This window comes from Arthrobacter tumbae (genome assembly GCF_016907495.1).
Taxonomy (GTDB): domain Bacteria; phylum Actinomycetota; class Actinomycetes; order Actinomycetales; family Micrococcaceae; genus Arthrobacter_D; species Arthrobacter_D tumbae.
Genome location: NZ_JAFBCC010000001.1, coordinates 1,086,263 through 1,141,668, shown reverse-complemented (window position 1 = coordinate 1,141,668; position 55,406 = coordinate 1,086,263). Strand labels below are relative to the sequence as shown.

Annotated in this window: 58 protein-coding genes (2 of these 58 running past the window's edge); 29 read left to right on the top strand and 29 right to left on the bottom strand. The window is 63.8% G+C overall.

Annotation, left to right across the window (positions count from 1 at the left end):
• From JOD47_RS05460 to JOD47_RS05450, 3 genes are all read left to right on the top strand, one after another.
• Positions 1-1,001: the 3' portion of an agmatine deiminase family protein gene (locus JOD47_RS05460; protein ID WP_239548021.1), read on the top strand. The gene continues 76 nt to the left of window position 1, outside the view; only the last 1,001 of its 1,077 coding nucleotides appear in the window; its start codon lies beyond the left edge, outside the window; its stop codon occupies positions 999-1,001.
• Entirely contained in the window at positions 1,001-2,701 is a 1,701-nt protein-coding gene (locus JOD47_RS05455; protein WP_204532684.1) for an amidase, read from the top strand. The genes JOD47_RS05460 and JOD47_RS05455 overlap by 1 nt, the downstream gene beginning before the upstream one ends.
• A 72-nt stretch (positions 2,702-2,773) precedes the next feature.
• Entirely contained in the window at positions 2,774-3,757 is a 984-nt protein-coding gene (locus JOD47_RS05450) for an aldo/keto reductase (RefSeq protein WP_204532682.1), read from the top strand.
• 22 nt (positions 3,758-3,779) lie between these two features.
• On the opposite strand, the gene JOD47_RS05445 is transcribed toward JOD47_RS05450, so the two are convergent.
• Positions 3,780-4,130, bottom strand: coding sequence for an ArsR/SmtB family transcription factor (locus JOD47_RS05445; protein WP_204532680.1), 351 nt, complete (start codon positions 4,128-4,130; stop codon positions 3,780-3,782).
• A gap of 88 nt (positions 4,131-4,218) precedes the next feature.
• Between JOD47_RS05445 and arsB the strand changes: the two genes are divergently transcribed.
• The 5 genes from arsB to JOD47_RS05420 are packed head-to-tail and all read left to right on the top strand — an operon-like array spanning position 4,219 to position 7,846.
• Positions 4,219-5,337: an ACR3 family arsenite efflux transporter gene (arsB, locus tag JOD47_RS05440; protein WP_204532679.1), complete on the top strand. Its 1,119-nt coding sequence runs from the start codon at positions 4,219-4,221 to the stop codon at positions 5,335-5,337.
• The gene (locus JOD47_RS05435; RefSeq protein ID WP_204532678.1) at positions 5,334-5,756 is read left to right on the top strand and encodes an arsenate reductase ArsC; all 423 of its coding nucleotides are present in this window, start codon (positions 5,334-5,336) and stop codon (positions 5,754-5,756) included. The genes arsB and JOD47_RS05435 overlap by 4 nt, the downstream gene beginning before the upstream one ends.
• A gap of 13 nt (positions 5,757-5,769) precedes the next feature.
• Positions 5,770-6,747 carry a thioredoxin-disulfide reductase gene (gene trxB, locus JOD47_RS05430; RefSeq protein ID WP_204532677.1) on the top strand — a complete coding sequence of 326 codons (978 nt, stop codon included), beginning with the start codon at positions 5,770-5,772 and terminating at the stop codon, positions 6,745-6,747.
• A gap of 26 nt (positions 6,748-6,773) precedes the next feature.
• Complete coding sequence (locus JOD47_RS05425) at positions 6,774-7,433, top strand: arsenate reductase ArsC (RefSeq protein ID WP_204532676.1); 660 nt, start codon at positions 6,774-6,776, stop codon at positions 7,431-7,433.
• Complete coding sequence (locus tag JOD47_RS05420) at positions 7,430-7,846, top strand: arsenate-mycothiol transferase ArsC (RefSeq protein ID WP_204532675.1); 417 nt, start codon at positions 7,430-7,432, stop codon at positions 7,844-7,846. The genes JOD47_RS05425 and JOD47_RS05420 overlap by 4 nt, the downstream gene beginning before the upstream one ends.
• Before the next feature lie 23 nt (positions 7,847-7,869).
• Here the strand turns inward: JOD47_RS05420 and JOD47_RS05415 are convergent, their stop codons facing one another.
• Complete coding sequence (locus JOD47_RS05415; protein ID WP_307836204.1) at positions 7,870-8,424, bottom strand: heme-degrading domain-containing protein; 555 nt, start codon at positions 8,422-8,424, stop codon at positions 7,870-7,872.
• A gap of 292 nt (positions 8,425-8,716) precedes the next feature.
• Between JOD47_RS05415 and JOD47_RS05410 the strand changes: the two genes are divergently transcribed.
• Positions 8,717-9,121: a hypothetical protein gene (locus JOD47_RS05410; protein ID WP_204532672.1), complete on the top strand. Its 405-nt coding sequence runs from the start codon at positions 8,717-8,719 to the stop codon at positions 9,119-9,121.
• 70 nt (positions 9,122-9,191) lie between these two features.
• Here the strand turns inward: JOD47_RS05410 and JOD47_RS05405 are convergent, their stop codons facing one another.
• Entirely contained in the window at positions 9,192-10,055 is an 864-nt protein-coding gene (locus tag JOD47_RS05405; RefSeq protein WP_204532670.1) for a helix-turn-helix transcriptional regulator, read from the bottom strand.
• A gap of 135 nt (positions 10,056-10,190) precedes the next feature.
• On the opposite strand from JOD47_RS05405, the gene JOD47_RS05400 reads away from it, so the two are divergent.
• Positions 10,191-11,051, top strand: coding sequence for an aldo/keto reductase (locus JOD47_RS05400; RefSeq protein WP_239548020.1), 861 nt, complete (start codon positions 10,191-10,193; stop codon positions 11,049-11,051).
• A 79-nt stretch (positions 11,052-11,130) separates the two neighbouring features.
• Positions 11,131-12,177, top strand: coding sequence for an NAD(P)-dependent alcohol dehydrogenase (locus JOD47_RS05395; protein ID WP_204532669.1), 1,047 nt, complete (start codon positions 11,131-11,133; stop codon positions 12,175-12,177).
• 76 nt (positions 12,178-12,253) lie between these two features.
• On the opposite strand, the gene JOD47_RS17460 is transcribed toward JOD47_RS05395, so the two are convergent.
• From JOD47_RS17460 to JOD47_RS05350, 10 genes are all read right to left on the bottom strand, one after another.
• Positions 12,254-12,970, bottom strand: a complete 717-nt coding sequence (locus tag JOD47_RS17460; RefSeq protein WP_239548019.1) for a hypothetical protein — start codon at positions 12,968-12,970, stop codon at positions 12,254-12,256.
• A gap of 7 nt (positions 12,971-12,977) precedes the next feature.
• Entirely contained in the window at positions 12,978-13,622 is a 645-nt protein-coding gene (locus tag JOD47_RS17455; RefSeq protein WP_239548018.1) for a permease prefix domain 1-containing protein, read from the bottom strand.
• Positions 13,619-13,981, bottom strand: a complete 363-nt coding sequence (locus JOD47_RS05385; RefSeq protein WP_204532667.1) for a PadR family transcriptional regulator — start codon at positions 13,979-13,981, stop codon at positions 13,619-13,621. The genes JOD47_RS17455 and JOD47_RS05385 overlap by 4 nt, the downstream gene beginning before the upstream one ends.
• A gap of 196 nt (positions 13,982-14,177) precedes the next feature.
• Positions 14,178-15,188 (bottom strand): pirin family protein, encoded by a 1,011-nt coding sequence (locus tag JOD47_RS05380; RefSeq protein ID WP_204532665.1) that lies wholly within the window; start codon positions 15,186-15,188, stop codon positions 14,178-14,180.
• Positions 15,189-15,261: 73 nt separating this feature from the next.
• On the bottom strand, positions 15,262-15,645 hold the full coding sequence (gene rbsD, locus JOD47_RS05375; RefSeq protein WP_204532663.1) for a D-ribose pyranase: 384 nt from the start codon (positions 15,643-15,645) through the stop codon (positions 15,262-15,264).
• On the bottom strand, positions 15,642-16,595 hold the full coding sequence (locus tag JOD47_RS05370; RefSeq protein WP_204532661.1) for a ribokinase: 954 nt from the start codon (positions 16,593-16,595) through the stop codon (positions 15,642-15,644). Before JOD47_RS05370 ends, rbsD begins: the two co-directional genes overlap by 4 nt.
• Positions 16,592-17,536 carry a substrate-binding domain-containing protein gene (locus JOD47_RS05365; RefSeq protein ID WP_204532659.1) on the bottom strand — a complete coding sequence of 315 codons (945 nt, stop codon included), beginning with the start codon at positions 17,534-17,536 and terminating at the stop codon, positions 16,592-16,594. The genes JOD47_RS05370 and JOD47_RS05365 overlap by 4 nt, the downstream gene beginning before the upstream one ends.
• Positions 17,537-17,592: 56 nt before the next feature.
• Positions 17,593-18,576, bottom strand: coding sequence for an ABC transporter permease (locus JOD47_RS05360; protein ID WP_204532657.1), 984 nt, complete (start codon positions 18,574-18,576; stop codon positions 17,593-17,595).
• Complete coding sequence (locus JOD47_RS05355) at positions 18,569-20,119, bottom strand: sugar ABC transporter ATP-binding protein (RefSeq protein ID WP_204532655.1); 1,551 nt, start codon at positions 20,117-20,119, stop codon at positions 18,569-18,571. The genes JOD47_RS05360 and JOD47_RS05355 overlap by 8 nt, the downstream gene beginning before the upstream one ends.
• Complete coding sequence (locus tag JOD47_RS05350) at positions 20,116-21,129, bottom strand: LacI family DNA-binding transcriptional regulator (RefSeq protein ID WP_204532654.1); 1,014 nt, start codon at positions 21,127-21,129, stop codon at positions 20,116-20,118. Before JOD47_RS05350 ends, JOD47_RS05355 begins: the two co-directional genes overlap by 4 nt.
• Positions 21,130-21,342: 213 nt before the next feature.
• On the opposite strand from JOD47_RS05350, the gene gdhA reads away from it, so the two are divergent.
• Positions 21,343-22,683 carry an NADP-specific glutamate dehydrogenase gene (gene gdhA, locus JOD47_RS05345; protein ID WP_204532653.1) on the top strand — a complete coding sequence of 447 codons (1,341 nt, stop codon included), beginning with the start codon at positions 21,343-21,345 and terminating at the stop codon, positions 22,681-22,683.
• Here the strand turns inward: gdhA and JOD47_RS05340 are convergent.
• A complete protein-coding gene (locus JOD47_RS05340; RefSeq protein ID WP_204532652.1) occupies positions 22,680-23,231 on the bottom strand; it encodes a GNAT family N-acetyltransferase in 552 nt (183 codons plus the stop codon). The two genes, gdhA and JOD47_RS05340, sit on opposite strands and share 4 nt — an antisense overlap.
• Entirely contained in the window at positions 23,228-23,971 is a 744-nt protein-coding gene (locus tag JOD47_RS05335) for a GntR family transcriptional regulator (RefSeq protein WP_204532651.1), read from the bottom strand. The genes JOD47_RS05340 and JOD47_RS05335 overlap by 4 nt, the downstream gene beginning before the upstream one ends.
• A gap of 136 nt (positions 23,972-24,107) precedes the next feature.
• Here JOD47_RS05335 and JOD47_RS05330 point away from each other — a divergent pair, with 136 nt between their 5' ends.
• Together JOD47_RS05330 and JOD47_RS05325 are read left to right on the top strand one after the other, a co-directional pair.
• Complete coding sequence (locus JOD47_RS05330; RefSeq protein WP_307836203.1) at positions 24,108-25,535, top strand: MFS transporter; 1,428 nt, start codon at positions 24,108-24,110, stop codon at positions 25,533-25,535.
• A complete protein-coding gene (locus JOD47_RS05325; protein WP_204532650.1) occupies positions 25,532-26,638 on the top strand; it encodes a nucleoside hydrolase in 1,107 nt (368 codons plus the stop codon). Before JOD47_RS05330 ends, JOD47_RS05325 begins: the two co-directional genes overlap by 4 nt.
• Here the strand turns inward: JOD47_RS05325 and JOD47_RS05320 are convergent, their stop codons facing one another.
• Positions 26,639-27,451, bottom strand: a complete 813-nt coding sequence (locus tag JOD47_RS05320) for a DeoR/GlpR family DNA-binding transcription regulator (RefSeq protein WP_204532649.1) — start codon at positions 27,449-27,451, stop codon at positions 26,639-26,641.
• A gap of 161 nt (positions 27,452-27,612) precedes the next feature.
• Between JOD47_RS05320 and JOD47_RS05315 the strand changes: the two genes are divergently transcribed.
• From JOD47_RS05315 to JOD47_RS05285, 7 genes are read left to right on the top strand one after another with little or no spacing between them, the layout of a single operon-like run.
• On the top strand, positions 27,613-28,686 hold the full coding sequence (locus JOD47_RS05315; RefSeq protein WP_204532647.1) for an ABC transporter substrate-binding protein: 1,074 nt from the start codon (positions 27,613-27,615) through the stop codon (positions 28,684-28,686).
• Between the two features lie 10 nt (positions 28,687-28,696).
• The gene (locus JOD47_RS05310; protein WP_204532645.1) at positions 28,697-29,512 is read left to right on the top strand and encodes an ATP-binding cassette domain-containing protein; all 816 of its coding nucleotides are present in this window, start codon (positions 28,697-28,699) and stop codon (positions 29,510-29,512) included.
• The gene (locus JOD47_RS05305; RefSeq protein WP_204532644.1) at positions 29,509-30,765 is read left to right on the top strand and encodes a sugar ABC transporter permease; all 1,257 of its coding nucleotides are present in this window, start codon (positions 29,509-29,511) and stop codon (positions 30,763-30,765) included. Before JOD47_RS05310 ends, JOD47_RS05305 begins: the two co-directional genes overlap by 4 nt.
• A 34-nt stretch (positions 30,766-30,799) precedes the next feature.
• The gene (locus tag JOD47_RS05300) at positions 30,800-32,299 is read left to right on the top strand and encodes an FGGY-family carbohydrate kinase (protein WP_204532642.1); all 1,500 of its coding nucleotides are present in this window, start codon (positions 30,800-30,802) and stop codon (positions 32,297-32,299) included.
• Complete coding sequence (locus JOD47_RS05295) at positions 32,296-33,783, top strand: FGGY-family carbohydrate kinase (RefSeq protein WP_204532640.1); 1,488 nt, start codon at positions 32,296-32,298, stop codon at positions 33,781-33,783. The genes JOD47_RS05300 and JOD47_RS05295 overlap by 4 nt, the downstream gene beginning before the upstream one ends.
• Entirely contained in the window at positions 33,780-34,394 is a 615-nt protein-coding gene (locus JOD47_RS05290) for a histidine phosphatase family protein (protein ID WP_204532638.1), read from the top strand. The genes JOD47_RS05295 and JOD47_RS05290 overlap by 4 nt, the downstream gene beginning before the upstream one ends.
• 40 nt (positions 34,395-34,434) lie before the next feature.
• Positions 34,435-35,487 carry a 2-hydroxyacid dehydrogenase gene (locus JOD47_RS05285; protein ID WP_204532637.1) on the top strand — a complete coding sequence of 351 codons (1,053 nt, stop codon included), beginning with the start codon at positions 34,435-34,437 and terminating at the stop codon, positions 35,485-35,487.
• A gap of 42 nt (positions 35,488-35,529) precedes the next feature.
• Here the strand turns inward: JOD47_RS05285 and JOD47_RS05280 are convergent, their stop codons facing one another.
• The 3 genes from JOD47_RS05280 to JOD47_RS05270 all read right to left on the bottom strand — a co-directional run bounded on the left by JOD47_RS05280 (position 35,530) and on the right by JOD47_RS05270 (position 38,054).
• Positions 35,530-35,832 (bottom strand): DUF4193 domain-containing protein, encoded by a 303-nt coding sequence (locus JOD47_RS05280; protein WP_204532636.1) that lies wholly within the window; start codon positions 35,830-35,832, stop codon positions 35,530-35,532.
• Between the two features lie 148 nt (positions 35,833-35,980).
• Positions 35,981-37,054 (bottom strand): Ldh family oxidoreductase, encoded by a 1,074-nt coding sequence (locus tag JOD47_RS05275; RefSeq protein ID WP_204532635.1) that lies wholly within the window; start codon positions 37,052-37,054, stop codon positions 35,981-35,983.
• A 55-nt stretch (positions 37,055-37,109) separates the two neighbouring features.
• Positions 37,110-38,054 (bottom strand): AraC family transcriptional regulator, encoded by a 945-nt coding sequence (locus JOD47_RS05270; RefSeq protein WP_204532634.1) that lies wholly within the window; start codon positions 38,052-38,054, stop codon positions 37,110-37,112.
• A gap of 80 nt (positions 38,055-38,134) precedes the next feature.
• Between JOD47_RS05270 and JOD47_RS05265 the strand changes: the two genes are divergently transcribed.
• The 4 genes from JOD47_RS05265 (at position 38,135) to JOD47_RS05250 (ending at position 42,762) form a co-directional block, all read left to right on the top strand.
• The gene (locus tag JOD47_RS05265) at positions 38,135-38,608 is read left to right on the top strand and encodes an anthrone oxygenase family protein (RefSeq protein WP_204532633.1); all 474 of its coding nucleotides are present in this window, start codon (positions 38,135-38,137) and stop codon (positions 38,606-38,608) included.
• A 430-nt stretch (positions 38,609-39,038) separates the two neighbouring features.
• Complete coding sequence (locus tag JOD47_RS05260; protein ID WP_204532632.1) at positions 39,039-39,416, top strand: hypothetical protein; 378 nt, start codon at positions 39,039-39,041, stop codon at positions 39,414-39,416.
• Complete coding sequence (locus JOD47_RS05255; RefSeq protein ID WP_204532630.1) at positions 39,335-42,301, top strand: S8 family serine peptidase; 2,967 nt, start codon at positions 39,335-39,337, stop codon at positions 42,299-42,301. Before JOD47_RS05260 ends, JOD47_RS05255 begins: the two co-directional genes overlap by 82 nt.
• A gap of 65 nt (positions 42,302-42,366) precedes the next feature.
• Positions 42,367-42,762, top strand: a complete 396-nt coding sequence (locus JOD47_RS05250) for a RidA family protein (RefSeq protein ID WP_204532628.1) — start codon at positions 42,367-42,369, stop codon at positions 42,760-42,762.
• Between the two features lie 40 nt (positions 42,763-42,802).
• Here JOD47_RS05250 and JOD47_RS05245 read toward each other — a convergent pair whose 3' ends face one another.
• The 3 genes from JOD47_RS05245 to JOD47_RS05235 all read right to left on the bottom strand — a co-directional run bounded on the left by JOD47_RS05245 (position 42,803) and on the right by JOD47_RS05235 (position 45,376).
• Positions 42,803-43,645, bottom strand: coding sequence for a PhzF family phenazine biosynthesis protein (locus tag JOD47_RS05245; protein ID WP_204532626.1), 843 nt, complete (start codon positions 43,643-43,645; stop codon positions 42,803-42,805).
• A 48-nt stretch (positions 43,646-43,693) separates the two neighbouring features.
• Complete coding sequence (locus tag JOD47_RS05240; protein WP_204532624.1) at positions 43,694-44,257, bottom strand: dihydrofolate reductase family protein; 564 nt, start codon at positions 44,255-44,257, stop codon at positions 43,694-43,696.
• 162 nt (positions 44,258-44,419) lie between these two features.
• Positions 44,420-45,376 carry a DMT family transporter gene (locus tag JOD47_RS05235; protein ID WP_204532622.1) on the bottom strand — a complete coding sequence of 319 codons (957 nt, stop codon included), beginning with the start codon at positions 45,374-45,376 and terminating at the stop codon, positions 44,420-44,422.
• Between JOD47_RS05235 and JOD47_RS05230 the strand changes: the two genes are divergently transcribed.
• Positions 45,375-46,805, top strand: a complete 1,431-nt coding sequence (locus tag JOD47_RS05230; RefSeq protein WP_204532620.1) for an aminotransferase-like domain-containing protein — start codon at positions 45,375-45,377, stop codon at positions 46,803-46,805. The two genes, JOD47_RS05235 and JOD47_RS05230, sit on opposite strands and share 2 nt — an antisense overlap.
• Before the next feature lie 58 nt (positions 46,806-46,863).
• Here JOD47_RS05230 and JOD47_RS05225 read toward each other — a convergent pair whose 3' ends face one another.
• From JOD47_RS05225 to JOD47_RS05200, 6 genes are all read right to left on the bottom strand, one after another.
• Positions 46,864-47,310, bottom strand: a complete 447-nt coding sequence (locus JOD47_RS05225) for a hypothetical protein (protein WP_204532618.1) — start codon at positions 47,308-47,310, stop codon at positions 46,864-46,866.
• Positions 47,311-47,463: 153 nt separating this feature from the next.
• Complete coding sequence (locus JOD47_RS05220) at positions 47,464-48,042, bottom strand: DinB family protein (protein WP_204532617.1); 579 nt, start codon at positions 48,040-48,042, stop codon at positions 47,464-47,466.
• 94 nt (positions 48,043-48,136) lie between these two features.
• Positions 48,137-49,240, bottom strand: a complete 1,104-nt coding sequence (gene mraY / locus JOD47_RS05215) for a phospho-N-acetylmuramoyl-pentapeptide-transferase (RefSeq protein ID WP_204532615.1) — start codon at positions 49,238-49,240, stop codon at positions 48,137-48,139.
• Between the two features lie 305 nt (positions 49,241-49,545).
• The gene (locus JOD47_RS05210; RefSeq protein ID WP_204532613.1) at positions 49,546-50,997 is read right to left on the bottom strand and encodes an MFS transporter; all 1,452 of its coding nucleotides are present in this window, start codon (positions 50,995-50,997) and stop codon (positions 49,546-49,548) included.
• Between the two features lie 32 nt (positions 50,998-51,029).
• Entirely contained in the window at positions 51,030-51,908 is an 879-nt protein-coding gene (locus JOD47_RS05205; RefSeq protein WP_204532610.1) for a TPM domain-containing protein, read from the bottom strand.
• 113 nt (positions 51,909-52,021) lie between these two features.
• Positions 52,022-52,687: an SDR family NAD(P)-dependent oxidoreductase gene (locus JOD47_RS05200; protein WP_204532608.1), complete on the bottom strand. Its 666-nt coding sequence runs from the start codon at positions 52,685-52,687 to the stop codon at positions 52,022-52,024.
• A 91-nt stretch (positions 52,688-52,778) separates the two neighbouring features.
• Here JOD47_RS05200 and JOD47_RS05195 point away from each other — a divergent pair, with 91 nt between their 5' ends.
• Positions 52,779-53,777 carry an acetamidase/formamidase family protein gene (locus JOD47_RS05195; protein ID WP_204532606.1) on the top strand — a complete coding sequence of 333 codons (999 nt, stop codon included), beginning with the start codon at positions 52,779-52,781 and terminating at the stop codon, positions 53,775-53,777.
• Positions 53,778-53,797: 20 nt separating this feature from the next.
• A complete protein-coding gene (locus tag JOD47_RS05190; RefSeq protein ID WP_204532604.1) occupies positions 53,798-54,571 on the top strand; it encodes an SDR family NAD(P)-dependent oxidoreductase in 774 nt (257 codons plus the stop codon).
• Here JOD47_RS05190 and JOD47_RS05185 read toward each other — a convergent pair.
• Positions 54,568-55,164: a class I SAM-dependent methyltransferase gene (locus tag JOD47_RS05185; RefSeq protein ID WP_275577905.1), complete on the bottom strand. Its 597-nt coding sequence runs from the start codon at positions 55,162-55,164 to the stop codon at positions 54,568-54,570. The two genes, JOD47_RS05190 and JOD47_RS05185, sit on opposite strands and share 4 nt — an antisense overlap.
• Before the next feature lie 207 nt (positions 55,165-55,371).
• Between JOD47_RS05185 and JOD47_RS05180 the strand changes: the two genes are divergently transcribed.
• Positions 55,372-55,406, top strand: the 5' end (the start) of a protein-coding gene (locus JOD47_RS05180; protein WP_204532602.1) for a dihydrolipoyl dehydrogenase family protein. 1,354 nt of this gene lie beyond the right edge of the window; only the first 35 of its 1,389 coding nucleotides appear in the window; the start codon lies at positions 55,372-55,374; its stop codon lies beyond the right edge, outside the window.

The following is a 55,406-nucleotide window of genomic DNA, read 5'->3' as shown; positions in this document are numbered from 1 at the left end:
CGCCCTCCAATGACACGTTTGGCGCGGTCGGCAGCGAAAGCCTCGGCCGGGCACGCGAGGCCTGGTCCCGCGTGGCCCGGACGATCGCCCGCTACGAGCCCGTGACCGTGCTCGCTGATCCGGCCGATGCCGAAGCTGCCCGCGCGCTGCTGGGCGACGGCATTCCCGTGCAGGAGTCAGAGCTCGACGACGCGTGGCTCCGCGACTCCGGACCAACGTTCGTTCACGGGGCCGACGGTTCCACCCGCGCCGTCAACTGGGTCTTCAACGGTTGGGGTGCCCAGCACTGGGCGGCGTGGGAGAAGGACCAGCACGTTGGCCGGGCGGTAGCCGCGCATGCGGGCACCCCGGTCGAGGACAGCCCGCTCGTCAACGAGGGCGGCGGCTTTCACGTCGACGGCCGCGGAACAGTCCTGCTCACCGAGACGGTCCAGCTCGATCCCGGACGGAACCCGGGAGCAACCAGGGAATCCGTCGAAGCAGAGCTTCACGCCCGCCTGGGCACCCGGCACGCCGTCTGGATGCCGCGCGGCCTCAGCCGCGATTATGAGGAGTTCGGCACCCGCGGCCACGTGGACATTGTCGCCGCCTTCACGCCGTCGGGCGCTGTTCTCCTCCACAGGCAGGACAACCCCGACCACCCCGACTACGAGGTAACCCGCTTCCTGCGCTCCGAACTGGAGAAAGCGGTCGACGCCGACGGCTCTCCTATGACGGTCATCGACGTCCCAGCGCCCACCGTCCTCACCGACGACGACGGCTTTGTGGACTACTCCTACATCAACCACTACGTGGCCAACGACGCAGTGATCCTGTGCGCTTTCGATGACGCGAACGACGCCGTCGCCGCCGACATCCTTGGCCGCGCCTACCCGGGACGAACCATTGAACTGGTCGATGCCCGCGATATCTTCGCTTTCGGCGGTGGGATTCACTGCATCACCCAGCAACAGCCGGCGACGCGCACTTTCGAGGACGGCCGGGCTGAGGGAAACCGCTGATGGGTTTCAACGTCGTCGAAGCGGGCATCGCGGATCTTCGCGCGGCTCTGGAAACGGGCCAGGCAACCAGCGAGGAACTCGTCGCGAGCTATCTGAACCGCATCGCGGTCTATGACCACGCGGGCATCCGGCTCAACTCCGTCATCGTCATGAACCCGCATGCACTCGAAGAAGCCCGCGCGTCGGACCGACGCAGGGAAAACGGTGAAACCCTCGGACCGCTGGACGGCATCCCGTACACGGCGAAGGACAGTTATCAGGCAAAGGGGCTCACCGTCGCTGCGGGCTCCCCGGCGTTCCAGGCCCTCATCGCGCAGCGGGACGCGTTCACCATCGAGCGGCTACGCGACGCCGGGGCCATCCTGCTCGGTCTCACCAACATGCCGCCCATGGCCAACGGCGGAATGCAGCGCGGCGTCTATGGCCGGGCCGAGAGTCCCTATAACGCCGACTACCTGACCGCAGCCTTCGCCTCCGGCTCCTCGAACGGATCGGGAACCGCGACGGCCGCCAGTTTCGCCGCCTTCGGACTGGCCGAAGAGACGTGGTCCTCAGGCCGCGCTCCGGCGTCCAACAACGGATTGTGCGCATACACGCCCTCGCCGGGCGTCATCTCGGTGCGGGGAAACTGGCCGCTCGTGCCCACCATGGACGTGGTGGTTCCGCACACGCGCACCATGGCGGACCTGCTCGAGGTCCTCGACGTCATTGTCGCCGACGACACCGAAACCCGCGGCGACTTCTGGCGCGTCCAGCCCTGGGTGTCCGTTCCGCGCGCCTCGGAGGTGCGTCCGTCGTCCTACCGGTCTTTGACAGCCGATGCGGGCGCACTCAAGGGGAAGCGCTTCGGCGTGCCCCGCATGTATATCAACAAGGATGACGACGCCGGCACGGCAACAGCGCCCGGCATCGGCGGCCCCACGGGGCAGCGGATCGAGACGCGTGCCTCGGTGATCGCGCTCTGGGAAGCAGCACGGCGGGATCTGGAAAACTCCGGCGCCGACGTGGTCGAGGTCGACTTCCCCGTGGTGTCCAACTACGAGGGCGACCGGCCGGGCGCGCCGACCATCAGCACCCGCGGACTCGTCAGCCCCGAATACCTCAGGCACGAGATTGTGGACCTGTCCGCCTGGGCGTGGGAAGACTTCCTGCAGGCGAACGCCGATCCGCGGCTGGCTTCACTTGTCGATGTCGACGGCGCCACCATCTTCCCTGCGCCGGCGGGCGCGCTGCCGGACCGGTATACCGGCTTCGACGACGACATCGCCGATTACCCGGACGTCATCCGCCGGCGCGGTGCAGTGTCCCTGACCGACATCCCTCACCTGGAAGCGGGGCTGCGTGGTCTGCAAGAGACCCGCCGGCTCGACCTCCACGAGTGGATGGATGAGAACGGACTGGACGCAGTCATCTTTCCGGCAGCGGCCGACGTCGGCCCGGCGGACACTGATACTTCCGTCGCCTCCGCGGACCTCGCCTGGCGCAACGGGGTGTGGGTGTCCAACGGCAACCTGGTGCCGCGTCACCTCGGCATCCCAACGGTGACCGTCCCGATGGGCGTGATAGCCGATATCGGCATGCCTGTAGGGCTGACGTTCACGGGAAAGGCGTATTCGGACAACGAGCTGCTGCGTTTGGCGGCGGCCTTCGAAGCAAATGGATCACGCCGCGTTGCCCCACCGCGGACGCCGCAGGTCTGACTGTCCCGGCACCGGTCGCCTGGCGCCTGCAACCAGCGTCGTCGAGTCGCTGGTCGGTCATATAGTCGATCCATGGAACAACGCATTCTCGGAAAGGCCGGCCGCCCGGTATCGACCATTGGACTTGGAACATGGCAACTCGGAGCCGACTGGGGTCAGGTGGACCAGGAGGATGCGCTCGCCGTGCTGGAAGGCGCAGTCGAAGCGGGCGTGAACTTCTTCGACACCGCTGACGTGTATGGCGACGGTCGGAGCGAACAGACCATCGGCTCATTCCTCACAGCCAATCCCGGGCTGAATGTCACGGTGGCAACGAAGATGGGCCGGCGGATGGACCAGCTTCCCGAGAACTACAGCCTGACCAACTTCCGGTCCTGGCTGGATCGCTCGCGCCGTAACCTGCAGCAGGACACCCTCGACCTCGTCCAGCTGCATTGCCCGCCGACGGCCGTGTACAGCAACCCGGAGGTGTATGACGCCCTGAATACTCTGGTGAGCGAGGGCGTCATCCGCAACTACGGCGTCAGCGTCGAGCGGACCGAGGAGGCACTGGAAGCGATCAAGCGCGGCAATACCGCGACGGTGCAGATCATCCTCAACGCCTTCCGGCTCAAGCCCCTCGATGAGGTGCTTCCCGCAGCGGCGGCGGCCGGTATCGGGATCATCGCCAGGGTTCCGCTGGCGTCAGGCCTCCTGTCCGGGAAGTACACGAAGGACACCGAGTTTCCGGAGGACGACCACCGGAACTACAACCGCACGGGTTCAGCGTTCGACGTCGGCGAGACGTTCTCCGGAGTGAATTTCGAGACCGGACTGGCGGCAGTACAGGACTTCGACGCGCTGGTGCCCGACGGCGTGAGCACGGCACAGGCAGCACTGGCGTGGGTGGTTGCGCAGGAGGGTGTCAGCACCGTGATTCCGGGTGCGCGTACGCCGGCACAGGCGCGGGCCAATGCTGAAGCCGGCGCGGAAGGCACGCTGGGGAGTGACATCAGCGGCGGTGTCCTGGACATCTACAACCGGTACTTCATGGAGGCCGTCCACCCCCGGTGGTAGCATGCGCACCGGGCCAGCAGTGTCAGAGCGACGTGAGAAGCCTCGACACCCTGTCCAGCGCGCCGGGAACCAGTGAGTAGTAGGCCCAGGTGCCGCGCTTCTCGCGGTGCAGCAGGCCGGCCTCGACGAGGATCTTCAGGTGGTGGGAGACGGTCGGCTGCCCGAGGTCCAGGGGTTCGGTCAGGTCGCACACACAGGCCTCGCCTGACTCTCCCGCCTTCACGATGGACAGCAGCCGCAGCCGGTTCGGATCCGCCAAAGCTTTGAACATGGCTGCCCGCTGCTGCGCATCCTCAAGACTGATAGCCGGCTGCTCCGAGGGGAGGCAGCAGGGCGCGTCCAGGCTGGATTCGAGCGTTTGCGCAGTGTTCATGAACCCATTATGCACCGTGGATTGACAATGATCGATATAGCTGGTGGTATTCATATCGATCTCCATCAATCTATGTCGCAGGAGCCGTGTGAGTACCCAGACTGCACCCTTGCCCCCAGAGCGCGCGCAAGCCGCCGTCGTCGGCAAGCTGTCCACCCTCGACCGGTTCCTCCCGGTCTGGATCGTCGCTGCCATGGTCCTCGGGCTCGTCCTCGGTGCATTGATTCCCGGGCTGAACACCGCGCTGGATGCCGTGAAGATCGGTGAAGTGTCGCTGCCGATCGCCGTCGGGCTCCTGGTCATGATGTATCCGGTCCTGGCGAAGGTCCGCTTTGACCAGACACATCGCGTGATTGCGGACCGCAAGCTCATGGCTGCGTCGCTCGCTCTCAACTGGCTGCTCGCTCCCGCGTTCATGTTTGCGCTTGCCTGGATCTTCCTGCACGACCTGCCGGAGTACCGGACCGGGCTCATCATCGTGGGCCTGGCCCGCTGTATTGCGATGGTGATGATCTGGAATGACCTTGCGTGCGGTGACCGGGAGGCTGCCGCCGTGCTGGTCTTCATCAACTCGGTGTTCCAGGTGATCGCGTTCGGAGCCCTTGGTTGGTTCTATCTCCAGGTGCTGCCGGCATGGCTCGGACTGGAAACCACCAGCGCGGACTTCTCCTTCTGGGCCATCACAGTCTCCGTTCTCGTCTTCCTCGGGATACCGCTGCTGGCCGGGTTCCTGACCAGGACGATCGGCGAGAAGGCCAAAGGCCGCGACTGGTACGAGAGCACTTTCCTGCCCAGGCTGGGCCCGTGGGCCCTGTACGGTCTCCTGTTCACCATCACGCTCCTGTTTGCCCTCCAGGGTGAGACGATCGCTGCCCGTCCGCTGGACGTCGCCCGGATCGCGCTGCCGCTGCTCGTGTACTTCCTGGTGGTCTTCGCGGCCGGTATGCTGACCGGCAAATGGCTCGGCCTCGGCTATGCACGGACGACGACGCTGGCCTTCACCGCCGCTGGAAACAACTTCGAGTTGGCTATTGCGGTGGCGATCGGCACCTTCGGTGTCACGTCCGGGCAGGCGCTTGCCGGCGTCGTCGGGCCGTTGATCGAGGTGCCGGCCCTCGTAGCGCTGGTCTATGTCGCCCTTTGGGCGCAGAAGCGATTCTTCGCCCCATCACCGTTGTCCGCCCAGCTGTCAGGAGACCCCCGATGACCACTGAAACCATCAAGAAGCCGTCCGTCCTGTTCGTGTGCGTCCACAACGCGGGCCGGTCGCAGATGGCGGCTGCGTTCCTCACCACCCTCTCGAAGGGGGCCATCGAGGTGCGCTCCGCCGGTTCCCAGCCGGCCGAGAAAATCAACCCGTCGGCGGTCGAGGCTATGGCCGAGGTCGGGATCGATATGAGCAGCGAGATCCCAAAGGTCCTCACCACCGAGGCCGTCAAGGAATCCGATGTCGTCATCACCATGGGTTGCGGCGACGAATGCCCGTACTTCCCCGGCAAGCGCTACGAGGACTGGGTGCTTGAGGATCCAGCAGGCAAGGGCGTCGAGTCGGTCCGGCCCATTCGCGACGAGATCAAGGGCAGGATCGAAGGGCTCATTGAGTCCCTGATTCCTGCGGGCAAGTAGCAGGAGAACACTTATGGCCACGCACCAGTTGATCATCATTGGATCCGGACCAGCGGGGTACACGGCTGCAATTTACGCTGCCCGGGCAGGGCTGAACCCCCTCGTACTGGCTGGATCCGTCACCGCCGGCGGTGCGCTGATGAACACCACAGAGGTGGAGAACTTTCCCGGGTTTCCGGCAGGCGTGCAGGGCCCGGCGCTCATGGAGGACCTGCAGCAGCAGGCGGAGAAGTTCGGCGCGCAGATAGTGTTCGACGACGTCACGAAGGTCGATCTGACCGGCCACTCTAAGCGGGTTGTCACCGGGGGCGGCGAGTCTCACGAGGCTACCGCAGCAATTCTCGCGACCGGGTCCGCCTACCGGGAACTCGGCCTGCCGGAGGAGAAGAAGTTCAGCGGGCACGGCCTGTCCTGGTGCGCCACCTGCGACGGTTTCTTTTTCCGGGACCAGGACATCATCGTCGTCGGAGGCGGTGATTCGGCTATGGAGGAGGCAACCTTTCTGACGCGTTTCGCCAGGTCGGTCACCGTCGTTGTGCGCCGCGACGAACTGCGGGCCTCCCGGATCATGGCGCAGCGGGCAAAGGACAGCCCGAAGATCAGCTTCGCCTGGCACTCCGCCGTCACAGCGATTCACGGTGGAGACAAGGTCACGGGGGTGACCCTCCGCGACACCCGCACCGGGGAAACCCGGAACCATGCAGCGACAGGCATTTTCGTCGCAATCGGACATCTGCCGCGCACGGAGTTGGTTGCCGGTCAGATTGACCTGGACGACGAGGGCTACATCAGGGTGGATGCCCCCACCACGGTCACCAATCTGTCCGGCGTCTTCGCGTGCGGGGATGCCGTGGATCACCGGTACCGCCAGGCGATTACTGCCGCCGGTACGGGTTGCGCGGCGGCCCTCGACGCAGAGCGGTATCTCGCTGCGCTCGAGGATGCCGACAGCATTGCCACCGCCCTGGTCGAAGAACCGACGCACGGCTGACTTCCTGCCACGTGAAAGAGAACATCATGAACTCCTCAAATCCAGGCACTGGACTGCGGGACACCACCGAGGTGTTACATCGAATAAGCGAACGGTTGACTGAACGGTTTGCCGGTGTTTTCGCCACCGAAACGGTGGAACGGTACGTCTTCGAGTCCTACACAGCGCTGGCCAGAACCGCGAAGATCACCACGTATCTGCCCGCCACCACAGAACATTTCGCCACGGAGAGGCTTACCGCTCTGGCCAAGTCGAAGGGAGCGTCCGTGTCCGACGCACCCGAGGTGCTCTTTGTCTGTGTCCAGAACGCCGGCCGGTCACAGATGGCCGCAGCACTGCTCACCATGGAATCGAAGGGGAGGATTCGCGTTCGCTCCGCCGGTTCCATGCCGGCGGCTGAGCTGGATTCCACGGTGGTCGCGGTGATGGGCGAAATGGGTCTGAACTTGAGCGGGGAGTACCCGAAACCGCTGACCGATGACGTGGTCCGGGCGTCCGACGTCGTCATCACCATGGGCTGTGGAGATTCCTGCCCCATCTACCCAGGCAAGCGGTACGAGGACTGGGACCTCACTGATCCTTCGGGTGAACCCACCGAACGGGTCCGCGCCATTCGAGACGATATCCACGAGCGGGTCAAGGTCCTGTCCGCCTCCCTCCTTTCGCAGGAGCAGTCGCCGGCATGAATCACTCCGCAACTCCGAGTGTCCTTTTCGTGTGCAGCAAGAACGGCGGCAAGTCGCAGCTCGCGGCGGCGTTGATGCGCCATCTCGCCGATGGGGACATCACCGTCTCTTCGGCCGGCACCAAGCCGGGCTCCGGATTAAACCCGCAAGCGGTGCAATCCCTTCAAGAGATCGGCGTCGATGTCGAGGGGGAGTATCCCAAACCGGTCACCGACGGTGTCCTCGACGCCGTGGGTACCGTCGTCGTTCTGGGCAGGGAAGCACAGCTTGATCCGCGTCCGGGCCAGCGGTTCGAGGTATGGGAAACCGATGAACCCTCAGAGCGCGGCATCGAAGGCATGGATCGGATGAGGCTGGTCCGCGACGACATCAGGAACCGAGTCGAAGAGCTGCACCGCGACTTGACCTCTTAAGGACCAGCGCCCGACGGCGGAGCTTATGTTGCGGGCGCGGTCTTCTTCTTGCGCCTCGTGAACTTGGTGAGCGCTTCGACAACGAGTTCGTGGTCCGCCTTCTGCGGAAGACCCGAGACGGTAACGACGGCGACCGGCCCCGTCCCGCGCACATAGATGGGGAATGCGCCGCCATGTGCTGCGTAGGCTGACTCGTCGAACCAGGCATTGTCTTCCATCCTGCCGCCACTGCGCCGACCACGCAGCCCGACCAGCAGCGAGGGAACGCCGTAGCGCTCTGCGGTGCGCGCCTTCTTCTCCACCCAGATGTCGTTATCCGGTGTAGCTCCGGCCAGCGAGACGTGAAACAGAATGTGGTTTCCCCGGCGGATGTCGACGGCGACAGGCATCTCCCGCTGGGTGGCGAGCTCGACGATCAGCAACCCAAGCGTGAGCGCGTCCTCCTGGCTGAACTTTGCCAGCTGACACTTGCGCATGTCCTCTTCGATCCGCCCGATCAAAGCTTCGAGGGCGGAGGGAGACTGCTCTTCGGAGGCGTCCGGGTCGAACTCGGCCGCGGCATTCTGGTTCTCAGTCACGTAGCGCTCTCTCCTTGGCATCAGACCTAGGGTACGAGCCTATCGGACCCTTGTGCGCGGTCAGGCGTGCCCGGCCCTCGGGGCTGACGTCCCGGGATTGCTGAAGATTGAAAACTTTTTGTGATTGTTCTGTTACCACCTCGATCCGCACGGTGGCAGGCATGCAAGGGAATCGACTTTTGTGAAAGTCAGCCGTGAAGGACTCGTCGCAAGATTCATACCAATCCGGTAACGGGGGTGCTCCCGAAGTGCTTAACGTCCTCTACCCCAACAGAAATATGGAGGCAGAAACATGCGGAACATCTTCAAGAAGTCCCTGGCCGTCAGCACCGTTAGCGGTCTGATGCTCGTAGGAGGCGCCGGCATGGCCAGCGCCAACACCGGAGACAGCACTGAGACCCGTGTGGACGAGGTTGCTCAGGTAACCGATAACAACATCACCGATAGCGGCAATCTGTCGCTGGATAACATCCTCAACGGTGGGTTGGTCGATATTGATGACGTGGCGAACGGCAACAACGTTCTCAACGGCATTGACCTCGATGTGTCGGATAACCTGAATGGCATTCTCAGCGGCAATGACACTGATGTGGACGTCGACCCCGACGTTGACAGCAGCGTCGACGCTGATACCTCGGCCGACAGCACTACTGACGGTGGCGAAGACAACGAGGGTCTGCTGGGCGGATTGTTCTAGTAATACCCTCACCCAGGTGTGGCGCCTACCCTCAACGGGGTGGGCGCCACACCCATTTTTATCTGGTTACTCAGGCGTTCTGCGTGCTCCAGCTCGCCAGGAATGCGAGTGCTTCTGCCGACGGGCTCGCCGGTTCAACGGTGTAGGTGACGATGGTGAGGCCGGGATCGCCCGGTAATACCAGCGCTTCGCCCGTCACCTCGATCTCGCCGACCACCGCATGGCGCAGCGTCTTGGTGGCGGTGTTGTGGAACTTCACGTTGTGCGATGCCCACCAGGTCCGGAACTCATCGCTGCGGGTGGAAAGTTCGCCGATCAGATCCGTCAAGCCGCGGTCGTAGGGGTTGGAACCGGCCTCGAGACGAAGCGCAGCCACCGAATCGCGGCCGATTTTCTCCCACTCGACGAAGAAGTCTCGCGAGCGGTCATCGAGGAAGGTGTAGCGCGCAAAATTGAAGGTGCTCGCACCCTCCGCATAGGCAACGGAGAACAGGGCGCGGGCCAGGCGGTTGGCGGCAACGACGTCGAACCGGGCATTGCGCACGTAAGCGGGTGCATTGATCGTGTCGAGGATGCGCAGCACTCCCTCGCGCACGCCGGTGCGTGCCGTCCGGGACCGGCCGGCCTTCGCCGCGTTCACCCGCGCGGGAGCCTTCGCCGCGCTCGCCAGATTGAAGAGGTGGCCGCGCTCCGCCTCGTCCAGTTGGAGCGCCCGCGCCAGGGAGTCCAGTACGACGTCGGACACACCGCTCAGATTTCCACGTTCCAGTCGCGTGTAGTAGTCGGTGCTCATGCCGGCCAGCATGGCCACCTCCTCTCGGCGCAGTCCCTTGACGCGGCGTCGTCCGCCGTAAAAGGGGATGGCTGCCTGCTCAGGCGTCAGCCGTTCGCGACGCGTGGTGAGGAAGGCACGCACTTCGTCACGGTTTTCCATGCTTCTACGGTACGGCGCGCAGGTCAGCGGAGGGAGGGTCTGGCAGTACCGGGAAATGCCGTCACTCCCGCGCGGGCGGGAAAGCGGGTTTGATGGATAGCAGTTGCACCACCCCCGAGTTCGAAGAAGGTTTTCATGTCCCACTCCATCCCCAACGTCACACTCAACAACGGCGTCGAGATGCCGATTCTTGGCTTCGGTGTCTATCAGGTTCCGCCGGAGGAGACCGAGCAGGTGGTGACTGATGCGCTGGCAACCGGGTACCGCCACCTTGACACAGCTGCAGCCTACGGGAACGAGGAAGCGGTTGGCCGTGCCATCGCAGCTTCGGGGATCCCGCGGGAGGAACTGTTCATCACCACCAAGCTCTGGGCACAGGACGCCGGCGAGGACAAGGGCAAGCGTGCGTTCGATGCCTCTCTTCAACGTCTGGGCCTTGACTACGTCGACCTCTACCTGGTGCACCAGCCCTACGGCGACTATTTCGGTGCCTGGCGCGCCATGCAGGAGCTGAACCGGCAGGGCCTCGCGAGGGCCATCGGCGTCTCCAACTTCCACCCCGACCGTCTGGTTGATCTCATTGAGCACAGCGAGACCGCGCCCGCAGTCAATCAGATCGAAACGCACCCGTTTTTCCAGCGTGCAGCGGACCAGGAGGTTATGCGAGCGAAGGGCATTCAGCATCAGTCCTGGGGCCCGTTCGCCGAGGGCCGCAACAACCTCTTCAGCGACCCGGTAATCACCGGGATCGGTGCCTCCCACGGAAAGTCGGTCGCGCAGGTGGTGCTACGCTGGCTGATCCAGCGTGACGTCGTCGTCATCCCCAAGTCAGTGCGTGCAGACAGGATGGCGGAGAATATCGCCGTCTTCGATTTCGCGCTGACGGATGAGGAGATGAGCCGCCTTGCCGGGATGGACACCGGTGCAACCCTGTTCTTTGACCACCGGGACCCCGCCATGGTCAGCATGATTGGAACGCGCCGCATCCACGACTGACGCGAACACATCCCAAGGCCCCTTCGGCCACGAACACACCATCGGTACCTGCACCACCAATGACTTACAGGAGGCTTCCATGCCCACTTCAGTTTCCGCTTACGCCGCTCCGTCGGCCACCGAGGACCTCGTCCCCACCACTATCGAACGCCGGGACGTTGGACCTGACGACATCCTGATCGACATCAAGTTCGCGGGCATCTGCCACTCGGACATCCACACCGTCCGCGGTGACTGGGGCCCCCAGCAGTTCCCGCTGGCGCCGGGACACGAGATCGCCGGGATCGTCACCGAGGTCGGCGCCAACGTGACCAAGCACGCTGTCGGTGACCGCGTGGGAGTGGGCTGCATGGTCAACTCCTGTCGCGAATGCAAGAACTGCCTGGCCGGCGAAGAGCAGTACTGCCTCAACGGCAACGTCGGCACGTACGGCGCAGTCGACCGCGACGGAACAATCACTCAGGGCGGCTACTCCACCCACGTCGTGGTGACCGAGGACTTCGTTGTCCGCATTCCGGAGGGCATCGAGCTCGACGCCGCTGCACCCCTTCTGTGCGCAGGCATCACGACTTTCTCGCCGTTGCGGCACTGGGGTGCCGGTCCGGGGAAGAAGGTTGCCGTCGTCGGCCTCGGCGGGCTCGGCCACATGGCCGTCAAGCTGGCCCACGCCATGGGCGCGGAGGTGACCGTTCTGTCCCAGTCGCTGAAGAAGCAGGAGGACGGCCTGCGTCTCGGCGCGGACGCGTACTACGCCACCAGCGACGAGAACACCTTCACGGAGCTCGCGCGTTCCTTCGACCTGATCATCAACACGGTCAGCGCGTCACTGGACATCAGTGCCTACCTCGGGCTGCTGAGTCTCGACGGCGCGCTGGTCAACGTCGGCGCTCCGGCGGAGCCGCTGACCGTTCAGGCGTTTGCCCTCATCGGCGGGCGCCGGTCCTTCGCCGGATCGATGATCGGTGGGATCCGCGAGACCCAGGAGATGCTCGACTTCTGCGCTGAGCACAAGCTCGGTGCCGAGATCGAGGTCATTCCGGCCGACAAGATCAATGAAGCCTACGAGCGCGTGCTGGCATCCGACGTGCGGTACCGCTTCGTGATCGATACCTCGACGCTCAGCTAGCCCTTGGGGACCTGAAAGGGGCCTGTTTGAGCAGCTGTTGCTCGGACGGGCCCCTTTTGCGTTGCCCGCCTCCTGTTCAGATGAAGCCGAAGACAGGCGGAAAGAGAATGACGACGACGGCGGCCCACGCGCCATAAACCGGCAGGTACCTGGTCTGCCAGTTTTCCAGCTGCCCGAATGGGCGCTGTCTGCGCAGGAACCCGACGGTCAGCCACGCGGCGCGCACCAGATGCACCAACAGCAGAAGGTTCAGGCCGAGCGCGGCGATCTTGTTGGGGCTGAAGCCAAACTCGGCAATGCGGGTGAGCATCGCGGTCAGCATCACAGCGTCCACAGCGATGGCTGCACCGACAAGGACCAGCTGCAGGCCATCGAACAGTCCGGGGCGTGCCAGGGAGTCCCGTGCGGAGATCGAGTACAGCAGTAGGGACAGCACCAGGATCAGGATTGCGTCCATGAGGATGAGTAGTTCGCGTTCGACGTCGACCAGACCGCCGGCAGCCGCGATGACTCCGAGGAGCGCCAGCAGCATCACAATGGTCAGCGGCGTGAAGATGCGCGTGAGGACGGGTGCGATGTTCTCGACGACGTTCTGCTTGGCTTCGACCAGCCAGGCGGCCACCACCAAAGCGCCGGGCACGGCGAACGGCAGGATCCACTCCGCCAGGACGGGTTCGAAATCGGTGCCGATGAGTGTGAAGGCGCCGAGCGTCAAGCCGATCAGCACGGCGCCGCCGAGGGCAAGCAGGGTGTAGTAAATCGCGAACTCGCCTGTGAAGCGGACAAAGTCCATGCGGCGGCTATCGGATCGCCATCGCCCGCCATCGCCCGCCGGCGTACGCCAGCCCGGCTAGCAGCCACAGGATCACCGGCGCGTGCAGCACCGCGAGTACCTCGGTGGACCCGCCCATGGAGAACGGATAGATGTTGAGGACCGCGGCGAGTACACCATAGGAGATCAGCAGGACAGCGCCGGCTCGCGGTGTCAGCCGCCGTTTCCACGCGAAGTAGCCGGCAACGAAGGGGAATACCAGTAACCCTAGGTTCCGTACGAACACGTTCTCGTTTTCGATCAGGAGGAACCCAACCTTGACCGCGACGCCCGCACCGACGGCCAGTGCGAGAACGACTGCCAGCTCGCGCCACGGAGGGGTGCCGCCGTCGTTGTCGGGTGTTTTTTCCGGAAGGAGGACGAGCTGCTTCCACAGCCGGTCCGAGTGTTCGCGGGCAAATTCGCGGGATACGGCGTCGAGGTTGCCGAGGCGCTTGATGGCAACGAGAAACGCCTCCTCATCGTCAAGGCCGGTGGCCTGCCGATCGGCGATCTGTTCGCGGAGGTGGTCTTCGAGCTCGTCGACGTCTGCAGGGGAGATGGCCTGATTGCGCTGGACGTAGCTGCGCCACCGGTCGATCTGGGACTCCAGCTCTGCGTGCGCCGTCATCATGCCCACCCCTCCGTCACCGCTGGTGGTCGTGGTGCGCTGTGCCAGACCTGCCGCAGTGCGTCGGCGACCACGGTCCACTGCTGCTGGCGTTCAGCCAAGGCTTCCCGCCCAGTCTCCGTGATGGCGTAATGCTTACGACGGCGGCCGGCGTCCGAGGTGCCCCACGTTGCGTGAACGTAGCCGAGCCGTTCCAGCCTGTGCAGGAGGGGATAGAGCATGCCGTCGGTCCATTGCATGCTGCCGCCGGACAGCTCGCTCACGCGCTTGAGGATGGCGTACCCGTAGAGGTCGCCTTCCGCCAGGATGCCCAGGACGAGTGGTGTGGCGGAGGCCGCCACGAGGTCTTTGTCGATGCGCACTGCTACTCCACATACCTAGAGGTGTTAGGTGTAAGAAGCATAGCAGTGCTAGGTATATTCATCTCAAGCTGGAGGACCCTTGTGAGGCAGGGTCAAGGCGCCTACGGTGGAAGCCCATACCGATTTGTGAGGGGTGCAGCATGGCGGAGCTTCGCAATCCAGTCGGAGTTCGTGGACTGACTGCGTGAGCGGTGCCTCAGCCGCGCGGGCGCAGCTGAACTGCGGGCATCGTCGGTGCCGGTAACGGGTCCGGCTGGTCGGCAGGGAACGGGCCGAAACGCGGGTAGGGGGCGCCGTCGTCGTACTTTCCGGTGTCCAACAGGGCCGGTTCTGCACCAATCTCCGCCTGCCAGGCAGTGCGGTAAGCGACCACCTCTTCATGCGAGCGGCCGACGAAATTCCACCACATCACTATCTGTTCGTTCAGCGGTTCGCCGCCGATCAGGATGAGTCGTACCGGATCCGTCCCGGCATCCATCGTGAGGGACTGCTGCCCGACAGGCAGGTAGGCAAGGTGGTTCACCGGTACCTGTGATCCGTTGAGGGTCAGATCACCGGTATCCAGCAACACGCCGTGCTCGAACGCGGGGTCCAGCTGCAGTTCCAGTGAGGCGCCGGACTCCAGGTTAACCTCGGCGGCCAGCAGTGGCGGCGTGTAGGTTTCGACCGGGGAAGTGGAACCCGCCAGGGAGCCGATGAAGACCCGAAGCATGGTTCCGTCACCGGTGACCGGCTCGGGTTCGTAATGCTCGAAGGTGGGCGGCATCTGTCGGTTTGAATCGGGCAGAGCGTACCAGAGTTGCACACCGTGCAGGAGCGAGGTGTCTGGGGTGGAGAACTCCTGATGCGAGATTCCACGCCCGGCAATCATGAGGTTGACTTCGCCCGGGCGCACCAGTGCGTTGGCGCCGGAGGAGTCGCGATGGCTGACCCCGCCGGTGAATAGCAGGCTCACGGTGGCCAGGCCGGTGTGCGGGTGCCGGGGTACCTTCATCCCGCCCGAGGCGGACACCGGGTCCGGGCCGTAATGGTCCAGGAAACACCATGACCCGATCAGGCTGCGCCGGCGCTGTGGCAGTGTCCGGCGCACGGTCATTGCCCGCGGCCCACCCAGCGGCACGTCGCGGGGGACCAGCAGTTCGGCGGTGGCGGGTGCGGAATTCCCACCGCACACCATTTCCTGCGGGTGCACGTCCAGATTGGTCATTCCAGTCCTCTGCAGCAGGTGACGGATGGGGCAGGCTCTGGGTGAAATCTAGCAGGATGCGGCAGTGAAGTCGCTAGAACGTCACTCCGCAGCGCAGCGCGACGTTTGCGTAAGACGTTGCCTCGCCGGTCCGGATGATGAGCCGCGCTTCACCGAGCAGAGACTTCAACTCCTCGTGACTTACGAACTCGGGGGAGAGGCCCTCGCCGCGTACAACGTCCTCAACAACGGTTCCGGATGCCTCGGAGGCGATGACGGCGCCCTCAACCTCGAGGTCGGCAAGCACCGTGTGCAACACCTCAGCGAATCCCGGCACACCTTTCACCAGGGCGAGGTCGACGACGGCGGCAGAATCGGGAAGCGGCATGCCGCAGTCAGTGATCATCACCAGATGCCCATGACCCAGCGTGCTGAGCCGGGCGTTGACGGGACCGTTCAGTATTCCGTTCTTCTTCAAGCCTGCGCTCCTTGCGGCGATGCTTCCTCGGGAAGGGCATCGGTCAACGATGGGTAGGACGGCTGTGCACCCTCGGCGCCGACCGCGAACGCTCCGACTCGCACAGCGACGCCAACGGCCTCGGGCAACGCATCTCCAGCAACCAGCCGGGCGGCCAGTGCACCTACGAAGGCGTCACCCGCTCCGGTTGTGTCGACGACGGCCACTGACGGCGCAGGAACCTCAAGCACCCCTGAGGAGTCAGCGAGCAGCGCGCCGGCGCCACCCAGGGTCATCACCACGGAGGAGAATCCACAGTCAAGCAGCGCGCGTGCAGTTTCCGCATGGTTCGAAGGTTCTGGGCCCGCCGGCTGAGCAGCGCCGGTTAGCTGCTCCAGCGCCAGCGCTCCCTCGTGCTCGTTGACCACCAGAGGGTGAGCGCGCAGCAGCGTCTCGCGATCCAGCTCGATCACTGGCGCGAGGTTGATCAGCACCCTGCCGGTTGCGGACGCAACTGCTGCGGCAACCGAAGCGGCAGGGATCTCGCCCTGCAGAACCAGCACACCGGCGTCGGAAATCAGGTCCGCAGCGGAGGCAACCAGCGCGGGCGTCACCTCGCCGTTCGCGCCGGGTATGACGACGATGGTGTTCTCGCCGCCGTCGTCGACCTCCACGATCGCGACGCCGGTAGTGGTCCCAACGCGCTGCACACGGTCAGTCTTGACGCCGGCGGAGTGCAGGCCGGAGAGCGCGACGTCGGTGTAGGCGTCCTGTCCCACAGCGCCGATCATCGTGGTGGGCGCACCGAACTTCGCCGCAGCTACGGCCTGGTTGGCGCCCTTGCCGCCGGGCATCACCGTCATGGTCCGTCCCAGCAGGGTCTCGCCCGGCTGGGGGTGGCGTTCCAGTGTCACTACGAGGTCGGCGTTGATGGACCCTACAACGACGACGCTCGGCGGCTGAGTGCTCATTCGGTGAATTCACCAACGTTCTCGGAGTTCACGGTGGTGACCGGAACAGGGATGGTTGCCTCGACGGTCTCCCCGGCGAGGACCTGCTGAAGAACCTCGACGGAGCGCTTGCCGAGCTCGGCGGGCTGCTGCGCGATGGTGGCGGTCATGGTTCCTGCTTCGATGGCGGCCAGTCCATCTTCGGTGCCGTCGAAGCCGACCACCGTAACCTCGGATCCTGCGCGGTCGCCGAGAGCCTGGATGGCGCCGAGCGCCATTTCGTCGTTCTCGGCGAAGATTCCGGTGACATCGGGGTTGGCCTGCAGCAGGTTGGTTGCAACATTGAGCGCTTCGGCGCGGTCAAAATTGGCTGTCTGCATGGCCACTACCTCGATGTTCGGGTATGCGGCGATGCCCTCTTCGAAGCCGGCACCGCGGTCACGGCTGGCGGACGTTCCGGCGACGCCCTGAAGGACGATCACCTGGCCCTCTTCGCCCATCGCCTTGGCCAGTTCGTCCGCTGCCTGCTTGCCGCCGGCGACGTTGTCGCTGGAGACGAGGGACTCGACCTCGGCACCGTTGACAGCGCGGTCCACAGCGACGACGGGGATGTCGCCATCGATCAGGGGTGCAACGGCAGCGGCTGCGGCATCGGAGTCGACCGGGTTGATGATGACGCCATCGGTTCCGCTGGTAGCGGCAGTAGCGAGCTGGTTGGTCTGGGTTGCGGAGTCGTTCTGCGCGTCGACCACTTCGAGCTCGATGCCCGCCTCCTCAGCGGCAGCCTCGGCGCCGTCGCGCAGCTCGACGAAGAACGGGTTGTTCAGGGTGGAGAGCGCGAGGGTGGCCGACGCCGATCCCTCGGTACCTTCTTCGCCGCCGCGGTTGCAGGCGGTCGCAGAGAACGCGAGCGCCAGGGACATGGTGAGTACTGCTGCCTTACGGGGTGCGGAGAACTTCATTGTTGGTTCCTTTTCTTGTATGTATCGGGATTTCTCGGACGTATTGAGTTGTAGGTCTAGTGCGGTTGGTTCTTGCGCCGCAGGGAGTCAATTCCGACGGCGACCGCGATCACCAGGCCGATGACCACTTGCTGCCAGAAGGAGGAGACATTGAGCAGATTGAGCCCGTTGCGGATTACCACGAGCACCAGCGCGCCAACCAGCGTGCCGCTGATACGGCCGATACCGCCGGCAAGCGAAGCACCACCGATGACGACGGCGGCAATCGCGTCGAGCTCATAGCCCGCCGCCGCTTGTGGCTGGGCCGAGTCCAAGCGCCCGGAGAGCAGGAGCCCGGCGAGACCGGCGAACAGTCCGGACAGCGCGAACACCGTGACGAGGACCTTACGCACCGGCACGCCAGAAAGTCGGGCGGCCTCGGTGTTACCGCCGACCGCGTACATATAGCGGCCCATGACGGTGAAGTTCAGGATGAACGCGGCAACCAGGCCGGCGACCACGAGGACGATGATTGGCATTGGAATGACGCCGAGATCGCCACCGAGGAAGGACACTGCGGGTGCTGTACCGATTGGCCGCCCGTCGGAGATGACCAGGGTGAGTCCGCGGGCGATGCTGAGCATGGCGAGTGTTGCAATGAAGGAGGGGAGCCTGCCGTAGGCGACGGCAAAGCCGCTGACCGCGCCGGCGAGTGTACCGAGGGCGAGTCCGCCGATCAGCGCGAGCCACCCGGGCATCGACCCCTGGGAGAATATCCAGGCCGACCCCATGGCCGAGAGGGCAGCGACCGAACCGACCGACAGGTCAATGCCCGCGGCCACAATCACGAAGGTCAGACCGAACGCGAGCACCGCGATCACGGACGCCTGGATGCCGATGTTCAGCAGGTTGGGCCCGGTGAGGAAGTCCGGCGTTGCGATGAACAGCGCCAGACCGAGGACAAACAGGCCCACCAGTGCTCCGTTGTCGGCAAGGAACCTGCCTATCTGTGAGCCGCCGCGCGCCTTCTTCGGTGCCGCCGCGGTTGCAACCTTATTCATGACCGTCCTCCATCAGCTTGTCTTCAAGATCGCGCTGTACATCGCGCACCGCCAGCGACATCACGGCATCCTGCGTGGCGTCGTCGGCGCTTAGTTCACCGGAAATATGTCCACCGCTCATCACGAGCACCCGGTCGCTCATGCCGAGCACCTCGGGCAGCTCGCTCGACACCATGACGACGGCGCCGCCCGCAGCGGTGATTGCGTTCATCAGTTCGTAGATCTCGACCTTGGCGCCTACGTCGACGCCGCGGGTCGGCTCGTCCAGCAGGAGCACCGAGGAGTTCGCGACGATCCATCGTGCGAACACCGTCTTCTGCTGATTGCCGCCGGAGAGTGAACCGACCACCTGGTCGAGGTTGTGCATGCGGATGCGTAGCTTGTCAGCGACGTCCTGTGCCCGCTTGCGCTGTCCGGCGCGATCAACGAGTCCCGACTTGGCCGTCGTCGAGAGCGTCGCGTAGCCGATGTTCTCGTTGACCGGGGCACCAAGGACCAACCCGTGCGCCTTCCGGTCTTCCGGAACGTGCCCGACGCCGGCACGAATGGCCGCGCCGACGCTGGACTTGGGCAGCTGTTTGCCGCGGACGCGGACCGAGCCGCTGGCGTAGGGATCGACGCCGGCGATAGCGCGGATGACTTCGGTGCGGCCCGCGCCCACCAGGCCGGCCAGTCCGACGATCTCGCCGGCCTTCACGGAAAAGGAAACGTTGTTGATCATTCCCTTGGTGGAAAGTCCGTCGACTTCCAGGAGGGTGTCAGCCGGCCCGTCGTACTCGCGGCGGCGGGGGAACTGCTGTTCGATGGATCGGCCGACCATGAGCCGGACCAGTTCGTCCTCGTAAGTGTCGGCCGGGACCTCGGCGACGAATTCGCCGTCCCGCAGGACTGAAACGGAGTCGCCGATCGAGGCGATCTCATCCAGGTGATGCGAGATAAAGACCATGCCGACGCCACGTTCCCGCAGATCCTCCACCACCGAGAACAGGGCGGCGATCTCACGCTTGGTGAGAGCCGCCGTCGGCTCGTCGAGGATAAGCATGCGGGCGTTGAGGCTCAGCGCTTTCGCGATTTCGACCAGTTGCTGGCGGGCAATGCCCAGTTCACCGACCTTGTGGTCAACATCGATGTCCAGGCCGATCATTGCCAGGGCTTCCTTCGCGACTTCGCGCATTCTCCTGCGGTCCACGAGCCCGAAGCGGCGCGGGATGCGACCCATCGTGATGTTCTCGGCAACGGTCATCGAACCCACCAGGTTCAGCTCCTGGTGGATGGTCGCGATGCCAAGGGCCTCGGAGGCGTTGGTATCCGGCAGTCGGACTTCCTTGCCGTCCACGAGGATCCGGCCGCCGTCGGGCTGGTACACGCCGGCCATCATTTTGATGAGTGTGGATTTTCCGGCGCCGTTCTCTCCGAGCAGCACCTGCACCTTGCCGGGGTAGACATTGACGGTCACACCTTTGATGACCGTCACCGGCCCGAAAGACTTGGTGACGCTTTCCAGCGTCAGGATGGGGTTGTCGGTCCCTGTTCTATCGTTCACGATGTTGGGCCTCCTGGAAGGGACGGGGTGGAACCGCGGACAATGAGGCGGCTGGGAAGGATCACCGATTCCGGTGTGTCACCGGCGATGACCCGGGTGAGGAGATCAACAGCGAGGCGGCCCATGGCATTGACGTCGTGAGCAATCACGGTGAGTGCGGGATTGATGAGGCTGAAGGCCTCGATGTCGTCATAGGCGACAAAAGCAAGGTCCGTACCGATGGCCAGACCGCGTTCGTTGCACACGCCGATAGCTCCAATGCTCATCAGGCTGTCCGCTGCGAGCAGCGCTGTCGGCGGGTGGGGGAGTTCCAGCAGATGATGGGCACCGGCCGCACCACTGGCGGACTGGAAGTCACCGAAGAAGATGAGGTCGGCGTCGTCGTCGGCATGGGAGTCCGCGAGGGCGGATTGGAAGGCGGCGAGGCGTTCCCGGCCTGTGGAGGTGGACTGCGGGCCGGCGATGTAACCGATGCGGCGATGCCCCAGGGCGGTCAGGTGGCGGACGGCTTCCTGGACACCGGTGACGTTGTCGGGAGTCACGCTGGGAACCGTGGTGTCGGGGATGACGCGGTCCACGAAGACGGTGGGCACGCCGCTGTCCAGGACGGCCTGCAGATCGGCGACATTCCCCTGGGGGGCGGCGATGAGGCCGTCGACCCGTTGGGTCAGCATGATGTCGAAATAGCGGTCCTGCTGATCGGCGTCCTCATTCGCGTTGCCGAAGAGCGTGAGGTACTTGAAGTCGCGGGCGCGCTGTTCGACGGCGTGGGCGAGGTCCGCAAAGAAGGGATTCCGGACGTCGGGAAGGACCAGGCCGATGGTCTGGGTGCTGGTCTTGCGCAGCGAGCGCGCCTGGGCGTTGGGCCGGAAACCGAGCTTGATGGCCGCCTTGCTGACCGCCTCCCGGGCTACTTCAGAAGTAGACGGATGGCCCGAGAGCACGCGGGATGCGGTGGCCACCGATACGCCCGCCAGGTCGGCGACGTTCCTGATCGTCACTGATCGCATCTGTGCGTTCTCCCGAGGTTCCGGATCTTCATGGAATCGTTTCCATGGAATCGATTACAAACTATGGCACAGATCACGGAAGCTGGTCAACAGGGGCAGAGGAAGTGGAATGCAAGCTGGCTGCCGTGACTGTTCACACGGAGGAAACATTCGGAGGGCGCTTTCCTCCGGCGCTATCCTTGCCCGGTACCTCAGCAGCGATAGGAGAGTCGTATGGACTCGACAATAGAAGCGATCCGCAACGAAGTAGTGCGCCGGAACCCCGGTGAAACGGAATTCCACCAGGCCGCGGACGAGGTCTTCGATTCCCTCGGCCCGGTGCTGAAGAAGCACCCCGAGTTTGTGCAGGCCTCGATTCTCGAGCGGATCTGCGAGCCCGAGCGGCAGATCATCTTCCGCGTTCCCTGGGTCGACGACGAGGGCAAGGTCCGCATCAACCGGGGCTTCCGCGTTGAGTTCAACTCCGCACTCGGCCCCTACAAGGGCGGCCTGCGCTTTCACCCGTCGGTGTACCTGGGGATCGTCAAGTTCCTGGGGTTCGAGCAGATCTTCAAGAACGCCCTGACGGGCATGCCGATCGGCGGCGGCAAGGGCGGATCCGACTTCGACCCCCGCGGCCGCAGCGACGGCGAGGTCATGCGCTTCTGCCAGTCCTTCATGCTGGAGCTCTACCGGCATATCGGTGAATACACGGATGTGCCCGCCGGGGATATCGGCGTCGGCACCCGCGAGATCGGCTACATGTTCGGGCAGTACAAGCGGATCACCAACCGTTACGAGTCAGGCGTCCTCACCGGCAAGGGCACAGGTTGGGGCGGCTCGCTGGTCCGTCCGGAGGCAACCGGCTTCGGTGCCGTGCTGTTTGCCAAGGAGATGCTGGCTACCCGGGGTCTGAGCTTCGAGGGTCAGCGGGTCTCAGTGTCCGGGGCGGGCAATGTGGCGCTGCACGCAATCGCGAAGGCGCAGTCGCTGGGCGCGAACGTCATCACCTGCTCCGATTCCTCCGGTTACGTCGTCGAGGAGCAGGGTATCGACGTCGAACTCCTTCGCGACATCAAGGAGAACCAGCGCGGCCGCGTCAGCGATTACGCCGAGCAGCGCGGATCCGGTGCGGTGTTCGTCGAAGGCGGTTCCATTTGGGACGTTGACGCGACGGTCGCCCTGCCGTGTGCCACCCAGAATGAACTGGACGACGGCGCCGCCAAGCGCCTGCTCTCGGGTGGCCTGATTGCCGTGGCCGAGGGCGCAAACATGCCGAGCACGCCCGAAGCGATTGAGCTGTTCCAGGACGCGAAGATCCTTTTCGGTCCTGGCAAGGCAGCGAACGCCGGGGGCGTTGCGACTTCGGCTTTGGAGATGCAGCAGAACGCGAGCCGTGACGCCTGGTCCTTCGAACACACCGAGCAGCGGCTGGAGAACATCATGGCTAACATCCATGAGCGCTGCGCTACCACGGCTGACGAGTACGGTCTGCCGGGCAACTACGTGGCCGGCGCCAACATCGCCGGTTTCGTGCAGGTTGCCAACGCGATGCTGGCGCTGGGCGTGGTCTAGCGGCTGACGCTCCGGCGGAATACCCACAGGTCCTTCTCGGGGCTGTTGTCGAAGCTCCAGTCCCGGGAAGGAACCCGTTCAAACCCGAGGGACTCGTAGAGCCGGTGCGCGGGGACCATATACTCGGCGCTGGTGAGAACGACGGCGTCGACGCCGCCCAGTGTCTCCGCGTGGTCAAGAATCCATCGGACCATCGCGCGGCCCACGCCGAGCCCCTGTACTGCAGGGTCCACGGCCAGCATGCGGAATTCGAGCTCCCGATCCCGCGCGACCTCGGTGTAGGGCTGGCCCGCGGCTGTCAGCATGACCGTGCCGGTCGCCTCGCCATCCCGTTCGGCCAGCCATACCTGCGCCAACGAGGCGCGCCGCTCTACATCGCCGAGAATGCGCAGGTACGGGTGCGATTCCGGGAAGTGGCCGGCATCCAGGTACGCGTCCAGGGTGATGCGGCAGACGGCGTCGAAGTCCTCCGGACGCGCAAGCCGGTAGAAGAGCTGCGGCCTCTTTTCAAGGATGTCGAGCGAAGCGCGACCTACAGCGGCCGTCATGACTGCCGGACCGCCAGCTGGCCGGTTCTGGCGGGGATCAGGCACTTGGCCAGATAGAACGGTGCGCCGTTGCGGCGGACGTACTGGGTGAGGACCATGACGGGGTCCGAAGGGCGCAGGGCGAGCAGCTTCGCCCGGCTTGGACCAATTACCGTAAGCCCGATCTCGCAGTTGCCGGGGCCCAACGCAGATCCGAGGGTGTCCTTCAGCGCAGCGAGCATCGTCGTCGTACCGGATGAAGCCTCCGGCATCTCGTGACGAGTGGCGATGTGCTCCTGCAGGTGTGCAATTTCCTCACCGTCCCGGAAGATCACGGTCTCCCACAGAAGGGCATCTTCGTCCGGCCGGACCCCGATTCCCGGGGCGATGAATTCCGACGCCGGCTGCCGCACTTCCTGGATTCGCTTCAGCGAGAGCTCGAGTCCCGGAGCGTCCAGAAGATCTTCGAAAGGTTGCAGGTGCTCGATGCCAAGGCGGGGGAGCGATTCACAGACGAAGCGACCCACGCCCCGCTTGGCCCGAACCAGGCCGTCTTCCTCCAGAAGCATCAGCGCCTCGCGGATGACTGTCCGGCTGACCTCCATCGAGGTTCCCAACTCCGCCTCGGTGGGCAGCAGTGACCCCGGGCGGAGTCCGCCTTTGCGGATAGCTTCGGCGATGCGCGAGTAGGCGGCAACGCGAAGCGGCAGACCGGGCCCAGCGTTGAGCGGGCCGGCCAGCGAATCGACGGTGTAGTCCATGAGCTGTCCCGGTGTGTGTTGGAGGTGCTACCGATGTTACGCGATTTCCGGGTAGACGTTGTACTTGTTCGTCATACATGGTTGTATAACAACTCGTATTCTCGTGACGCGCCCCACCAAAACAAAGGAGTTTGACGTGCTCACACCACCCTCGCCCTCACCGCCGGCCGAAAAGGTCTCACCCAAGCGGCCAAGTCCCCATGCCGCCACCCTCATCGTCACGCTGCTGCTCGGCGTCCTCTCTTTTCAGCTCAACGCGAGCATGGTCACGCCGGCGCTTCCCCGTATTGGTACCGATTTCGACGCCGATGCCTCTGCCGTCGCGCAGGTCCAGTCCATGTTCTTCCTCGCCGGTGCCATCTCGGGACCGATCATGGGGCGGTGGAGCGACTTCCTCGGCCGCCGAAAAGCACTCCTGCTGGTTCTCGGCGTCATGGCGGCCGGTACCGTCTTGTGCCTGCTAGCGCCGACGCTTCCCATCCTGGTTGCCGGCCGGTTCCTGCAGGGCGTTTCCAGTGCGGTGTTCGCCCTTGCCTACATCGTCCTTCGGGAGAACCTCGACGCCCGGATGTTCGGCACCTCGGTTGGCATTCTGGCCGCGGTCAACGGCGGTGTGGCCGGGTTCGACGGCTACGTCGGAGGACTGATGACCGAAGCATTCGGTTTCCGGTCGATCTTCCTGGTGGTTCTCGGCCTCACGGCCATCGCTGCCGTGAGTATCGCCGTCGTCGTCCCAGCCGGGCGGCTGGCGTCGTCGGATGGCCGCATGGACTGGTGGGGTGCGGCTTTCCTGTCCGTCTTCCTTGTCTGCCTGAGCTACTTCGTGACCACCGGGTCTGCCACCGGATGGGGCTCCTCGAAAGCTCTGCTGTTCGGCGCAGGCACGATCGCTGCATTCGCCTGCTTCTATGCCCTTGAGAAGCGCCGGAAGTCGCCGCTGATCGCGGTACATCATTTGCGTTCCCGCAACGTGTGGACCGTCGTCGCCACAACCGTGCTCACGCTCGCCGGCATCTTCGCCATCATGAACTTCACCGTGGTTCTCCTCAGCCAGGATCCCGCCAACGGCTTTGGCTTCAGCGCCTGGATCTCGGCGCTCCTCTTCCTTACCCCCGCCGCGCTCATCGGTGTCTTTGCCGCGCCGCTGGCGGGCTGGCTGACCAGCAGGACCGGGTGGATCAAGACCCTCCGCATCGGGACGGCCATGAGCCTGGCGTGCGCAATCGCTGCCGCGCTCTTCGCGGACAACCAGTGGGCAGTGCTGGCCGCAGTGGCAGCGCTCGGAATCTTTTACAACGGATTCTTCCTCACCGCGATCAATGGCTTGTCGGTGCTGCTGTCGCCCAAGGACGCACTCGGCTCCCTCCCCGGGCTCAACGGGGCCTCCTTCGGCACCGGGGCGAGCCTCGGCGTCGCACTTGTTGCCCCCTTCGCAGGACTGGCGACTGACGGTGGTTACGCCGTCGCTCTGTGGATTTCCGTAGGGGTTACTGCAGCGGCCTTCCTGGTCAGCCTGCTTGTGCCCGCGCCGAGCGAAGACTCTCTGAAAGGGAACCTGTCATGATTCGGCCCTTCTACCTTGACTGCGACACCGGCATCGACGACGCTCTTGCCCTCGCCTATCTGCTCGCAACGCCGTCGGTTGACCTGCTCGGCATTGGAACGGTGAGCGGCAACGTATCAGCGGCGGTGGGAGCGGTGAATACGCTGAACCTGCTCGACCTGGCCGGCGCAAGTGGTATCCCGGTGGCGGTCGGCGCCCATCACCCGCAGGCGGGTGAGTTTCAGGGCGGTGCGCCCCATGTTCACGGGGACGACGGCGTCGGCGGGGTCTTCCTTCCTCCATCCGGCGCGTCGGTGGAGAAGGAGAGCGCCGCTGCGATGCTTGTTCGCCTTGCTCACGAGAATCCCGGGTCGCTTCGGGTACTCGCCGTCGGTCCGCTGACCAACATCGCAGCCGCACTCCGGCTGGATCCGACGCTGCCGGATTTGATCGCCGAGATCACGATCATGGGCGGCGCCGCTCTTGTGCCGGGCAATATCAGTGCCGTTGCGGAGGCGAACATTGGGAACGATCCCGAGGCTGCCCGGGAGGTCTTCGCCGCGCCTTGGAACATCACTTTGGTGCCCCTCGATGTCACCATGTCGAACGTTCTCGAAGAGGACCACCAGCAGGAGCTTCTCGCGTCCGACGAGCCGCTGGTCCGTGCACTCGGTGAGATGCTGACGCACTACAGCGGCTTCTATCGGGGAATTTTCGGGCGGTCCTGCTGCGCAATGCATGATCCGCTTGCGGCCGCGATTGCCGTGGGCGCCGTAGCGCTGCGCGCGGCACCCGTTGTGTACGTGGAGGTCGACGCTACCGATGGCCCGGGACGGGGCCAGACGGTGTGCGACCTGCGCGGCATACATCTGGGTTACCCCGCGCAGATCGGCGCGCACTGCCGGGTCGTTCTCGAACTGACTGAGGACTTCGCGCCGCAGCTGGTGCGGACGCTGCTCTCGCCAGCGCGAGCGGCGGACGAAGCGAAAAAGGGTGATACGGCACCCGATGTTGCCGTTGTGGCAGGGGCAAGCGTCACAGGGCAAATACGATCCAGAACTTTCCTTGCTCTATCGGAAACCATCAGCGGCGAGGTAGCACCAAGGGTGTTCCACGCGGATTGATCAGCCCCTCGATTTCCGTCCATCGGGCGCTGCGGGAGCAATGTGCACTGTACATTGCTCCCGCAGTTCCTTAACCACGTCGGCCGGAACATCGTCGGTGATGATCACATCGGTGAAGTCGCTGACCGGCACGTAATGGTGCAGCGACGTGCGCCCCACTTTGGAGCCGTCCATCAAGAGCACACGTCGGGCTGCCGCGCGGAGCATGACCCGCTTCATGAGGACAACCTCCTGTTCCTGGTGGTAGGTCATCCGGGATCCCATCGTTGATGTGGACTGGAACACGACATCGACCGCGTAGGACGTCATTGCAGAGTCGGTCGGGAGTGTGATGAAGGAGTCATGGGTCCGGCTGTATTGGCCCCCGATCATAATGAGGCGAACGTCGTCGTTCTCACGGAAGACCTCGAGTGCCTGCCGATAATTGGTGAGGACCGTGAGCGGCCCTGTGTCGTTAAGCAACCTCGCGAGAGCCAGAACCGTGGTGGAGTCGTCCAGCATTACGGACATGCCGGCGTCTACGAAAGTCGCAGCGACTCGGGCGAGGGACTGCTTCGCTGAAGGTTCTATCTGCATCCTGATTTCGGAGCTTGCCTCGAACACCGTCGAGGGAAGTGCCGAGACGCCTCCCGAAACCTTTCTCAGCACGCCTTTCCTAGCGAGCTCATCAATGTCGCGGTGGATGGTCATGACGCTCACTCCGCACAGCGACGCCAGCTGCGAGGCGCTGGCGAACCCTGCGCTCAATACCTGATCGACGAGTTGCCGCTGCCTCTCGAGCCGCGGTTTCCGGCCGGTTCCCTCTAAGCTCACGTTCGTGCCGCCTTCGGTGGTAGGTGCGCTTCTCTTGCCAATACTAAAGTCATGACATCTTTAACACTTTTCTTGATACATCTAACATGTTTAATGTTACTCTCATCACATGCGTTTGTTTCCACGCTCCGGTCAGTAGCCAAGACACGAAAGAGAATTCAATGAAGAAGTTCTTGAACCAGGTTCCCTTTGCGCTCGCAGCCTCCACCTGTATCGCCCTCGCAGCAACGGGCTGCGGCGCCGCTGCAAGCGGTAGTCCTGAAGACGGTGAGGCGAAGACGATCGCCTTCCTGATGCCGGACAATGCATCCACCCGCTACGAGCTGTTTGACCGCCCCCTCTTCGAGGCGAAGATGAAGGAACTCTGCGAAGAATGTGAGGTCCTCTACTCCAACGCTGACGCGAGCGCCTCCAAGCAGCAGGAGCAGGCCAATTCGGCTATCGCGCAGGGAGTCGACGCCATCGTCATCGATCCAGTTGATTCCGCAGCGGCGGCAACCATTGTGAATTCGGCTCAGTCCCAGGACATTCCAATCATCGCTTACGACCGTCCCATTCCTGACCTTCCGGCTGACTACTATGTCTCCTTCGACAATGAGGCTATTGGTGCGCTCATTGGCGAGTCACTCGTGAGTCACCTGACGGAAACCGGTGCTGAGGGTGGGCTGCTTCAGGTGAATGGTTCACCGACAGACGCGGCGGCCGGCCTCATCAAGCGTGGCATTCACAGCTCTATCGACCCCAGCAACTTCGAACTTCTTGCCGAGTTCGACACCCCCGGTTGGGACCCAACAGAAGCGCAGAACTGGGTGAGCGGCCAGATTACGAGGTTCGGCCCTGAGCTAGCCGGCGTTGTAGCCGCGAATGATGGAACGGCTGGCGGTTCAATCGCCGCTTTCAAGGCAGCGGGGATCGCAGAGGTTCCGCCGGTGACCGGGAACGACGCCGAACTGGCCGCACTGCAGCGCATCGTCGCCGGCGACCAATACAATACCATTTCGAAACCCATCAAAATCGTTGCTGAGGCTGCTGCAGAAATTGCTTACCGGTTCGCGAGCGGCGAGACGGTCGAAGGGAAGACCGAACTCTTCGATACGCCGTCCGAGTTGTTCGAGCCGACAGTCGTCACCCTGGAGAACCTTGAAGAAGTAGTGATCGATGGCGGGGTGGCCACCGTAGATGAGCTGTGCACACCGACGTATGCCGAGGCCTGCGCGGCCGCCGGCATCAGCTAGGAAGCACGCCATGAGCACAACAACGAAGATTGCTCCTACAGGTTCGGCCATCCTCTCGCTTCACGGGATCAGTAAGTCTTTCGGAGCCGTCGCGGCGCTGACAGATATCGACCTTGATGTCGCGGCGGGGGAAGTCGTCGCCATTGTGGGCGACAACGGCGCAGGTAAATCCACACTGGTCAAGGTTCTCTCGGGCGTGCATGCACCGAGTGCAGGGCGAATTACATTCGAGGATCGGGTGGAGACTATTCCCACGCCGATGGCTGCACTCAATTTGGGTATTGCCACCGTCTTCCAGGACCTCGCTTTGTGCGACAACCTCAATGTCATCAACAATCTGTTCCTTGGACGGGAAGTTTCGCCGTACCGGCTCAACGAGGTGGAGATGGAGACGCGCTCCTGGGAGCTACTGAAGCAGCTTTCCGCGAAGATTCCCTCCCTCCACACGGCAATCGCTTCCCTTTCCGGCGGCCAGCGTCAAACGGTGGCAATCGCGCGCTCCCTGCTGGGTAACCCCAAAGTCATCATTCTCGACGAACCAACAGCAGCGCTGGGAGTCGCCCAGACCGCTGAAGTGCTCAATCTCGTCGAAAGGCTGAGGGACCGGGGACTCGGCGTCATCATGATCAGCCACAACATGGCCGACGTTAAGGCGGTCGCCGACCGCGTCGCTGTTCTTCGCCTCGGTAAGAACAACGGAACGTTCCGCGTCGCCGATGTCTCTACCGAAGAGGTGATCGCAGCCATCACCGGAGCAACAGACAACGTTGTGTCCCGCCGCTCTGCCACACGCAACCACCCCTCAACCCAGGAACAGCTGTCATGAAAAGCTCCGTCGCATCAACTCCTGCTCCGCCGACAATCGACCGCCAGGATGAACGTCTCCGCACCTCGACCGGCGTGAAGGGCGCCGTTCAAAGCGCAACAGACAAGGTGCGTTCAGGCGACCTCGGGGTGCTTCCGGTCATCGCAGGACTGGCAATAATCTGGACCGTCCTGCAAATTCTCAACCCGAAGTTCCTGTCGAGTTCCAACCTGGTGAACCTCGCCATGGAGAGCGCCGCTGTCGGAGTGATCGCGCTCGGAATTGTGTGCGTGCTGCTCCTCGGCCAGATCGATCTTTCGGTTGGATCGGTCAGCGGCCTTTCGAGCGCTGTCGTTGCGGTCTCACTCGTCAACCTGGGCTGGTCGGTCTGGTTGTCGGTGCTTGCAGCAGTACTCCTCGGAGTGGCGATCGGATGGTTCTATGGGCAGGTCTTCAATCGTTTCGGGGTTCCTGCCTTCGTCATTACCCTTGCGGGCCTGCTTGGATTCCTCGGGCTGCAGCTCTACGTCCTCGGGCCGATCGGATCGATCAATATTCCATTCGGCTCGCCGCTGGTGTACTTCGCCCAGCTGGCATTCGTGCCCGCCTGGCTGTCCTACGTACTGGTCTTCGCTGCGGCCGTTGCCTTGTTTGTCATCGACTTCAGGCACGCCGGCGCACGGCGCGCCGCCGGACTATCGAGCAGGTCGCTGCGCATCAGTGCGCTCAGGGCTGCGGGCCTCCTTGTCGTGGCCGGCCTCGTTGTCTGGTACCTGAATCAGGCACGGGGCGTGGGCTGGATGTTCGTCTTCTTCCTCGCCCTCGTTCTTGCGATGCATTACGCACTGACCAGAACCAAATGGGGCCGATCGATGTTCGCAGTGGGCGGCAACGTCGAGGCAGCCCGCCGGGCGGGCATCAACGTCAAGGCGATCTACACATCGGCGTTCATCGCATGCAGCACCCTGGCCGCCGTCGGCGGTATCCTCGCTGCTTCCCGGTTGGCCGCCGCGAATCAGGGCAGCGGCGGCGGAGACGTGAATCTCAACGCGATCGCGGCCGCCGTGATCGGTGGGACCAGTCTCTTCGGCGGGAGGGGCAGCGCCTTTGCAGCCTTGTTGGGCATCATTGTTATCCAGTCCATCTCAAGCGGGCTCACCCTGCTAAGCCTTGATTCATCTTTCCGCTTCATGGTGACCGGCGCTGTCCTGCTCCTTGCGGTCACTCTTGACTCGGTGTCCCGCAGGTCCCGTTCATCACACGGCAAAGCATGATTCGCTGGTCCGACAGAGGCATGAGGAGAACACAGTGACAGCAATAGCAGTCGACGCCGGCACCACCATGATTAAAGCGGTGGGGTACGACGACGCAGGCCGGGAAGCCGTCGTCGTCCGTCGTTCCACTCTGGTCACCCATCCCGAACCCGGCTGGGCGGAGCAGGACATGGCGGCTGTGTGGAAAGCTGTCGCAGAAAGCATCCGTGAGGTTGCCGCCCGACTAACCGAACCTGTTGATTTCCTTGCGATCACGGGTCAGGGGGACGGCAGTTGGCTGGTGGACGACGCCGGTAATCCCACCGGTCCGGCGATCCTTTGGAATGACGGCAGGGCCGCGTCAATTGTGGAGCAGTGGCGCAGCGAAGGCGTGCTGGGCCGCACCTACCGCACCAACGGATCCCTGTCCTTTGCCGGTCTGCCAAACGCCATCCTGACGTGGTTGTCCAAGCACGATCCCGAGCGGCTGGAAGCATCGGAGGCGTCGCTGACCTGCAACGGCTACCTGTTCCTCAAGTTGACCGGTGTTGCAGCGGTGGACAATTCCGATGGCGCTGCACCCTTCATGGACGTACGCGCCCGTGAATACTCGCAAGAGCTTTTCGAGGCGTATGCCATGGAGTGGGCGGCGGACCTGATGCCTCCGATTCTGCGGGATGCGGATCGATCACGACCGCTTAGCGCCGAAGGAGCTGCGCACGTCGGCCTTCCGCTGGGAATTCATGTCGTGATGGCTTCCTACGACATCGCAGCGACGGCGATCGGTGCGGGGGCGGTGCTTCCAGGGCAAGCCTGCAGCATCCTCGGCACGACGCTGTGTACGGAAATGGTGGTTGACCGCATTGACACCACCGGCGTTCCAGCCGGCCTGACCGTCGGTCTCGGGGTCGAGGACCGTTACCTTCGTGCGCTGCCGACCCTCGCTGGAGGCGAGGTGATCCAGTGGGCATGCACTCTGCTGAACTGCGCAACGCCCATTGACTTCACCGACCTGGCAGCCAACAGTTCCCCAGGCGCAGGCGGACTCATGTTTTTGCCCTACCTTTCACCCGCAGGAGAGCGCGCGCCGTTCCTCGACTCGGAAGCCCGCGGAAGCTTTCTGGGACTCTCACTTGAACATGGCCGGCCGGAAGTGGCGCGCGCGGTCCTCGAAGGACTGACGTTTGTCATCCGCGACTGCCTTGAAGCGGGCTCCGCCGTACCCACCGAATTGCGCGTCTGCGGCGGGGGAGCCGAGAACGCTGTGTGGCTGCAGCTCATCGCGACGATGACCGGTGTACCCGTGCGCAAGTTGGCGGACTCGGAAATCGGAGCCCGTGGTGCTTTCATTCTGGGACTCGTTGCCACCGGTGCCAGCCGATCCATTGAAGACGCGGTGGCAGCGCACGTGCGGATCAGCAGCATGTGGGAGCCGGGCGCGGAGCGGCAGTTCTACAACGAGCTGTATCGCGATTTTCTTACCCTCCGCGAGGACTCACGCCGCTCGTGGCCGCTGCTTGCCCGTCTGCGCTCCCGAGCGCAGGAAACCCAATGACCTCTCGCGCTCCCGAGGAGCAGGCGTGGGTCGGAATCGATCTCGGCACTCAAAGTGTGCGAGCGCTGGTAGTGCAGTTCGACGGAATAGTCCTTGGGTCGGGCTCGTCGCCATTGACGAGCATGCGGGACGGACATCGCCACGAGCAGGATCCCGAACAGTGGTGGACAGCCGTGTGTGCCGCGACGCGTCAAGCCCTGGTAGGTGTGAACGCCCCGATCGGTGCCGTTGCGGTGGATGGGACGTCCGGGACAATCCTGCTCGCCAATGCCCACAGTATCCCGCTGACCCGGGGGCTCATGTACGACGACGGCAGGGCTGGTGGGCATCTCGACGAAGTGAACCGTGCCGGTGAGGACCTATGGACAAAGCTGGGCTACCGGCACATGCAACCCAGTTGGGCGTTACCGAAATTGGTATGGCTTCGTCAAAACCACCCGCAGGCGATGGAGGAGGACGGTACACAGTTGCTTCATCAGACCGACTTCATCAACCGGCGGCTTGCAGGACGAAACGTCGCAACCGACCTGAGCAGTGCCTTGAAAACGGGTGTCGATCTGATCGCGGAGTCCTGGCCATCGCAGATAATCGACTCGCTGCACCTGGCAGCTTCCCTCTTCCCTCCGGTGGTACGTTCGGGGCACTTCGTCGCGAATGTGAGCACAGAGGCAGCGGAGCAGACCGGACTGCCTGAGGGGATACCTATCATCTCGGGTGCCACAGATGGCTGTGCCGCCCAGCTCGGCGCCGGTGCGCTCAACCCCGGTGACTGGAACTCGGTAGTGGGCACCACGCTTGTGCTCAAGGGCGTCTCGGAAAACCTCCTTCACGATCCGCACGGCGTGGTCTACTCGCATAAGGGTCCCGAAGGGCAATGGCTTCCCGGCGGTGCCTCGAGCTCGGGTGCCGGAGTGATTGCCCGCGACTTCGAAGGGGCTGACCTCCGTGCCCTCGCGCTCCAGGCAGCCGAATTCCATCCGGGTGCCACAACGTACCCGCTTGTGTCCGAGGGAGAGCGGTTCCCCTTCGCCGCTGCAGGCGCCCGCGAATTCACGATCGGTCATCCCGAGACCGCGGCCGCGCGGTATGGCGCAGTGCTGCAGGGTCTCGCCTTCGTTGAGCGGCTCAGCTTTGATTATCTCGGCTCTCTGGGGGCGGATACGTCGGGCCGGCTACTACTGACCGGCGGCGCGACCAACAGCAGCTACTGGTCCCAACTACGCGCCGACATCCTGGGACGGGAGGTTTGGCTGCCGCAAAACGCCGAGCCGTCCCTTGGCGCAGCGATTCTTGCAGCTGCGGGAGCCTCAGGCAGAAGGTCCCCGGAAGTGGCAGCGGATATGGTCCAAATCGGATCTGTCATCGCTCCCCGCGAGGACTACGCGGGACGGTTCGACCCCGCGTACGCAACGTTCGTGGAACATCTGGAGAATCGCGGCTGGCTGAGCGCAGGCGTCGCATCACATGCACGGAGGATCGCATGACAACATTCATTCTCACCCGCCATGGCGAAACGGTCTGGCACTCCGAAAACCGGTACGCCGGTAGGAGCGACGTTGCCTTGACGAAGCGCGGGGCAGACCAGGGAAACGGCCTTGCGCGATGGGCGCAATCTGCGGACCTGACAGGAATCTGGGCATCAACCCTCAGCAGGGCGAAGTACACGGCAGCGAAAACGGCTGACGCGACAGGACTTCCCCTGAACACCGATGTCCGGTTGTGTGAGCTGGATTTCGGCAAGGGGGAGGGGCTGACCGCTGCGGAGATGCAGGAACAGTTCCCACAGGAGCTCGCAGCCTTCCACCGGGATCCAGTAGCCCATCACCTTCCGGGTGGTGAACATCCCGAAACCGCAATCCTACGTATCACGAGCGCCCTCAGCGACATCCAAAGAGCACATCAGGACGGGCGAATTCTCGTGGTGGCCCATTCCACCGCTATCAGGCTCGTCTTGTGCAGCTACCTGGGTATCGACCCGTCCAGGTACCGGCGGACCTTCCCTATTCTCAACAACTGCTCACTTACCGAGGTAAGGATCAGCAACGGAAACGCCGCGCTGCACTCCTATAACGTGCCTACTGCGCAAGCGCACTAATCGGCTTCTGGAACACTACGGAAACAACGAAGGACACACCATGACAACCCGCATTCTGGCCGCTGGAGACCACTTCGTCACCAGTGAACTCCTGATAAATGCAATCGAGCGCGAAATTCCCGGGGGTGCATCATGCTCGCGGCTGACCCTGCCTTGGCCGACTGTCCCCTTCGGCCGGGTCGCCGAAGTCGATGAAGCTTCCGGCTCGGAAGACGAACTTGTTGCAGCCCTGCAGGGAGTGGAGATCTGTGTGACCCAGATGGCGCCGCTCACCGAAGCCGTCCTGGCGCAGTGCCCCGACCTTCGACTTTTCTGCATTGGACGCGGCGGCCCGGTCAATGCCAACCTCGACGCCGCCACACGCCATGGAGTTGCCGTCACCTATGCTCCAGGACGTAATTCCACCGCCACTGCGGAGCATACGATCGCGATGATGCTGGCTGCCGCCCGTCGGATCCCCGCGACCCATGGGGACTTGCTCGCCGGACAATGGCGCGGCGACTACTACATGTATGACCAGGTCGGCCCTGAGCTTGAGGGAAGCACGGTGGGGCTGGTCGGTTATGGCGCGATCGGTCGGAAAGTCGCCCGTATTCTCGGAGGCTTTGGAGCGCGCGTCCTGGTCAGCGACCCCTACATCACCCAAGATGAGCTCGGTGATTCTGTTGAACTGGTGCAGTTGGAGGAACTGCTGCACCGCTCTCGCATCGTTTCCCTCCATGCCCGGGTTACCGATGAAACGGTCGGCATGATCGGCGCCCCGGAGATTGCGGCCATGCCGCAAGGTTCCGTCCTGGTGAACTGTGCTCGCGGCGCACTGCTGAATTACGACGCCGCGCTTGATGCTCTGGAGACCGGTCACCTGTTCGGTGCGGCCTTCGACGTATTCGCAGAGGAGCCCATCCCCGCTCGCTCCAGGCTACTGAGCACACCCGGTGTGGTGATGACTCCTCACCTCGCTGGATCGAGCAAGGAAACAGCCCACAACGCGGCTGCCATCATCGCGGGGGAAGTAGGCAGGTACCTGCGCGGTGACGACTTGCAGTACCGAGCGAACTCCGTAGGCGAACCAGCCGGCCAGGCACGCCGTTGACCTTGCCGGCATACGGGACCAGAACCGCCCGCTGAGGCAGAACTATCCCTCGCAGTCTTTGCAGTACTTGTTGCCGTTCTTTTCCCGGGCAAGCTGTGAACGGTGTCGAACCAGGAAGCAGGACATGCAGGTGAATTCGTCCTGCTGTTCCGGGATGACCTGTATCTGAAGTTCCTCTTCGAGGACAGCGCCGGGCAGATCCAGGCCTTCAGCTGTATCTGTCTCATCTGCATCGATCGCCGAATTCTGAGTGGAGGCGCTGCGCTGGGCTTTGAGAGCCTCCAGCGACTCGTTGGCCGGCTGATCCTCTTCGCGTACGCGCGGTGCGTCGTAATCCGTAGCCATGGGTGCTCGTTTGTCCTTTGCTGCTTGAGGTGCTGCAACAGGCTACACGTATTTTCTGGACTGATCCCCGGGAAGGCACCGTGAGGCGTCTTCGAGGAGTCACATCCGCCACGGGCGAACACTACAATCAAGGGTCAACCGGCCGGGCTCACAGGTGGAACGGCGCCTCATTCTGCGCACAGATGTCGCGAATGTGTCCGACGAGCCCGTCACTGAGCGGGATGCCGGATCCCAGCCGTTCCGCCCGGACTGTACGTTCAATGTCCCCGGGCACCAGCACCGGGCGGTCCGGTGACGCCGGAGGCTCCGCACGGAGCAGATCGACAATCTGCGACACCGATGCCGCGAACTGCTCCGGCTCTCCGAAAAACGCCGGATCGATCGCCAGACAGAAGTGACCAATGTCATTCGGATCCGATGGCTCCCTGAGCGGTGCAAACGTTGCACCGGCAAGCGCACCGGCCAGGATCTGAACCATGAGCGCGAGCCCGTACCCCTTGTGGCTGGACAGCTGCTCCGTTCCGCCCAGCGGGCTCAGCCCGCCTTCCTGCTGGTCCCGCAGTTGGCTGTAGCCGGCTCGGGAATCGGTGACAGGCCGGCCGGCGCCGTCGAGCACCCACCCGGCGGGCAGCGGCTTGTCGAGGTAGTCGTACACCTTCACCTTGTTCATCGCGACGGTGCTGGTGGACATATCGAGGAGGAAGGGCTCCGCCGCGTTGGCCGTGGGGGCAGCGAAAGCCAACGGGTTGGTCCCGAGCACGGGCCTGGAACCGCGGGTGGGGACCACCGTTTTGGTGGGAGTGGTGGAGGTGACCAGCCCGATCTGGCCGGCGTCGGCGGCAATCCTCGCGTAGTAGCCCGCCGACCCGAAGTGGTGCGAACGCCGAACGGTGACAACTCCGACGCCGGTCTCCCGCGCCTTCGAGACGGCAAGCTGCATTGCTGTCACCATCGCTGAATGCCCGAGATTGTGCCCGCCATCTACGACGGCGGTCGACGAACCCTCACGCTCAATCATCGCCTCGGCGCGCGCATCGAGCTTCCCTGCATCGATCAGCCGCTGGTACATGGGCAGCATGGAAATCCCGTGGGAATCGATGCCCGCCAGATCGGTGTCCACCATCACTTCCGCGGTGATCTCCGCCCGCTCCGGAGCCATGCCCCACGCGTGGAGTACCGCGAGAATCTGCTCCCGGACGGTGTCTGCTGAGTACTGCTTCATCGGTTCCTCCCGTGACGGGTTGCTGCTTCACCGACAACACTAGGACGGATCCCCGCTATGCCGGTGCAGCAAATTTACGACGGCGATACTCCGTAGGGCTCACTCCGAACCTCCGCTTGAAGGCAGTACTCAGTGCGAACGGGCTGCCGTAGCCGATCTCGCCCGCAATCCGGGCAGTGGTGCGGTGCGGATCCGCGAGCAGTTCGCTGGCCAGAAGCATCCGCCAGTTGGTCAGGTACGTCATGGGCGGCTCTCCGACAACCGAGCGAAAGCGGGCAGCGAGCGTAGCCCGCGAGACGTTCAGCCGCCGGGCCAGCGACTCGAGCGTCCACGGTTGAGCGGGCAGTTCATGGAGCAGCTCGAGGGCCTGCCCGACGACGGCGTCAGCACCCGCTGACAGCCAACCTGTTGCTCGCTCAGGGTGCGCAGCGGTCCACGCGCGCACGGTATGGACCAGGAGCACGTCCAGCATCCGATCGATCACGCTGCCCTGCCCGGAGGCGTCCGTTGCTACCTCGTCGGCAAGAAACGTCACCAGTGCGGGATTGACGGTGCCGGCCGGCACGAAGGCGATGCGCGGCAACGCGGCCGTCACTGCGGAGCCGATCTCGGCGTCGGACTCATAGGTCCCGATCAGCATGGTGGTCTCGCCTGACGCGGTGTTGCCCCACGTCCGGATGCCGTGGCTCATGCTCAGATGGACCGGCTCGCCACGGAGCGTGGTGCACGTCTGCCCCGGATGAACGATGATGCTCGCCTCCCGCCCAGGCTCGTCGGCCACAAGATACGGACCGGGCCCGCGAACGAGCGCAATATCGCCCGCACTGAGAGCCGTCGAGTCTCCGTCTGCCATTAGCCAGGCCTTTCCGGTCAGCACGGCCATCACCGTCAATGGAGCCTGATCCTGGATATTCAGGGACCAGGGCGGGTTCATCGCCACCCGCAGTGCGAAGGCCCGTCTGGCGTGAGGGCCGTCGAGGAAGTGCGTCAGGGGATCCATCAGCTCATCCTAGACGATTGCGTATGTACGTACGCATTACAGCAATGTGAAGTCTGACCAAGATCCGCTTCACTTGATGCATGACCACTCCTGATCTCTTTCAGACCGTCGCCACCACTACTGCGGCAGTGTGCGCCGGGGCAACCGGCGGGGTGTATGTCGCGTTCTCCACCATGGTTATGCCCGCACTTAACTCTCGTGCTGGCAGTGAAGCTATCGGTGCCATGCAGCGCATCAACGTCCTGGCGGTCCGTCCACCGTTCATGGTGCTGTTCTTCGGCGGCGCTGTTGCGTCGGTGGTGGCGGGGGCAACCTCAGGTATGTCGGACGCTCAGGGCCTGCTGCGGCTGACAGGAGCGGCGCTATCGCTGGCCAGCTTCGGTGTGACAGTCGTCGTCAACGTCCCGCTTAACAACAGACTTGCCCGGGTGTCGGGTGCTGCTGATCCAGCCGCCTGGCAATCGTTCGCCCAACCGTGGGCTCGTGCGAATACCCTGCGGGGTTTGCTGGCGCTCGCCGGGGCCGCCGCCCTCGCAGGTTCCCTGACGCGGTGACCTGGCGTGCGGTGCAACGGGCTGCCCAGCCGCAGCAGGACGATGAGTAGCTGCTGTCCAGGCCCAAGAGGACCCATATCCGGGTCCTGCAAGAGGACCCACTGCAATAGGCTGACGGAGCAACCGCAGCCGAATCGGGGGAATATGGCGGACACAGCAACGGACTCATCAGGCTCGACAAGTGCTGTCGCGCTCTCGATCGAAGTGGTGGCCGTTCGTTCAGCTGGTCGTCGTCACTTTGATCATTGTCGGTGTGTACACCATGTCCGGGCTGATGAACCCTGACGAGTATTTCTAGCTGCATTGCACACGGACGTGCGGGACCCGGCCGGTGAAAACAGAATGGGAGATCTCATATAACATTCTCCCGGGGGATGCAACTGGGCGCTCCCGACGCCCGCCGCATCGGGCCTTCACCTCAAGGACGCTCATGGGTCGCCCCCGTCTCGTATCCGCCGCTGCCGCCACCGTTGTTGCGCTTCTCGGCTCCACCCTTTTCGCAATGCCAGCATCGGCCGAAGCACCCGAACCGAGGGTGGATGACACGGTCCGCTCGACGCCGGAGCCGACCGCAACGGACCAATTCATCGTCAAGTTCAAGGAGACCGCCGGCACCGCAGCGGCCCACGGCAAGGCCTACGGGCTGACGGCGAAAGAGCTGGGTGTCAGCGTCAAAGAACTGCGGGGGATGAGCACCGGAGCGAAGGTCGTTCAAACCGGCCGGGATTGGACACAGCCGCAGCCGAAGAATTCATCTCCGACCTGGAAGCAAATCCTGCCGTCGACTACGTCGAGGCGGACACCATGATGTTCGCGCTGGCGTCGGCACCTAGCGACTCGTATTACGGCTACCAGTGGGACCTCACCCAGAAGCCGTACGGGCTGGACATCCAGTCGGCCTGGGACCATAGCACCGGCTCCGGCGTCGTTGTTGCCGTCATCGACTCAGGCACCGTGCCCCACCAGGACCTGGACGCGAACTCGCTGCCCGGGTACGACATGATTTCCACCGCTTCCATCGCCCGCGACGGTGGCGGGCGGGATGCCAACCCGCGCGATGAAGGAACCTACGGAGACGGGACCACCTGCGAGATAGGCAAATCTTCCTGGCATGGCGCCCACGTCGCCGGCACCGTCGCAGCTGTCACCGGGAACGGCATGGGCATCGCCGGCATCGCACCCAACGCCAAGATTCTTCCCATTCGTGCACTGGGTCTGTGCGGCAGCGGCTACACCTCCGACATCATCGACGGCATCACCTGGGCCTCCGGTGGCACCGTCGCGGGTATCCCCGCTAACGCGAACCCGGCGCGGGTCATCAACCTCAGCCTGGGCGGCAACCAGAGGTGCTCCGACAGCTACCAGGACGCCATCGATGCGGCAGTAGCGCGCGGAAGCGTCATCGTCGCAGCGGCGGGCAACGAATCCGACGACGCCTCCCTGTACTCCCCAGCGAGCTGCAACAACGTCATCACCGTCGGCGCCACCGGACCCGACGGTGCCCCGGCCTACTATTCCAACTTCGGCGGCAACGTCGACGTCAGCGCCCCTGGCGGGAACTCGGACTTCGGTACTGAAGGGCTGATTCTTTCGACAGTGAACCCGGGCACCCAAGGCCCGGCTGCCGGCAGCGCATATTCCTTCATGCAGGGCACCTCCACGGCAGCCCCTCACATTGCAGGTGTTGCAGCACTCATGCTTTCAGCCAACGGCATGCTCACCCCGGCGAAAGTCGAGGAAGCGCTCAAGGCGAATACGCAACCCTTCTCTGGCCCGTCACCCTTCTACTACGGAGCGGGTATCGTCGACGCAGCCGAAGCGGTCGACGCAGTGCGGATCCGCCCAGTTGCATCGCTGCCTGGTCCCACAGAACAGGTCGTGCCCGGCCAGGTCTTTCTGGACGGCGACCTGCGCGTCGGAGAAACATTGACCGCCCGTATCAGCGGCTGGGAACCAGCCCCCGTCGCAGTGACCTACCAGTGGTTCGTGGGCGGGAACACGACCCCTGTTTCGACCAGCAACACCTACACGCTGCGCCCGGAAGACCTCGGCCAACTGGTCGCGGTCGTCGCGACCGGCACCAAAGATGGATACGAACCCAGCACCGTCGAGACGGTCTCACCCGGCCCTGTGGCCGAAGGCATTCTCACCGCTGTAACGCCGGTTATCTACGGCAACTCGTACGTGTATTCAGCGTTGACAGTGAACGATGTGCCGTGGGGGCCGGCTCCAGTCCCTCTGACCTACCAGTGGCTCCGCAATGGAGAGCCGATTTCCGGCGCTACCGCGTCCAGTTACGACGTGAGTCCGGCTGACATGGGCACGAAGCTCAGTGTCAGGGTTACCGGATCCAAGAACGGGTATCAGACTTCCGCCCGCACCTCCGCAGAGACATCGACCATTACCGGATGTTGCCTTTTTGGGCCGCGGCCAGTCATCAACGGAACGAGGATCGTCGGACACGAGCTCACGGCTTACATCGGAATCTGGTCGGTGGAGCCGGACACACAAACCATCCAGTGGTATCGGGGCAAGACGCCTATCGAAGGAGCGACCTCCCTCAGATACACGCTCACCGGCGCGGACTTCAATCAGGCGATCTCGGTCTGGGTTACGGGCACTAAGGCGGGCTATCCAACCTATGTCGCGAAGTCAGCGCCTACAGCGAGCATCCCGGCTGGGACACTGGCCGCACCGACTCCAGCGATCGGCGGAGCAGCGAGGGTCGGCAGCATACTGAACGCAATCACGCACGCCTGGACCGCGGGAACCACGTTGTCCTACCAGTGGCTTCGTGACGGCAGTGCGATCAGCGGCGCGATCGCTGCCAAATACAGGTTGACCGCAGAAGACCTGGGCAAAGCCATCAGCGTAACCGTCACCGGATCCAGCCTCGGCTACGACACGAAGACCGTGACAAGCGCACCGACCCAGCAAGTATTGCCCACGCTCGCATTCGGCGATTACAGCGGTGACGGCACGGCTGACGTCATGGCGCGCGACACCTCCGGTGGCTTGTTCCTCTACCCCGGAAACGGTAAAGGCGGCTGGCTGCCGCGCACCAAGCTTGGCGTCGGATTCCAGGGCTTTAACACCATCATCCGGCCAGGTGACTTCGACGGTGACGGACTCGCTGACTACATCGGCCGTGACTCGGCAGGACGACTATGGCTGCAGTCCGGCTACGCCGGATCACGCAAGCAGATCGGCTCCGGTTGGCAGAATTTCACGAGCCTGACCGCGCCGGGTGACTTCAACGGCGACGGGAACGTCGACGTCATTGCGCGCGACAGTGCAGGCGTGCTCTACCTGTACCCAGGTAACGGGGCAGGCGGCTGGAAGAGCCGGATGAAGATCGGTTCCGGGTGGCAGAACTTCCCCAGCATCATCACCCCCGGTGATTTCAACGGCGACGGAGCGGCCGACGTCATGGCCCGTGACAAGGCCGGCGCGCTGTACCTGTACCCAGGTAACGGCGCAGGCGGTTGGAAGACTCGGACGAAGATCGGCTCCGGCTGGCAGAACTTCACCAGCATCCACGGAGCAGGCGACTTCAACGGAGACAACGCGGCAGACGTCATGGTCCGTGACCGGCTCGGAGCGCTCTACCTGTACCCGGGCAACGGCACCGGCGGCTGGAAGACGAAGATCAAGGTCGGATCCGGCTGGGACGGCTTCAACGCCATCTTCTAACCAAGCGGCCCACTTCGCAGGGCACCCTTCACCGAATGCCCTGCGAAGTGCCTAAGGTGAACGTCATGCAACTCAACGAAACCATCAAACAGATCAACGCCGACGGGCTGATGCCTCCACGAGGGAAGTACAGCCACGTCACCATCGCCCGCGGTACCGCCTACATCTCCGGACAGCTGCCGGTGAACAGCGAGGGACAACCGGTCACTTCCGAAAGCTTCGCGGTGCAGGCCAAACAAACGCTGAGCAACCTCGACGCCTGCCTGGCATCGGCGGGACTCAAACGAACCAGTCTCGTCCAGGTGCGGGTGTACCTGACGGATATGTCCAACTGGAAAGAGTTCGACGAGATCTATGGCGAATGGATCGGCTCCCATCGTCCGGCTCGAGCCGTCGCAGGGGTGAACGCGCTCAATCACGCAGCGGCGCTCGAAATGGAGGCGACCGCCGTCGTCGATTAGCGCCACCAGCTCGTCCGAAAGCAGTGCCGGCCCGCAAAAGTCAGATCTCGGCAGTGCCCCGGAAGCACGTTGTCGTGGCGCCGCCCACCCAGACGGTGCCGTCGTCGTCGGCTGTGATGGTGATGTCTCCCGCCCTGCCCAGCCGGGAACCCTGCGACACCCGGTAGGTGCTCGGCATCGCACCGGTGCCGGTCAGCCACTGGCTCACTGAGGCGTTCATGCTTCCGCACACCGGGTCTTCGGGGACGCCGAGAGCGGGCGCGAAGGTCCGCATCTCGTAGGCGTGCTCGGACCCTTCGGGATAGGCGCCCACTGCGCCGATCATCGCCGTCGGAATCTGAGACAGGTCAGGCTCCAGGCCGAGAACCTCCTGCGCGGTGGCCAGCCGGATGACGCCCCAGCCCGGCCCGTTGTCCACCCACTGATGTGAGAGCACCTGATCCTCCCGGATGCCGAACGCGGCAACGATCTCCGCGAGGTATCCACCCTCCAGCTCCCCGGAGCGCCGCGTGGGCGGAGCGGCGAAGGACAGGATCCCGTCGCCGCGCCGGACGTTGATCAGCCCCGCGGTGCACTCCTGCACAACCAGGTCATCGCGCTGGGGCGTGCCGCCGCCCTCAAGCCAGGCATGCGCTGAACCGAGCGTCGGATGGCCGGCGAACGGAAGCTCACCTCCCGGCGTGAAGATCCGTACGCGGTAGTCCGCTTCCGGATTGGTCGGCGGCAGCAGGAACGTCGTCTCGGACAGATTGGTCCAGCGAGCCACGCGCTGCATCGCTTCGTCGTCCAGCCCCTCACCATCCAGTACGACGGCGACTGGATTTCCCAGGTACGGAGTCGGAGAGAACACATCAACTTGCGCGAAGGGACGGGAGGAAGTCATGCGAGGAAGTCTGTCAGGACTGGACGGCAGGGGCCAGCGCCGGGTGTCTCACCGGTCATTCGTGTAGCGGAGCAGGACCACGCCGTTGCCGAACGTCCGCGTCTCCTCCAGTGTGAGGTTCAGCTGGACCTCCGGGTCTTCGAACAGCGGCCGGCCCTTCCCCAGCACCACCGGATGAACGCAGATGCGGTACTCGTCGACCAGGCCGAGCCGAAGAAAGCTGGCTGCGAGGTTAGCACCGCCCAGGGCGATGTCGCCGCCAATCTGCGCCTTCAATTCCTCGATCTGTTCAGGCACGACGTCGGAAATCACCGTCGTGTTCCAGCCCGCCTCAGAAAGAGTCCGCGAGAACACATACTTGCGCGCATCCCGCCAGATCTGTGCGAACTCCATTTCCGGTTCGGAAGCATCCTGATTCTGGTCAGCGGTGGGCCAGTACTCGGCCATCAGTTCGTGGGTGACGCGTCCGTCGAAGAAACCCGCCATCGCGCGGCACTGATCGTTGAAGTAGCTGTGGAGCTCTTCGTCCACCCGGTGCCAGCTGATGTCCCGGTCGAGTCCCTCGAAGTAGCCGTCTAGGGAGACAGACATCATGAGGATGATCTTGTTCATTCAGGAACCTCCGGAAGCAGCGGAAGGCGACCTCGCCGTCGTCGTACTGTCCAGTGAAGCACCCACCTGCCATGGGGGACAGAGGGCGGGCCGGAATTCCCAGGTCCTGCCGTCGGTCTCCCGTTCCTGCGGCGTGTTGCGTCGTGACACGCCGTTTCGCCGTCAGGAGCTGGGGGATTCGGTCCGCGGCCGGGACTTCTCCCGCGTGGCAGCACGCGTCCGGACGGCCACCCCCGCACAGAGAACGACGGCGAGTCCTCCGACAACGGTCGGCCACGTCAGGTGCTCCCCAAGCAGGAGCGCCGCCCACGCGATGGTGAGGACAGGCTGGACAAGCTGTATCTGGCTGACCCGGGTCATCGGCCCGATCGCCAGGCCCCGGTACCAGGCGAAGAAGCCGAGGAACATGCTGATTATCCCGAGATAGGCGAAGGCTGCCCATTGTACCGGCGACGCGGCGGGAGGCTGCTGGACCAGGGCGACGGCGGTCAGCAGGGCCATAAGGGGAGCGGCCACGACGAGCGCCCAGGAGATCACCTGCCACGATCCCAGCTCGCGCGCCAGCAGACCGCCTTCGGCGTAGCCGATTGCGCCGGCTGCCACCGCGGCGAGAAGCAGGACATCCGGCCAACTGAAGCTACCGAGTCCGCCGGACGTGAAGGCGGCGAAGGCAACCGTGACCGTTGCGCCGATGCCGCTCATGACCCAGAAAAGAAGCGGCGGGCGTTCGTGCCCGCGGAGGACCGCTGCGATTGCGGTTGCCGCTGGGAGTAGAGCGATGACGACGGCGGCATGGCTCGCCGGCACAGCGGTGAGGGCGTAGGAGGTGAGGACGGGGAAGCCCACTACGACGCCGCCTGCGATGACCGCGAGCCGCGCCCACTGGGTTCCGCGGGGGAGCCGCTGCCGCATGATTCCCAGCGCGAGGGCCGCGAGTAGCGCTGCCAGTATTGCCCGGCCGGAGCCGATGAACAGCGGCGACATCCCCTCGACTGCCACCTTGGTGAACGGAACGGTGAAGGAAAACGCCGCGACGCCGATAAGTCCCCACCAGATTCCGGCAGGCCGGTGGGATAGCGGTTCAGATCGATAAAGAGTAGCGCTACTATTGCTGTACATGAACAACGATAGCAGTTCACGTATCGCGGCGGCACTGATCACCTGGATTTCAACGGCGGCTCCGGGATCACAGCTGCCATCCACGCGGGCGCTCGTCGCTGAGCACCGGGTGAGCCCGGTAACGGTGCAGAAGGCCCTGCAGTCACTGACTGCCCGCGGGCTGGTGGAGAGCCGTCCCGGTTCGGGAACGTTTGTGCGGTCAGTCCGTACCGCCCGGCCTGCCGATTATGGGTGGCAGACTGCCGCGCTGCGGTCCCCCAAAGCGCCCCGGCATGACCTGCCGACCACTCTGCGGGACACTCCAAGTGACGCCATCGCCTTCCACTCCGGCTATCCGGACTCCGAACTGCTGCCGGTCCGAGTAGTCCGGGCGGCGCTGGCACGGGCATCACGCAGCGATGCAGCACTGTCCCGTCCGCCTGCTGCCGGGCTTCCCGAACTGCGATCGTGGTTCGCCCAGGAACTGCGCGCCGCAACGCCGGCGAGTGTCACTCCGCCGACACCCAGTGACGTTCTGGTGGTGCCCGGCAGCCAAAGCGGATTGAGCGCCGTCTTCCGCGCGTTGGCCGGCAACGGACAGCCCGTTCTCATGGAGTCGCCCACCTATTGGGGCGCGATCATGGCCGCAACGCAGGCGGGTGCCACCATCATTCCGGTACCGACGGGCGCTGACGGACCGGACACCGAAGCGCTGGCGCGGGCGTTCGAGGAAACAGGTGCCCGCCTGTTTTACGCCCAGCCCAACTACGCCAACCCCACGGGTGCGCAGTGGGACGCCGAGCGGCGCGAGCAGGTGCTGGACATTGTCCGCGCCCATGGCGCTTTCCTTGTGGAGGATGACTGGGCCCACGACTTCGGAATCAACACCAGCCCCGCACCGGTCGCGGCGCAGGACGACTCCGGCCACGTGGTCTACCTGCGCTCGCTGACCAAGAGCGTTTCACCTTCCATCCGGGTTGCTGCCGTGATCGCGCGCGGGCCGGCGCGTGAGCGGATTCTCGCTGACCAGGGCGCCGAATCGATGTATGTCAGCGGTCTTCTGCAGGCTGCGGCGCTGGACGTCGTCACCCAACCGGCGTGGCAGACCCACCTCCGCGGGCTCCGGCACCAGCTCCAATCCCGCCGGGACCTGCTGCTGTCCAGCCTGCGGCAACACGCGCCTTCCGCGCATATCGATCACGTGCCCAAGGGTGGGCTGAACCTGTGGGCACGCCTGCCTGACGGCACCGACGTCGAACAGTTGGCACGCGACTGTGAGGCCAACGGCGTCGTCATCGCTGCCGGGAACGAATGGTTCCCGGCGGAACCGGCCGGCCCGTTCATCCGGCTGAACTACGCGGGGCCCAACCCGAGTGCCTTCCCTGCGGGCGTGCGGATTCTCGGCGGGTTGCTGAAGGACCAGGCGCGCGAAGGCGCCGTTACGGTGTAGGTGTTCCGATAGACAAGCCGGTCAGTTCGAGAACTCCCTCGTGCCGGGCCTGGAGTGGCTAATTGAAGGAGCGTTTGGAGCCGGCGCGGGTCGGTCCGAGCACCACTCCCTCGGGAAGCGGAGTGGGTGACTCACGGCTGTAAGGTATGACCCCAATCTGGAATGAGTCTTCGTAGACGATTCTGCCCGGGTCTGCTGATCGTGAATGCTGATAATCGACGTTGTGGTCCCGCAGGATTCGACAGAGCGCGTCGACTCGATGGAGCATCTCGGCAGGAAGTGGATCTTTGAACCAGGTCACTGCACCGATCTTGTTCCCGTCTTTGTAGAAGGGAGGGTTCGGCAGTTCAGATCTGAACCAGTCGTCTACGTCGAGATACAGTTCCACTTCATTGTGCGCCAGATCACCTGATCTTCGTAGGTGATCCACTGCTACAAAAAGTCCCACCTCAACACCCAACCGGCCGAAGTACCTTGCATGAAATCTTGAATATTCACCCGCCACAGCTGGAGCCTAGCAAGCTGTTGGCTTGGTCGCGTCAGCGTGTGAAGCGGCGGCCCGAAGGGATGTTCCTATATAGACAAATCGGCCTACTTCCAATCCCGCGTTAGTCGGCCCTATGCCTGCCAGTCAGGGATGGTTGAGAGCACTCACTTGTCAAATTCCGGCTGCTTTGCGGGCAGCAGTTTCGATCATCGTCCAGTGCGTTGCCCACTCGTTTTGCTCGGCTGCACTTAGCGGTTCCGTGCTCGCTCCGGCAGTTCCGTCTATGCCTTCGCGGATGATATCCGCGTGGCCCAGGTGTTGTGACGTCTCAACGAGCATATGAAGTAGCACGTTGAAGAGGGTGACGTCAGAATGCCACCAAGACACGTGTCCAATCGCGTCAATAGGCAGGGATTCGATTGTGGTGTCCGCGTGCTGGCATGCTCGCTGGTACGCGGCCATGATGTCGTCGCGGTTTTCGTGCTCTGTCACCCACATGAAGTCACGATTGCGAAAGTTTCCATCGAGAGTGGGAATGGGCTGTTCTGGAAACGGCCGGCCGAAGGTGTGCCCGAAATAGGCTGCCTCGTAAAGTGCCAGGTGCTTGATCAAACCGAGAAGATTCGTGCCGGTGCGACTCATGGGTCGGCGCACGTCATATTCACTAAGTCCCTTGAGCTTCTCTACTAATTGTTCACGCACATCCCTGTGTCGCTCGTGAAGGTGCGCTTTGGCGGCTCCGTCGATCATGGCCTGAAGTCTACGGCGCTCACCTGCCTGAGACGGAGCGTTGGCGCGTGCTGATATGCGAGGTTGCAACCGGGGGATGCCCCGGAACGGGCCGTTAGAGCAGCACAACCCATTCGGCGTAGAAGATGCCGAGGGCGACGGCCACGAAGAGACCGGCTATGATCCAGAACCGCGCCACGACGGTGACCTGTTCCCAACCCTTCAGCTCGAAATGGTGGTGCAGTGGGGTCATTCGGAAGATGCGCTTGCCGCCGGAGAGTTTGAAATAGCTCACCTGAATGATGACCGACAAGGTGACCATGACGAACAGGCCCGCGAGGATGACTAGCAGCAGTTCTGTGCGGGACAGTATGGCGAATCCTGCGATTGCACCGCCGAGGGCGAGTGATCCGGTATCGCCCATGATGATCGTTGCGGGTGAAGTGTTCCACCAAAGGAATCCAACGAGTGAACCGCACATCGCGGCTGCAATTAGGGCCAAGTCGAGCGGGTCTCGCACTTGGTAGCAAATGTTCGCGGGCACACTGGGATCGGCACATCTCTGGTTGAACTGCCAGATGCCCATCAACATGTAGGCACTGAAAACCAAAACAGAGGCGCCTGCGGCGAGGCCGTCCAATCCATCGGTAACATTTACGGCGTTGGACGTAGCGGTGAGAATGAAGGTGGCCCACAGGATGAAGAGGATCGCACCGACCAGCGACCCGGCGAATGCCAGATCGAAAGATGTATCCCGAACGAACGAGATAGCGGTGGAGGCCGGAGTCCGCCCGTTTTCATCCGGGAAGTTCAGAGCCGGGACGGCGAACGCTACCCCGACAGCTGTCTGACCGATGATCTTCGCTGGTCCAGTAAGACCGAGGCTGCGCTGTTTGGAAATCTTGATGTAGTCATCAAGAAAACCCACGAAGCCCATACCGACGGCGACCAGTAGTAGCAGTAGCCCGGTGGCAGTTGGACCGGTCGATTCCCCCATCAGCATCATGATGCCGTGCGTCGTTAGGTAGGCGATCACCACTGCTCCGATAATCACCGCGCCACCCATCGTGGGTGTTCCCCGTTTGGTGTGATGCGAGGTGGGACCATCTTCGCGGATGAACTGACCGTAGTTCTTCTTGACCAGGAAACGGGCGAGTAGAGGCGTGCCGGAAATTGCCAAAATCAAGGCGAGAGCCGCAGCAATCAGCAGCGCAATCATAGACAGGCGTCCCCTTCAGTTCCCCGGACTGGAGTCCGTGCATCCAGTCTGTGACTGGGGTAGACCGCCTGGGCCCGCCGCCGACTCGTTAAATGCCGATCTTATCGGATCGGTTTTCAGGCCAGTTACACTCACCGGCCATTGGCCGAACCGCACCGGCCGGTGACAAATGGATTCGAGACGCCGGCGAGGGTGTCAGTTTCCGAAGTGGCGTCTCGAATCGTCCGCTCGGTCGCAGCACTGTCCCGGGTCAAAGCGCTATCGGCCGGGTGGCGTTCTGCAACTCATTCGCCGCGAGTATGAAATCAGACAGCGTCGCGATGAGAACGCAGTGCCTGCTCCGCTGGCGTCTCAGCGGCTGACTGTGCATAGGACGCCGAAACGCGGCGGTAGACCGGAGTCAGGAAGGCCAGGAGAGCGGCGGCGATGAGGACGATCCCTGCGAACAGGAAGATCAGCGCAATGCCGCGGGAGGTGCCCTCGCCGAGGAGCGGGGCCAGTTGCGCGGCTCCCTCCGCTGAACGGGCGTAGGGGATGATCCAGACTTCGGCGATCGGCGCGATGAGGAACGCGGTGATCGGCGCTGCGCCCGCCTCGAACGCCATGGCGAGCCCGAACACCCGCCCCTGGCGCGGCAGCGGCACCACGCGCTGAATCACCGTCTGCTCGGCGGCCTCGATGAACGGGATGAGCACCAGGTACAGCCAGATCCCGGCGATGTAGAGCCACGCCCACTCGCGGATGGTGAAGACCGCGCCGATCACCCCCATAATGACGACGGCGATGAGCATAGTGCGCAGCGGATTGGCGCCGAGGCCGAACTTGCCGATCAAAGCGCCGCCCACAATGAACCCGGTCGCACCGAGCGCGAAGTAGATTCCCCACAGCTCAACGGGGAACAGTTCCAGTCCGTAGGGGTCCATCAACGCCATATAGACGCCGCCCACGAAGTTGTTGAACGTGGAGAACAGGATCAGCGCAAACAGCCCGGTGATGGCCATGACGGCGGCCCAGGAGCCGCGCAGGTCGAAGCTGCCGTGCGCGTCCGTGGCGGCGGCGCGCACTTCCTCGGGCATGCGTAGGGTGAGCAGGTGCGCGAAGGCAAGCGCTGTCAGAAGCAGGGCGACGACGATCGTCCACCCCATGCCGAGCAGCCCGACCGACAAGCCGGAGAGCACCGAGGTGATGATGAACATCAGCCCCTGCACCATCCCTACCAGTCCGTTGGCGTTGGCCCGCCGGTCCGGCTCGATCAGGATGGTGACCGTGGTGGACAGTGCGATGTTGCGCAGGTTCTCGACCACGGCGCCGATCAGGATGATCAGCGTGAAGACCCAGAACCACGGCTGCGTCAGATCCAGCAGGCTGGCCTCCGGCGTGTAGAGGAACATCACCCCGGAGAGCAGGAACATCCCCAGGGTGAAGGCGCCGGCGAACCGCATGAACGCGAGTTTGCGGTAGCGGTCCACGAACGTACCGAAGCTGATGCTCGACAGGGCGATCAACAGCATGTAGGCGCCGCCGATCACTCCGGTGGCGATCACGTTTCGCGTTTCCAGGTAGGCCCAGAACGTCAGGGCGAACCAGAGGTAGCTGGTGGTGATGTTCGCGACGCCGGTGTTGATGAGGATGCCCCAGAAGGTGCGGGACCGTTCCTCCGGACTGCGCAGCGAGGTGTCGACGGCGTCGCTGTCCGTCACGTCGCTGTCCTGGGTAACCGCAGCGGCCCCCTGAGGGGCCGGATCCTGCCCGGTCATGCGCCTCAGTTTACTCGCAGGCTCCGAGTCCGCTAGTAGCTTCCGGAGGCCCCGCCGCCGGTGAAGCCGCCGCCGCTATTGAAGGACGAGCCGGAGGCGTTCCCGCTGCTGCCACCCGAGTAGAGCGCAGGGTTGGCGATGTAAAGGGGCAGCCACATGGCGGGGTTCGTGACGGCGTCGTCCTTGCGGTGGTTGTACCGGTACTTCCGGTACGCCTCGCGCTGCTCATCGGTGAGGCGCAGGTTCGGATCGCTCTCCTCCGCGGCGCGGATTTCGTCGTCGGCAATACGACGGCGACGGCGGCTGTCCCGCACGATGACAGCCGCCACAACGCCGAAAAGGGCCACCATACCGCCGACGATCGAGGCTGGGAGAACCCAGGCGAAGGGATCGCTGGGCGGCTCCTGTCCGTCCGCGTACAGGTAGATCTGCTCGACGGCCTCGGTGAGGCCCTGCGCGTACTCCTCGTCGGCGAAGGCGGGTTCGAGGACATCCTCGACAACGTCTTCCGCCTCGTCGTCGGAGAACTGTTCCCGCACGCCGTCGGCTGTTTCGACGCGAAGTTCCCGCTCTGCGGTGTCGGCGACGATGAGCACGCCGTTGTCCGCGCCGTCGTCGCCAACGCCCCACGCGGTGGCGACTTCACGCGCATAGTCCTCGATGGATCCGCCGGCGTTCTCGACGGTCAGGACGGCCACCCGGGCGGCGTTTGTGCTGCGGTTCGAATTCTCGATGAGCGTGTTGAGCTGCTGTTCCTGCTGATCGGTGAGCACCTCGGCGGCGTCCAGGACGTTGCCCTGGGTGGGCGGCGCGGGCGCAGCTGCGGGTTCGCCGCCGCAGCCGGTCAGAACGAGCAGCATCATGGCCGCAGCCGCCGCTGCGGCCAAACTCCGTACATGTGTGCGCGTCATGAATTCCCCTGTTGCATCCCACTGTGAATTGGACGCGTCCATCGTCTCAACACATAGAAGAGAGAATCGACCGTCAAAGGGATGATTTTGGGGCCGGTTGCACCATTCGCCCGCTAGTCTTCACTGACCTGGTGTCGGAAGCGGTCCCGCTTGGTGTGAAGGTCCCACAGGATGCCGGCGAGAACGTCCGGGTCCTTCTCGGGGTCGCCCTCAACGATTCGCCCGCCGATGATCAGCTGCGAGACCTGAATGCCTTCTTCGCCCAGGACCTCGTTGAGGAGTTCGGCGTAGGCGGCCTGGCCGGCGAAAGCCACCGAGGTGCCGGTTACGTTGCGGCCGGGCTTCACTGCGGAGCCACCGTTCACAAAGAGGATGGTGCCGCGGTTCTCGCCGAGGAATCGCATACCCGGTACCACCTGGTGTACGGCGGCGACCGGACCATAAATCGAGAATTCAATGGGGCCAACCAGATCGGCCGGAGTGGTCTCCAGCACCGGACGCATAAAGTCCTTCTGCGGCAGCGGGCTGTACTGCAGCACCTCAATAGGGCCGAGGGTTTCCGTGACCTGCTCCAGCGCCTTGGCTATGGAATCCGGATCCCGCACATCTGCGGCGAACCCCTTTGCATTGATCCCATCCTTCGCCAGTTCGTCGGCCAGCGCGTCAAGACGCCCCTGATGCCGCGAGATGAGTCCAACGTCGTAGCCCTCCTTGCCGAATCGCCGCGCAACGGCGGCTCCGAGACCTTGTCCTGCTCCGATGATCGCAATAGTTGTCATACTTCATGCAAGGACCAAGGCTGGTTGAGTATTCCGAACACTGGTTGGAGACGGTCTTGTAGGCCTGTGGCACCCGGCATAGCATCCAGTCATGGAGATCGTCGAGTACAGGCCGTCGCGTGACCAGCTCGTCTATACCTTCGGCGGCGCTCCGCCTGCGATGACGGTCCAGCCCGGAACGGTCCTCAAGCTCTGGTCCGAGGACGCCTTCAACCACGCGCTCACCTCCGTCGAGGATCTCTCCAGCGAGAAGGTGGACCTGCGCTTCGTCAACCCGCAGACCGGACCCTTCTATGTTGAGGGCGCTGAACCGGGAGACACACTCGTCCTCCACATCGTCGACCTGACGCCCGCCCGGACGTGGGGCGCTTCAGCCACCATCCCGTTCTTCGGCGGCCTGACCAGTACCGACCGCACCGCACTCCTGCAGGAACCGCTGCCCGACATCACCTGGATCTACCACCTCGATACCGAGCGGAACACCGTAGGGTTCGAATCCCGCTTCGGTGACTTCCAGGTACAGCTGCCGCTGGAGCCGATGCTCGGCACCGTCGGTGTTGCCCCGCCCGGGGGAGAAGTGCGTTCTTCCCTGGTGCCCGAGCGGTTCGGCGGCAACATGGATTCCCCTGAGGTCAAAGCGGGCTCAACCATCTATCTCGGCGTGAATGTCGAGGGTGCGCTCTTCTCCATCGGCGACGGTCACTACCGGCAGGGCGAGGGCGAGGCCTGTGGCACCGCCGTCGAGGGCGCAATGGATTCCACCATCATGGTGGAACTGATCAAGGGCGGAGCTCCGGCCTGGCCGCGCATCGAAACGGACACCCACTGGATGGCGATCGGCTCGTCCCGCCCCATGGAGGATTCGTGGCGGATCGGCCAACTCGAGATGGTGCGCTGGTTCGGCGAACTCTTCGGCCTCCACGCCATGGATGCCTACCAGCTCCTCACCCAGACGGCGCAGGCTCCCATTGCCAACGCCGTTGACGCGAACTACAGCGTGGTCGTGAAAGCGGCCAAATCGCTGTTCCCGACAGCCAACGCCTACGACGGCGTCCACACCGACCTGCGAAACCGCAGCGCCGGAATCTAGGCACCGAGAAGGGACTGAAGATGGATCTGCAGCTCAACGGGCTGACCGCCCTGGTCACCGGAGGCACCAAGGGAATTGGCCGGGCGATTGTGGAAACCTTCGCGGCAGAGGGCGCCAACGTTGCCTTCTGTGCCAGAAACGCCGACGACGTCGCGGCCACCCAGCAAGCGGTGGGCACCGACCTTGGGGTGGGCTCCGACACCGTGGTGGGCACCGCCGTCGACGTCGGTGATGGGCGAGCCGTGGCACGTTGGGTGAGCGATGCTGCGACGAGGTTCGGCGGCATCGACATGGTGGTCAGCAATGTGAGTGCGCTGGCGATCCCCGATACCGAGGAGAACTGGGAAGCCTCGTTGAATGTGGATCTTATGGGCACCGTGCGCCTGGTCAAGGCGGCGCTGCCTCACCTTGAGCAGAGCAAGTCTCCGTCCATCACTGCCATCTCGAGTGTCTCCGGGCGGGAAGTGGACTTCGCGTCCGGACCGTACGGCACGGTGAAGTCAGCGATCATCGCGTACATCGCCGGCCTGGCCTTTCAGCTTGCCGAACAGGGGATCCGCGCCAATACCGTTTCGCCGGGTAACACCTACCATGCCGGTGGTGTGTGGGAGCAGATCGAGCAGGGGAATCCGGAGCTGTTCAGCATGGCGATGGGACTTAATCCGACGCATCGGATGGGAACGCCGCGGGAGATTGCCGACACCGTGGTGTTCATCGCCAGCCCCCGGTCCAGCCGGACCACAGGCGCCAATGTGCTCGTGGACGGTGGGCTGAGCCGGGGCATCCAGTTCTAGGTCGTTCCCACCCGGATCTGCAAGTGACCGCCGCGGGCTGACGAGCTGGCGACGTCGTTGCAGTCCCGCTCCACAGCGGTCCACGGGTGCGCGTCGATGTCTGCTCCGCCGAGGCGGCAGGCAAGCAGGGCAAGCGGCGTCAGCACCGAATAGCGGCCAACCGGCCGCTGCATATCGACGACGCCGGTCCGCCCTCCCGGCTTGAGCAGCCTCCTCATGTTCAACCAGCTCCGTTCCCAATCGGGCATCAACGACAGCGCGTAGGTCGCCAGCACGGCGTCGGAGAGTGCACGCCCGCCCGCGGCGGTGATGGAAACCGCGACCTCCGCGGGGGTCAGCGAGGTGGCGTCAGCCTCAATGAGAATGACGTTCTGCCAGCCGCTGCGTTCGGCGCGCCGCCGAGCCTGCTTCAGCATCGCGGCGCTTCGGTCAATCCCCACGATGGTCCCTGATGGGGAGATCTTCTCCTGCAGCAGCGGGAAGTTGAGGCCGGTCCCGCAACCGATGTCCATCACCTGATCCCCGGCGGCAAGACGAAGCAGGTCGATGCCGCGCCGGCGGCCAGCACGGTAGACGGGCGCTTCAGCGGACAGGACGTCATACAGCGGAGCGAAAGTGGTGTACTTCTCGATGCCGAACCTCTTCTTTGTTCGCGGCGCTGTCCCAGCTCAAGCTATCGGGGCTGCCAGCGCGTCGACGGTGTCCTGAATTACAGACTACGACGGCGATGCCCGCCACCGTAGGCTGGTGCACACGGCGTCGATTCAAGCCGCACCGATTCGAGAAAGTGGGCTGAACGCATGGCTGATCCGGTTGATCTCCTGGTTCTTGGGGG

Coding starts and splice junctions, on each gene's coding strand:
- mraY (WP_204532615.1), bottom strand. CDS start 49,240: ATGATTGCGCTGCTGATTGCTGCGGCTCTCGCCTTGATTTTGGCAATT.
- JOD47_RS05250 (WP_204532628.1), top strand. CDS start 42,367: ATGCAACTCAACGAAACCATCAAACAGATCAACGCCGACGGGCTGATG.
- JOD47_RS05295 (WP_204532640.1), top strand. CDS start 32,296: ATGACCTCTCGCGCTCCCGAGGAGCAGGCGTGGGTCGGAATCGATCTC.
- JOD47_RS05290 (WP_204532638.1), top strand. CDS start 33,780: ATGACAACATTCATTCTCACCCGCCATGGCGAAACGGTCTGGCACTCC.
- JOD47_RS05265 (WP_204532633.1), top strand. CDS start 38,135: ATGACCACTCCTGATCTCTTTCAGACCGTCGCCACCACTACTGCGGCA.
- JOD47_RS05335 (WP_204532651.1), bottom strand. CDS start 23,971: ATGGACTACACCGTCGATTCGCTGGCCGGCCCGCTCAACGCTGGGCCC.
- gdhA (WP_204532653.1), top strand. CDS start 21,343: ATGGACTCGACAATAGAAGCGATCCGCAACGAAGTAGTGCGCCGGAAC.
- JOD47_RS05210 (WP_204532613.1), bottom strand. CDS start 50,997: ATGACCGGGCAGGATCCGGCCCCTCAGGGGGCCGCTGCGGTTACCCAG.
- JOD47_RS05420 (WP_204532675.1), top strand. CDS start 7,430: ATGAATCACTCCGCAACTCCGAGTGTCCTTTTCGTGTGCAGCAAGAAC.
- JOD47_RS05445 (WP_204532680.1), bottom strand. CDS start 4,130: ATGAACACTGCGCAAACGCTCGAATCCAGCCTGGACGCGCCCTGCTGC.
- JOD47_RS05305 (WP_204532644.1), top strand. CDS start 29,509: ATGAAAAGCTCCGTCGCATCAACTCCTGCTCCGCCGACAATCGACCGC.
- trxB (WP_204532677.1), top strand. CDS start 5,770: ATGGCCACGCACCAGTTGATCATCATTGGATCCGGACCAGCGGGGTAC.
- JOD47_RS05405 (WP_204532670.1), bottom strand. CDS start 10,055: ATGGAAAACCGTGACGAAGTGCGTGCCTTCCTCACCACGCGTCGCGAA.
- JOD47_RS17455 (WP_239548018.1), bottom strand. CDS start 13,622: ATGATGACGGCGCACGCAGAGCTGGAGTCCCAGATCGACCGGTGGCGC.
- JOD47_RS05235 (WP_204532622.1), bottom strand. CDS start 45,376: ATGTACAGCAATAGTAGCGCTACTCTTTATCGATCTGAACCGCTATCC.
- JOD47_RS05285 (WP_204532637.1), top strand. CDS start 34,435: ATGACAACCCGCATTCTGGCCGCTGGAGACCACTTCGTCACCAGTGAA.
- JOD47_RS05270 (WP_204532634.1), bottom strand. CDS start 38,054: ATGGATCCCCTGACGCACTTCCTCGACGGCCCTCACGCCAGACGGGCC.
- JOD47_RS05340 (WP_204532652.1), bottom strand. CDS start 23,231: ATGACGGCCGCTGTAGGTCGCGCTTCGCTCGACATCCTTGAAAAGAGG.
- JOD47_RS05370 (WP_204532661.1), bottom strand. CDS start 16,595: ATGAGCACTCAGCCGCCGAGCGTCGTCGTTGTAGGGTCCATCAACGCC.
- JOD47_RS05350 (WP_204532654.1), bottom strand. CDS start 21,129: ATGCGATCAGTGACGATCAGGAACGTCGCCGACCTGGCGGGCGTATCG.
- JOD47_RS05450 (WP_204532682.1), top strand. CDS start 2,774: ATGGAACAACGCATTCTCGGAAAGGCCGGCCGCCCGGTATCGACCATT.
- JOD47_RS05200 (WP_204532608.1), bottom strand. CDS start 52,687: ATGACAACTATTGCGATCATCGGAGCAGGACAAGGTCTCGGAGCCGCC.
- JOD47_RS05425 (WP_204532676.1), top strand. CDS start 6,774: ATGAACTCCTCAAATCCAGGCACTGGACTGCGGGACACCACCGAGGTG.
- JOD47_RS05190 (WP_204532604.1), top strand. CDS start 53,798: ATGGATCTGCAGCTCAACGGGCTGACCGCCCTGGTCACCGGAGGCACC.
- JOD47_RS05360 (WP_204532657.1), bottom strand. CDS start 18,576: ATGAATAAGGTTGCAACCGCGGCGGCACCGAAGAAGGCGCGCGGCGGC.
- JOD47_RS17460 (WP_239548019.1), bottom strand. CDS start 12,970: ATGGACTTTGTCCGCTTCACAGGCGAGTTCGCGATTTACTACACCCTG.
- JOD47_RS05205 (WP_204532610.1), bottom strand. CDS start 51,908: ATGACGCGCACACATGTACGGAGTTTGGCCGCAGCGGCGGCTGCGGCC.
- JOD47_RS05260 (WP_204532632.1), top strand. CDS start 39,039: ATGGGTCGCCCCCGTCTCGTATCCGCCGCTGCCGCCACCGTTGTTGCG.
- JOD47_RS05380 (WP_204532665.1), bottom strand. CDS start 15,188: ATGACCAATCTGGACGTGCACCCGCAGGAAATGGTGTGCGGTGGGAAT.
- JOD47_RS05325 (WP_204532650.1), top strand. CDS start 25,532: ATGATTCGGCCCTTCTACCTTGACTGCGACACCGGCATCGACGACGCT.
- JOD47_RS05410 (WP_204532672.1), top strand. CDS start 8,717: ATGCGGAACATCTTCAAGAAGTCCCTGGCCGTCAGCACCGTTAGCGGT.
- JOD47_RS05275 (WP_204532635.1), bottom strand. CDS start 37,054: ATGAAGCAGTACTCAGCAGACACCGTCCGGGAGCAGATTCTCGCGGTA.
- JOD47_RS05240 (WP_204532624.1), bottom strand. CDS start 44,257: ATGAACAAGATCATCCTCATGATGTCTGTCTCCCTAGACGGCTACTTC.
- JOD47_RS05395 (WP_204532669.1), top strand. CDS start 11,131: ATGCCCACTTCAGTTTCCGCTTACGCCGCTCCGTCGGCCACCGAGGAC.
- JOD47_RS05400 (WP_239548020.1), top strand. CDS start 10,191: ATGTCCCACTCCATCCCCAACGTCACACTCAACAACGGCGTCGAGATG.
- JOD47_RS05195 (WP_204532606.1), top strand. CDS start 52,779: ATGGAGATCGTCGAGTACAGGCCGTCGCGTGACCAGCTCGTCTATACC.
- JOD47_RS05315 (WP_204532647.1), top strand. CDS start 27,613: ATGAAGAAGTTCTTGAACCAGGTTCCCTTTGCGCTCGCAGCCTCCACC.
- JOD47_RS05220 (WP_204532617.1), bottom strand. CDS start 48,042: ATGATCGACGGAGCCGCCAAAGCGCACCTTCACGAGCGACACAGGGAT.
- JOD47_RS05435 (WP_204532678.1), top strand. CDS start 5,334: ATGACCACTGAAACCATCAAGAAGCCGTCCGTCCTGTTCGTGTGCGTC.
- JOD47_RS05280 (WP_204532636.1), bottom strand. CDS start 35,832: ATGGCTACGGATTACGACGCACCGCGCGTACGCGAAGAGGATCAGCCG.
- JOD47_RS05455 (WP_204532684.1), top strand. CDS start 1,001: ATGGGTTTCAACGTCGTCGAAGCGGGCATCGCGGATCTTCGCGCGGCT.
- JOD47_RS05365 (WP_204532659.1), bottom strand. CDS start 17,536: ATGAAGTTCTCCGCACCCCGTAAGGCAGCAGTACTCACCATGTCCCTG.
- JOD47_RS05245 (WP_204532626.1), bottom strand. CDS start 43,645: ATGACTTCCTCCCGTCCCTTCGCGCAAGTTGATGTGTTCTCTCCGACT.
- JOD47_RS05310 (WP_204532645.1), top strand. CDS start 28,697: ATGAGCACAACAACGAAGATTGCTCCTACAGGTTCGGCCATCCTCTCG.
- JOD47_RS05230 (WP_204532620.1), top strand. CDS start 45,375: ATGAACAACGATAGCAGTTCACGTATCGCGGCGGCACTGATCACCTGG.